Origin of the sequence: Terrabacter tumescens (assembly GCF_014646815.1) — a bacterium.
Classification (GTDB): domain Bacteria; phylum Actinomycetota; class Actinomycetes; order Actinomycetales; family Dermatophilaceae; genus Terrabacter; species Terrabacter tumescens.
Genome location: NZ_BMNZ01000005.1, coordinates 350,972 through 407,753 on the forward strand (window position 1 = coordinate 350,972; position 56,782 = coordinate 407,753).

A 56,782-nucleotide genomic window follows, 5' to 3' on the forward strand; every position below is an offset into this window, starting at 1 on the left:
GTTGATGACGACGATGGCGCGCGTGCGGTCGGTGATCTTGCTGCGGATGTCGTCGAGGTCGGGCGCCCAGCCGGCCTGCTCGTCGCAGACGTAGTGCACGGCCGTGCCGCCGGCGAGGCTCGCGGCCGCGGTCCAGAGGGGGTAGTCGGGCGCGGGGATGAGCACCTCGTCGCCGTTGTCGAGCAGCCCCTGCATCGCCATGACGATGAGCTCGCTGACGCCGTTGCCGAGGTAGATGTCCTCGACGCCGACGGCCGGGAAGTCGCGCACCTCGTAGTGCTGCTTGACGGCGCGGCGGGCCGACAGGATGCCCTTGCTGTCGCTGTAGCCCTGCGCCGTCGGGAGCTCCTGGATGACGTCGACGAGGATGTCCTCGGGTGCCTCGAAGCCGAACGGGGCCGGGTTGCCGATGTTGAGCTTGAGGATGCGGTGCCCCTCGTCCTCGAGCCGCTTGGCCTCGGCCAGCACGGGCCCACGGATCTCGTAACAGACGTTCTGCAGCTTCTTGCTCTGGGTCACCGCGCGCATACGCCCCAGAGTGACACCCAGGTATGCCGTGGGCCGCGTCATTCCCACGATGTGGCCCATGTCGTGGGTCACCTGGAGTCAGAACAGGCGTAACGGGTGGGGCGGGGCGCTCACTCGTGGTGGGGCCGGGCGCTCACTCGAGTGGTAGGGCGGGGCCACTCGAGTGGGGCGGGGCGGCCACTCGACGAGTGGGGGCAGGTCAGTGCAGGAGGCAGCCGAAGCTGCTGGCGGGGCTGCGCGCCGACAGCGACCCCACGAGCGAGATGTCGCTGGGCGCGAGCACGTCGACCGTCAGCACGTGTCCCTCGGCCGTGCGCGTCAGGCGGGCGTAGACGGGGACGTCGGACGGCTGCTGCGTCCACCCGGACCGCACGAGGTAGTCGACGAGCTCGGCCGGCTGCGGACCCGTCGACGGCGGGTAGCTGCGGGTGATGCTGCCCTCGTCGGCGTCGCGGCACGGCGGGATGTCGCTGTGACCGAGCGGGGTGATCGCGTGGTCGAGGTCCTCGACCTCGCCGGCCAGGGACTCGTAGGCCGCCACGTCGCCGGCGTGGACGCGCGCGGACCACGCCCACGCACCGAAGGCGAGCAGCCCGACGACGAGCGCGACGAACCCTGCCGTCGCGAGCCAACTTCGTCGCGTGGACCTCGCTCCCGAGGCGGGACCGGGCGCTGCCGACGGTTCGGCGGGCAGGTCACGGTGGCGTGGCGCGCGCGGGGCCCGCGGGGGTCGCCCGCCGCCGGGCGGGGCCTCGTCGACGAAGCCGGAGTCACTCACCGGGACAGTGTGGGACACCCGGGCAGGCCCCGGGAGCGGCATCGGCAACTGTCGCCGATCCGTGACCGCCCCGACCTCCGGTTCGAGGTGATGCCGGCACCCACCCGGGCGCCGGGATCACCTCGAACGGGCGGAAGAGGAGCCAGAGGGGCCGGAAGGGTCCGTGGTGGCGGTGCTGCCGGGCTGCCGCACGAGGGGCCGGTCGAGGTCGAGCAGGTGGCGCCAGTCGGTGCGGCGAGCGGTGCGCAGCCCGCGCCGCAGCAGCAGGACGAGGACGACGAGCGCGAACGGCACGCCGACGGCGGTCGTCGTCAGGCCGAGGCTGTAGCCCTCCGGCAGCGTCGCGAAGCAGACGACGGTCGCGACGACGGCGAGCGGCCGCTCGAGCCGCGGCTGCCACAGCGCGCCCAGCGACACGGCGAAGAGCGGCAGCATCCAGAGGTAGTACCAGCCGAGGAAGACCGGCGCGAGCACGACGACGGCGAGCATCGCCCACGCGATCCCGCGCACCGGCCGGAGCCGAGCCTCGGGGTCGGCCACGTCGCCGGCGAGGCCGCGGGTGTCGGCGGGCTTGACCGCCGCCAGCCAGACGAGCACGAGGAGCAGCGCGAGGACGGCGAGCGCCACGAGCCGTGCGGTCGCGATGCCGGTCTCGCGCCACTCGTCGTGGCCGAGCAGGTGCCCGACCGCACCGACGGCGATGCCGACCGAGGTGGGCAACGACGTCCACTGCTCGTTCTTCCCGGGGGTCCCGGTCGGGTTGAGCCACGAGAAGCCGAGCCCGGTCACGACGCCGCCGAGCACCATCGGCACCCCTGCGCAGAGGGCCGTCAGCGCCCCCGCCCGCACCACGTCACTCCAGCGGGCGTATGCCGGGTCACCGGTCCCCGACGCCCGCGCCGTCGCGACGTGGCGGGCCCAGAGGACCGCGACGAAGGGCAGGGCGATGACGGCGGTGACCTTGACCATGGCGCCGAGGGCGATCACGACGCACGCGACGGCGAGCCGCCCCCGCAGGGCGAGGGCCAGGCCGCCGAGCACCGCGGCGACCATGAGCGCGTCGTTGTGCGCTCCCCCGACGAAGTGGGCGCCGACGAGCGGCACGGCCACCCCGAGCCACATCGCCCGCACCGGCGACCAGCCGAGCCGGCGGGCGACGTCGGGCACGGCCCAGGCCATGACGACGACACCCACGACCGCGAGCAGGCGCAGGAGCAGCAGGGCCACCCACAGCTCGCCGGACACCGAAGCGACGGCTCGCGCGAGGAGCAGCCACACGGGCCCGTAGGGGGTCGCACTGTCGAGCCAGGTCGGTGCCGTGGAGTCCCGCCACGGCGAGTCGAGCTCGCGGACCGCGTGGTCGTAGGGGCTGAGGCCCTGGTCCCAGAGCAGGCCCTGGGCGGCATACGAGTAGAGGTCGCGGCTGTAGAGGGGCATGGCGGCGACGAGCGGGGCGAACCACAGCGCGACCGTCACCCACCACCACCGGACCGGGACGTCCGCGTCGCGCAGCCGCCACCAGGCGACGACGAGCAGCGCCATCGCGAGCAGCGACACCGTCGCGAGCAGGGGCGAGCCGCCGCTGGCCGACCACGCCGCCACACCCGGCCACAGCACGTGCAGGTTCGGGCGGGGCAGGGCGCCGGCGCCCCACGAGGCGGCGGCGAGGACGACGCCGGCCGCACAGCCCGCCCAGCGCCACACCCCCGGAGGCGCCGTCTCAGCCATGCGTGACCGGCTCGTCACCCCACGCGAGCAGGCGCCACCCGGTCTCGGGGTCGCCCTCCATCGTGACGACGTGCGCGTTGTCGAGGCGGCGGCCGTCGAAGAACTCGGCGGACAGCCCGAGCGAGGCAGAGCACCAGACGCGCATCGCGGCACCGTGGCTCACGGCGACCGCCGACGCGTGCCCGTCGGAGGCGATGCTCGCGATGGCCGCGTCGTAGCGCTCCATGAAGACGGCGCCGCTGTCGCCGCCGGGGATCGTGTGCTCGGGGTCGTCGCGCCAGCGGACGACGGCGTCGATGTAGGGCTGCCAGTCGGTCGACATCTCGTAGTCGCCGGCCTGGATCTCGCGCAGCCCGGGAAGCACGACCATCTCGAGCCCGAGCAGCTCGGCGAGCGGCGCCGCGGTCTGCTGGGTGCGCACGAGGTCGGAGGTGTAGATCGCCCCGAGGTCCTCGCCACCGAGCCGGTCGGCGAGGGCGCGGGCCTGGGCCCGGCCCTCCTCGGTGAGGTCGACGCCGGGCACGGCCGTGTCGAGCTGGCGGGCGACGTTGGCGTGGGTCTGGCCGTGCCGCACGAGGAAGAGGCGCACGTCAGAGGCCCTTGACCGTGACGCCGCTCAGGCACTCGACGCCCGCGCTCGGTCCGGTGTGGAAGTTCTTGATCGACACCGGCGTCGCAGCACCAGCCGCGAGCTTGATGTCGACCTCCTTGCCGGCCACGTCCGAGCCGTCGGACGTCTTGACGAGGAAGACCGCCACGGTGAACGTGTGCTCCTCGGAGTCCGCGTTGGTCAGCGTCCCCGTGAAGCTCCAGGACTCCCCCTTGGCGGTGCAGCTCGTGCTCGTGAGGCTCGACGCGGCGTCGAAGAGGCCACCGTCGCTCGGCGCGGTCGTGTCGGCAGGATCGGGCACGTCGTCGCTCGGGGTGTCGGCCGTGATCGTCGGCTGCACCGGCACGCTCACCGTCGGGGCCACCGTGTCGGCCGAGGGCGTGGGCTGGCCGCAGCCGGCGAGGGCGAGGACGAGCGAGGCGCAGACGGCCAGCGCGACGGTCGGCACGGCATACGCCCGGGGTGCACCGGGGTGTCCGCTGACGGCTCGGCGAGGCATGGGCACGTGCGGCCCCTTCCTGTCAGGAGGTGTGCGCGGCCCATTGTGCCCCGCGAGGCGCTCAGGGCAGCAGCAGCCGGGCCGCGACGGCGGCGACGATGACGAGAACCCCCGCCCCCAGCGCCAGCGTGTCGGGCAGCCGCCACGGCGCGGGCCCGGCCCACGAGCGGCGCCGCGCCTCGGCGAAGCCCCGCGCGTCCATCGCCAGCGCCAGCGCCGACGCCTGGCCGAGAGCGCCGACGAGCAGGCCACCGGTGACGACGACGGCCTCGCGGCCGCGGGCGACCGGTCCGCGGTCGGCCCGGATGCCACGCACCCGGCGCGTCGTCATGAGCTCGACCCAGAGGGCGTCGAAGGACTGGAGCCGCTGGAGGGCGGCCGTCGCCGCGACGACGGGACGCGCCGGCAGCCGGAGGCGCTGGGCGAGGTGGTCGCCGAGGGCCTCGGGGTCGAGGAAGCCGACGACGAAGGCCGACGGCACGAGCAGGCAGAGCACGCGCAGCGCGGCCCCCGAAGCCACCTCGAGGTCGCGACCACCGAGCAGCCACGCGGACCACGCGACCCCGAGGACGGCGACGGCCGCCGGCGCGAGCCGCGCGAGGACACCGCGCAGGCGTCCCTGAGGAGCACGACCTGCGCCGGGGGCGATCAGACCCACGAGGCCGAGCACGAGCTCCACGGCCAGGACGGCGAGCCCCTGGCGCCACGTGTCGAGCAGCGCTGGAAGGGGAAGCACGCACAGGGCGGCGCCGAGCAGCGCGAGCGGGCCGACACGGGCGAGCACCGGGCGGCGTTCCGGCTCCGGGTCGGGCGGCGGCTGGGCGGGGGCGGTGACGCGGACGACGCGGTCGGCGTCGTCGACGACACCCGGGTCGTGGGTCGTGACGACGACGGCCGCACCCTCGTCACGCGCGGCGGCGAGGACGCCGGAGACGGCCGCCCACGTCAAGCGGTCCTGCCCGACGGTCGGCTCGTCGGCGAGCACGAGGGCCGGGCCGTGGGCGACGGCGGAGGCCATCGCGAGGCGCCGCTGCTCACCACCGGAGAGCTGCCGCGGGTCGGCGCCGGCCAGGTGCGCGAGGCCGAGGGCGGCGAGCAGGGCGTCCGCCCGCCGGCCGGCGACGGCGGGGTCCTGCCCGAGGGCGAGCGGGGTCGTCAGCACGTCGTCACGCACGGTGCGGCCCACGAGCGCGGTCGCCGCGCGCTGCGGCACCCAGGCGACGACGCGGGCGAGGTCGGTCGAGGACCACTCGTCGGGCGGCGCGAGCCGGTCACGCGCAGCGGCGCGGTCGCCGGTCTCGGCCGGGGTGAGCGGCAGCGCCACGTCGACGGTGCCGCGGGTCGGCGCCGTCAGGCCGCCGAGCGCCGACATGAGCGAGGACTTGCCGGCACCGCTCGGTCCGACGAGGGCCACGGACCGGCCGGCCCGCGCCTCGAGGTCGGCACCGTCGACGGCGAGGGTCGTGCGCGACGGGCCCCCGAGCCGCCGGCTCCGGTGCTCGACCCGGACGCCGGATGCGGCCGCGACGACGCGGCCGTGCGGCACCCGTCCGGCCGCGGCGTCCGGGGCGGGGTCGAGGGCCAGCGCGAGAGGCTGGGGGTCGGGAACACCGGGCACCCAGATGCCCTGGGCTGCAAGGGATTCGCCGTGCTCGACGAGGACCTGACGCGGCTCGCCGTCGGCGACGACCGCGCCCGACGCGTCGAGGACGACGAGGCGGTCGACGAGGTCGAGCCACCCGTCGAGGCGGTGCTCGACGACGACGAGCGTGAGGCCGCGCCGTGCGACGACGTCGGCGACGACGCTCCGCACGTCCGCTGCGGTCGCGGCGTCGAGCATCGCCGTCGGCTCGTCGAGCAGGAGCACCGACGGCTCCATGACGAGCGCGCCGGCCAGCGCGAGCCGCTGGGACTCGCCTCCGCTCAGCGTCGCCGGCGGGCTGTCGGGCGACATCGTCAGCCCGACCTCGCGCAGGGCGGCGGCGACGCGGGGCGGCATGGCCGCCCGCGGCATGGAGACGTTCTCGAGCCCGAACGCGACGTCCCGGCCGATGCTCGAGGCCACGACTCCGGCGCCGGGATCCTGCAGGACGAGACCCACCGAGCCCGGAACTGCCTGCGGCTCATGGCCGTCCACGGTCACGGTGCCCGACAGGTCGCCGGCGTCGGCCGTCAGCAGCAGGCCGGCGACGGCGCGCAGCAGGGTCGACTTGCCCGACCCGCTCGGCCCGGCGAGCAGCACGCGCTCGCCGGGCTCGAGGGTGAGGTCGAGACGGTCGAGGACCGGACGCGACCGACCGAAGGGTCGCCACGTCAGACCGGCGACGCGCACGTCCGCGCCGGATCGCACCGGCGCCTCCGCGTCGACGTGCTCGGGTCCTCGCTCCATCGGGGCCTCCACGGGGGCCGGTCAGACGGCGCGCTGCTCGCGGATCTCCTGGCCCGGGGGGAACGGGTTGAGCGCACCCGCGGCGGCGAGCAACCGGGTCAGGCCGACGGCGAGCAGCGAGCCGAAGACGGCGACCGACGCCCCGAGCAGGAAGAGGTAGGAGACCTTGTAGCCCCAGCCCCAGTCGGTCCAGTACGAGTACCACTCGTAGACGGCCTCGAACGCGCCGCCGAGGAAGCCGCCGAGCAGCAGCGGCGCCCAGCGGTACACGGCATACCCGAACGCGGCGAAGCCGAGCTCGACGCCGAGCCCCTGCACGAGGCCGGACACGAGCGTCGTCAGGCCCCACTGCGTGCCGATGAGCGCGGAGACGATCGCCGCGAGCAGCTCGGTGAAGACGGCCGCGCCGGGGCGGCGGATGATGAGCATGCCGACGATGCCGGCGACGAGCCAGGGCCACGCGAACAGCGCGCTGAAGGGGGGGAAGCCCGCCGAGACGGCGTTCGAGGGGACGGCGTAGGCCAGACCCCACGCCCAGTAGGCGACGCCGAAGGCGACCCCGAGGAAGGCGCAGGTGAGCAGGTCGATGGTGCGCCAGCGGGTCAGCGGCCCGCTCGCGGTGATGGTGTTGGACATGGTGTGTCTCCCGGGTTCCAGTGGATACGCGTGGATACGAGTGTATACCGGGGGAAGCCAGCCGGACGGACACGTCGATGACGTGTGCCGTGCGGTGGCCTGAGAAATACCGACTTCCTTCGCCGGTGCTAACCGGAGCAGGTTCGAGGGTCTGCGGCTCGGCCCTTCGGGCTGCCGCACTCTCAGCGCGTGACGCGCTCCCCTGTCGTGATGGGTGGGTGGTGCTCTTCAGTTGTCGGGGGTGACTCTACTCGTCCGGCGCGCGTCCGACGCCCGGGTCTCGTGGGTACAGTCACGACATGGGTTCCAAGGACACGAAGAAGGCTGCCTCCAGGGCTGTCGAGAAGGCCAAGGCCAAGGCTGAGACGCCGCAGCACACCCCGGTCAGCGGCCCGGTCTGGAAGATCCTCAGCGTCGGCACGACGATCGTCGCGACGAAGCTCGCGACCGACGCCGCGCAGAAGGGCTGGAAGCTGGCGACCGGCCGCAACGTCCCGGTCAAGGGGGACTTCGAGCGTGAGCGCACGCGCGACGTCATCCTCTTCACGGCGCTCTCGTCGATGGCCGTGGCCGCGGCTCGGGTCGCCGCCGAGCGCGGCGCCGCGACGTACTACCGCCGCTCGACCGGCCACCTGCCCAAGGCGCTCGAGGACGAGAAGGTGTCGCCGACCGACAAGAAGGCCTCCCGCAAGCTCGCCAAGGGCAAGGCCAAGGCCGAGCGCGCGACCCAGAAGGCCATCGACAAGGCCACCGGCCGCCGCTGAGTCCCCTCTCTCCCCGTCCCGCCCGGTCCCGCCCGGTCCCGCCCGGTCCCGACCCGCTCCGGCTACGCCGGTGCGACTCCGTCCCGTCGGCGCGCACCGGGGCGCAACGCCTTGTGGGCCCGGTCGACGAGCACGACGGCCGGTACCGCCGCCAGCGCGACGACCCACCCCACGGGCGGCGGCACCGATCCGCCGAGCAGGCTGGCGGCAGCCGGCCAGCCGAGGATGACGGCCAGGAAGACGAGCTCGACGGCCACCGCGAGCAGCAGCAGCCGGTTGCCCCGCAGCGAGGGCCGCCCCACCGGTCGGCTCGCGCTCCGGCAGGCGAACGCGTTGGCGAGCTGGCCGAGCACGACCGCGGCGAAGGCCGCCCCCGACGCCGGCGCCAGCACGTGCGCCGGTGCCGTCTGCCCGTAGCTCCAGCCGCCGAGCGTCAGGACGCCGACGAAGGCCAGCATCTCGACGACCGCCTCGGTCGGGCCGAGGACGAGCAGGGCCCGGCGCAGCAGCCCGAGGTCGACGAGCGGCCCCGAGCGCATCGGCTCGATCATGACGCGCGGGCTGGCCGGCTCGGCGCCGAGCGCGAGAGCGGGCAGCAGGTCGGTGCCGATGTCCAGGGCGAGGATCTGCAGCACCGACAGGGCGAGCGGCAGGTGCCCGGCCGTCAGCGACCACAGCACGAACGAGCACTGCCCTTCCACGCTACGCGCGAGCCGCCGGCCGCGGATGGGACCAAAGCCCCTGTCGGGGTCCTCTAGCGCGGACGGACGATGCACGGGAGAGACGGGTGCGGCGCGCCCGGGCCGAGCGTGCCGACCCCGAGCACGCGAAGCCTGGATGACCCGATCACTGGAGGCGCCATGACCACCACACCGGAGCGCACCGCTCGACGAGCCTTCGTGCTGGAGCTGCACGAGGGCGACCGGACGATGGCGGGGCTGCTGGGGGGCAAGGGCGCCGGGCTCGCGGAGATGTCACGGCTGGGTCTGCCCGTGCCCCCGGGCTTCATCGTCACGACCGAGGCGTGCCGGGCCTGGCTCTCCGGAGCCGGCGAGCCCGAGGGTCTCTGGGACCAGATCGAGGCGGCCATGCTCGACCTCGAGCACCGCTCCGGGCTGCGCTTCGGCGACCCGTCCGCCCCGCTGCTCGTGTCGGTGCGCTCCGGGGCACGCTTCTCGATGCCCGGGATGATGGAGACGGTGCTCGACGTCGGGATGACCGACGCGGTGGCTGCCACCCTCGTCGCTCGCGGTGAGGCGCGCTTCGCCTGGGACAGCTACCGGCGCCTCGTGCAGATGTACGGCCGCACCGTCCTCGGCATCAACGGCTCCCTCTTCGACGCACAGCTGACCGAGCTGCGCCGGGCCACCGGGGCCGCGACCGACGCCGAGCTCGATGCGGCCGCGCTCGAGCGCCTGACGGCCGGCTTCCGCCGCATCCTGGTCGAGCACACCGGCGGGGACCTCCCGCAGGACCCGCGCGACCAGCTGCGGCGCGCGGTCATCGCCGTCTTCGCCTCGTGGAATGGCGAGCGGGCGCGCCTCTACCGCGCCCACGAGGGCATCCCCGACGACCTCGGCACGGCGGTCAACGTCGTGCAGATGGTCTTCGGCAACCGCGGCGAGCACTCGGGCAGCGGCGTGTGCTTCACCCGCGACCCGGTGAGCGGCGCCCCCGGCGTCTTCGGGGACTACCTGCCCGACGCGCAGGGCGAGGACGTCGTCAGCGGCAGCCGCAGCCCGATGGACCTCTCGGAGCTGGGCCGCCGCGATCCCGCCCTGCACGAGGAGCTGAGCACGCACCTGCGCACGCTCGAGCAGCACTACCGCGACCTCTGCGACGTGGAGTTCACCGTGGAGCGGGGCCGGCTGTGGATCCTGCAGACCCGGCTCGGCAAGCGGAGCCCCGCCGCGGCCTTCCGGATCGCCGTCGAGCTCGTCGACGAGGGCGTCATCGACCTCGACGAGGCCCTGACCCGCGTCGACGGGACCCAGCTGCAGACCCTGCTCCACCCCACCTTCACGACCGTGGAGGGGCTGACCCCGCTGGCCCACGGACTCGCGGCGAGCCCCGGCGCGGCCTACGGCCAGCTCGTCTTCGACGCGGCCACGGCGATGGAGTGGACGGCGCTCGGGCGCGCGGTGGTGCTGGCCCGGCCCGAGACCAGTCCCGACGACTTCGGCGGCCTGCTCGCCGCCCGCGCCGTCATCACCTCGCGCGGTGGTCTCACCTCGCACGCGGCCGTCGTGGCCCGCGGGCTCGGGCGCACCTGCGTCACGGGGGTCGAAGGACTCCTCGTCGACCCCGTCGCCCGGGTGGCCACCCTCCCCGGGGGCGTGACCCTGCCCGAGGGCACCGTGGTGTCCGTCGACGGCACCGCGGGAGAGGTGTATGCCGGTCAGCGAGACATCGAGCCCAGCGCCGTGTCGACGGCCATCAGCCAGGGCACTGGACGCGGCACGGAGACCTCCGACCGCACCGTGCGGGCCGTGCTGACCCTCCTCGCGCACGCGGACCTGAGGGGTCACCTCGGGGTCATGGCCAACGCCGACACCCCCGAGGAGGCCCGGATGGCAAAGCGTTTCGGCGCAGAGGGCATCGGCCTGTGCCGCACCGAGCACATGCTCCTCGGCGAGCGCCGGGTGCTCGTCGAGCGCCTCGTCACCGACGAGAACCGCGCCGGCGCCCTCGCCGAGATCGAGGCGCTCGCGCTGACGGAGTTCACCAGCCTGCTCGAGACGATGGAGGGCCTGCCCGTCGTCGTGCGTCTGCTCGACCCGCCGATGCACGAGTTCCTGCCTGACCTCGTGGAGCTGTCGGTCACGGCTGCCGTCGCCGCCGAGCGCGGCACGCTCGACGTGATGCTCGAACGCCGCCTGGCCACGACGCGGCGGTGGCACGAGTCGAACCCGATGCTCGGGCTGCGTGGGGTGCGCCTGCTCACCGTGCTGCCGCAGATCATCGACGCCCAGGTGCGGGCCCTCGCCGAGGCCACGCTCGCGCTGCGGGCCCGGGGCCTCGACGTGCGACCCGAGCTCATGGTCCCGCTCGTCGCCGACGTCGCCGAGCTGACGGCGGCCCGCGAACGGATGGAGGGCATCCTCGCGGACGTCGCCCGCGCGCACGGCACGACGCTGCACCTGCCCATCGGCGTCATGGTCGAGCTGCCGCGCGCCGCCCTGACCGCCGCCGCCCTCGCCGAGCACGCCGACTTCTTCTCCTTCGGGACCAACGACCTGACGCAGACCAGCTGGGGCATGTCGCGCGACGACGCCGAGGCCAACTTCCTGGCGGCCTACCGGGAGGCCGGGATCATCGCGACCGACCCGTTCAAGACGATCGACGAGGCGGGGGTCGGCGCGCTCGTGGCGATGGCGGCGCGCGACGGTCGGCAGGCCCGGCCCGGGCTCGGGCTCGGTGCCTGCGGGGAGCACGCGGGCGACCCCGCCTCGATCGGGTTCTTCGCCCGGACGGGCGTGGACTACCTGTCCTGCTCGCCGCCGCGGGTGCCCGTCGTGCGGCTCGAGGCGGGCCGTCAGGCGGTCCTGCTCGCCGGCACGCGGTCGACGTCCGACACCCGCTGAGCACGACCGCGGGGCCGGTTCCGCGCTCTCGAGCGGGCACCATCCGGTGTGCTCCCGCCGGATGGTTCTCTCGGCCGGGTCTTTCCCGAGGTGCCGTCCGGGCCGTCAAGGGGTGCTGTCAGGGCACGAGCACGGCCGCGCCGTGCACGCGTCCCTCCTCGAGCTCGACGAGGGCGCGGTCCGCCTCGTCCAGCGGCACCGGTGTCGTGGCGACTCTCAGACCCAGCCGCTCGGCGAGCAGGAGGAACTCCTCGCCGTCCTGCCTCGTGTTGCTCGTGACGCTGCGCAGCGACCGCTCCCGGAAGAGGTGGCGCTGGTAGTCGAGCACGGGGATGTCGCTGAGGTGGATGCCGGCCACGGCGAGCGTGCCGCCCGGCGACAGGGCCTCGAGGGCGACGGGGACGAGGTCGCCTGCGGGGGCGAAGAGGATGGCGGCGTCGAGCGGGACCGGCGGGGCGTCGGTCGGGCCGCCGACCGAGGCCGCGCCGAGCTCCGTGGCCAGCTCCCGGGCTCCCGCTCCACGGGTCAGCACGTGCACCTCGGCGCCCTGCGCGACGGCGACCTGGGCCGTGAGGTGGGCGCTGGCTCCGAAGCCGTAGATGCCGAGCCGTCCTCCCGGTGGCAGTTCGGCCCGGCGCAGCGACCGGTAGCCGATGATCCCCGCGCAGAGCAGCGGGGCCGCGTCGACGTCGGAGAACGAGGGCGGCACCCGGTAGGCGTACGCCTCGGGCACGACGGTCCACTCGGCATACCCCCCGTCGGCGTCCCAGCCGGTGTATCGCGATGCGGCACAGAGGTTCTCGCGGCCCGCGCGGCACCAGCGGCAGGAGCCGCACGTGCTCCGGAGCCACGCGACGCCGACGCGGTCGCCGGGCGCGAAGCGGTGGGCGCCGTCGCCGAGGAGCGCGACCTCGCCCACCACCTCGTGGCCGGGCACGAGCTGGTGCCGGTGCCGCGGCAGATCGCCCGTGACGACGTGCAGGTCGGTGCGACACACCCCACAGGCGCGCACGCGGACCAGCACGTCGCCGGGGCCGGGCTGCGGGACGGGCAGCTCGGCCCGGACGAGCGGGCGACGCCGTAGCGGCGCCGGCTCGTCGACGACCCACGCCTGCATCGTGCCCACGGCGCCTCCCTCGGGTCGTCGGTCGTGCGAGCGCACCACCACTGCCGATCACACCCCCGGGCGGCGGCCGCGGCAAGGGTCCAAGGTCCCGCCCCCGGACCCGACGGTCCCACCGGGCCGAGCCCTTCGCCCCTGAGCACCCCGACCCGTGGGGTGCTGTCCTGATCTGAGACCCGATCGAGGAGGCCATCGTGAGAGCACACGTCGGAGACCGCATCGTCCTTGCGGCAGAGCACATCGACGAACCCACCCGGGACGGGGAGGTGCTCGAGGTCCGCGGGGCCGACGGCGGGCCGCCCTTCGTCGTGCGGTGGACGGACGGGCACACCGGGCTGATCTATCCCGGGCCGGGGTCGGTGCTGCACCTCGGCGCCGCCGACGACACGGCAGCAGCCGCACCCGCAACCCCCGCAGCCCCCGCAGCCCCCGCGGGCACGACCGGTCACGAGCCGACGCAGCACCTGCGCGAGTGGCAGGTCCGCGTCTCGCTGCTCGAGGCCGGTGACGACACGAGCGCCACGGTGGTGCTCGTCGCCGACCCGCCCGACCGGATCAGCGCCAAGGGGTCGAGCCACCGCTCGGCCGACGACACGGCGGACCGCCGGATCGGCGACGAGGTCGCCGTCGCGCGGGCGCTGCGCCACCTGGCCGACCAGCTGATCGGCGACGCGGAGCACGACATCGAGGAGCGCACGGGCGAGGAGGCGCACGTCCGGACGACGTGACGCGCCGGCCGCCGACAGCAGGGCGCCCGCGGACTCAGCCGTCGCCGATGCGGACGAGCCCCGTCTCGTAGGCGAGCACGACCATCTGCACCCGGTCGCGCAGGCCGAGCTTGGCCAGGACGCGCCCGATGTGCGTCTTGACCGTGGCCTCGGCGACGAAGAGGGCCGCGGCGATCTCGGAGTTGTTGAGGCCCCGACCGACCGCCTCGAGCACCTCGCGCTCGCGCTCGGTGAGCACGTCGAGCCGGTCGAGCCCGGACGGCCGGCCCGGGCTCGCCAGCACGGGCAGGAAGCGGTCGAGCAGTCGCCGGGTGGGACCGGGCGCGACGACGGCGTCACCGGTGTGGACGGCACGGATCGCCGAGAGCAGCTCCGACGGTCCGGCGTCCTTGAGCAGGAAGCCTGCTGCTCCCGCGCGCAGCGCCGCGTAGACGTACTCGTCGAGGTCGAAGGTCGTCAGGACGAGCACCTTCGGGGTCTCGCCGCGGTCGACGATGCGACGGGTCGCCTCGATGCCGTCGAGCCGGGGCATCCGGATGTCCATGAGCACGACGTCGACGGCGCGCCCGGGCAGCGCGTCGAGGGCGGCCTGCCCGTCGGCGCACTCGGCGACGACGTCGATGTCGGGCTCGGCGTCGAGCACCATGCGGAAGCCGGCCCGCACGAGGGCCTGGTCGTCGACGATCATCACCCTCGTCGGGCGGTCGGTCGAGCGGTCCGTCCCGCTCCAGGTCGTGTCGGTCACTGGTCCCTCTCCGTCGGCATCGTGGCGAGCACCTCGAAACCGCCACCGGCGCCCGGCCCGGCCGTCAGGGTGCCGCCGTGCACCGCGACGCGTTCGCGCATGCCGGCCAGCCCGTGCCCGCGCCCGTCGTCGGCGCTGCGCGCCCCGACCCCGTCGTCGCACACGCAGATCCGCATGCGCTCGTCGGTCTGCTCGACGTCCACGACGGCGCTCGCTCCCGGTCCCGCGTGCTTGATGACGTTGGTCAGCGACTCCTGCACGACTCGGTATGCCGCGAGGTCGAGTCCCACCGGTCGCCGCCGTTCGGCGCCCCGGACGGTCAACGTCACCGGCACCCCTGCTGCGCGCACCCCGGCCACGAGGTCGTCGAGCTGGGCCACGCCACCGGTCGGTGCGAGCTCGACACCGGACTCCGGGTCACGGAGCACCCCGACGAGGCGCCGGGTCTCGCCGAGCGCGTCGCGGGCGGTCGCACCGATGGTCTCGAGCGCGCCCACCGAGCGGGCGAGCGCGCCCTCGGGACTGCGCTCGGCGGCATACGCGGCGCCGTCGGCCTGCACGACGATGACCGACAGCGCGTGCGCCACGACGTCGTGCATCTCGCGCGCGACGGCCGCCCGCTCCTGCTGGGCGGCGAGCCGCAGCTCCTGCTCCCGCTCGCGCTCGACGCGCTCGGCCCGGTCCTGGAGGTCGGCGAGGCGCTGGAGCCGGGCCCGCTTGAGGTCACCGAGCGCCCACGCGGCGAGCGACGCGGCCGCGCACGCGAGGAAGGTGAAGGTGAACTCGGCCGCGCCCGGCACGCGACCGGACGGGGCCGTGAAGCGGAGGCCGGCGATGGCGGAGCCGAGCGCCGCGACGCCGAGCCCGGCGAGGCGCACCCCGCGGCGGCGGTCGTAGGCGGCGAGGGAGTAGAGCGCGACGAGGAAGGCGACGTCACCCGGCAGCAGGTTGCTCGTCGGGATGACACGGACGGCAAGCGCGATGCTGACGACGGCGAAGGCGACGGCGGGGTGCGAGCGCCGCCAGATGAGCGCGAGCGACGACACCCCCACGACCGCCCAGCCCCACCCCTGGCCCTCGCCGAGCAGGACGAGGCCCAGCAGCGCGAGGACGACGGCGAGCGGGACGTCGAAGAGGAGCGGCCGCCGCTGCAGCCACTCGTAGACGCGTCCCTCGTTCACGCCCCGAGCCTACGAGGGCCGCTCCGAGCCGTCGTCAGACCACGGTCGCAGACGTGGGACGACCGCACGACGGGAGGCCGAGAGGATGCCCTGTCTCGATCGTCACGCCGTGAACCCCGCCCGGCGCCCACCCGCTCGGAGGACGATGGAGGTGGACCGAGGAGTGGCCATGGACCGTCACGAACGACCTGCGAGACCTGCGACGCCGGCGAGGGCGGCACGCTCCGGACCGGCTCCGGCCCTGACGTTCCTCGGGGCGGCCGGCACCGTCACGGGCAGCAAGTTCCTGCTCGAGGGCGAGGGCGCGAGGCTCATGGTCGACTGCGGCCTCTACCAGGGCGAGCGGCGCTGGCGGGCGCTCAACTGGGAGGCCCCGCCCGTCGACCCGGCGTCGGTCGACGCCGTCGCCCTGAGCCATGCCCACCTCGACCACTGCGGCTACCTCCCCGCGCTCGTCCGGGGCGGCTTCGCCGGCCCGGTCCACGCGACGGCCGGGACCGCAGCACTGGCGGCGGTCATCCTGCGCGACAGCGCGCACCTGCAGGAGGATGAGGCCGAGGGTGCGCGGCGCGGTGGCTGGTCCAAGCACGACCCGCCCCTCCCGCTCTACACCGTGGCCGACGCCGACGAGGCCATCGCCGCCCTGCGTCCCGTGGGCGACGCGGTGGTACGCGTGGGGTCGGCGGGCGCCACGACGGTGACCTTCGTGCCGGCCGGGCACATCCTCGGCTCCTCGAGCGTGCTCGTGGAGATGGGTGAGGCGAGCGTGCTCTTCTCCGGCGACCTCGGACGGCCGGACCACCCGGTCCTGCGGCCGCGGGCCCGCCCGCCGGCGGCGCGCACCGTCGTCGTCGAGTCGACGTACGGCGACCGCACCCATCCCGAGGTCGACCCCGAGCACCGCGTCATGGCCGACGCGATCCGGCGCACCATCCGGCGCGGCGGCAGCGTCGTCGTGCCGGCCTTCGCCGTCGACCGCACCGAGATCGTGCTGCTCGCCATCGCCGACCTCGTCGAGTCGGGCTCCATCCCCGACGTGCCCATCTGGGTCGACAGCCCGATGGCTCTCGCCGCGCTCGAGATCTACCGTGACCCCGCGCACGCGGGGGAGGTCCGTCCCGAGGCCCTCGAGCGGCTGCGCCGGCTGTCCGGGCTGCGCGAGGCGCACAGCGCCGAGGAGTCGATGCGGCTCAACACCCCGGGCACCCCGTGCATCATCGTGTCGGCGTCCGGCATGGCCACCGGCGGCCGGGTCGTGCACCACCTGCGCCACCTGCTCCCCCAGGCGCGCAACACCGTGCTCCTCACCGGCTACCAGGCCATCGGCACCCGCGGCCGCGACCTGCAGGAGGGGGTCCGCGAGCTGAAGATGTCCGGGCACTACGTGCCGGTGCGCGCCGAGGTCGTGACGCTCGACGAGTTCTCGGTTCACGCCGACGCCGACGAGCTGCTCACCTGGATCGGCGAGATGCCGCAACCGCCGGAGAGCGTCCACGTCGTCCACGGGGAGCCGGCGGCCGCACGGGCGCTGGCGGACGGCATACGCGATCGGTTCGACTGTGCCGTCTCGGTGCCCCGCTACTGCGAGCGGGTGCTGCTCGACTGAGGTCGGTCGGTCGCGGCCCGCGAAGTCCTTCCGGAGCGGGTCCGGAGGTGGTGTCCTAGGAGGGGATCCCCAGCGCGAGGAGGTGTGCCATGGAGGCACGGGTCGGTGACCGCATCACGATGGCCGCGGAGCACGTCGGTCAGAGCACGCGCGAGGGGGTCATCCGCGAGGTCAAGGGCGCGGGCGGCGCGCCTCCCTACGTCGTCGAGTGGGCCGACGGGCACACCGGCCTCATCCACCCGGGACCCGGCTCGGTGCTGCGCTGCGAGCACCCCGACGACGAGCCCGCGACCAGCTAGTCAGAGGTCGAGCGCGCGCACGATCGGCACCCCGGCGCGGTAGGCGAGGTGCAGGTGGCTCGGCGCGTCGAGCACGGTCAGCTCGGCCGGCTGCCCCGGCGCGACTCGTCGGTCGAGACCGAGCGAACGGGCCGACACGGCCGTGGCCGCGTGCAGCGCCTCGGCCGGCGTCATCCCCATCTCGCGGACCGCGAGGGCGATGGCGAGCGGGATCGACGAGGAGTAGCACGTTCCGGGGTTGCAGTCGCTCGCCAGCGCGACGTCGACGCCCGCGTCGATGAGGGCCCGCGCGTCGGGGTAGGGCGAGCGCGTCGAGAACTCGACCCCGGGCAGCAGCGTCGCGACCGTCGTCCCGCGCGCGGCGACGAGGGCCTCGACGTCGGCGGCGTCGAGGAAGGTGCAGTGGTCGACGCTGCGCGCACCGAGCTCGCAGGCGAGGCGGACCCCCGGTCCGTGGCCCAGCTGGTTGCCGTGGACGCGAAGGGACAGGCCCGCGGCCCGGCCGGCCTCGAGGATCGTGCGGGCCTCGTCGCCGTCGAAGGCGTGCGCGGAGTGCGGCTCGCAGAAGACGTCGATGCTCTCGGCGAGCGCGGTAGGCCCGTCCGCGACGACCGCGTCGAGCATCGGGCCGGTCACGAGGTCGACGTAGGCCGCCCGCCGCGTCGCGTACTCGCGCGGCACGACGTGCGCGCCGAGGAAGGTCGTGTGCGGGGTGAGCTCGCGGGCGATGCGCAGGCTGCGCAGCTCGTCCTCGAGGGTCAGGCCGTAGCCGCTCTTGATCTCGACGGTCGTCGTGCCCTGGGCGCGCATCTCGGCGACGCGGCCCGCGACGAGGGCGCGCAGCTCGTCGTCGCTCGCGGCGCGGGTGGCCGCGACCGAGACGGCGATGCCCCCGCCGTCGTACGGCGTGCCGGTCATGCGCGCGGCGAACTCCGCCGAGCGGTCGCCGGCGAAGACGAGGTGCGAGTGCGAGTCGACGAAGCCGGGGATGACCGCGCGTCTCCCCAGGTCGCGCCGCTCGTCGGCGTCGGGTGCCTCGGCGGCGGGGCCGACCCACTCGATCCGCGCGTCCGCGCCGGACCCGCTGACGATCACCGCGGCGTCGCGGACGATGCCGAGCAGGGCGTCACCCGGGTCGGTCTGGCCCTCGCCCCGGGCCGCGTCGTTCGTCGTCAGCTCGGCGATGCCGGTGAGGAGCAGGGTCGTGCCGGCACCCGCACCGGCATTCACTCCGTCACTCACACCGTCACTCACACCGGGACCCCGCCGGCGACGCGGTCGATGGCGGCGCCGAGCAGACGGCCCACGTCACCGATCCGGTGGTGGCCGTCGCTGACGACGACGTCACCTCCGACGACGACGGTCGAGACGTCGGAGGCCACGCACGCGTAGATGATCTGGTCGTAGGCGGCGCCGGCGGTGTTGACCGTGTCCGTGCGCACCGTGACGAAGTCGGCGAGCGCGCCCTTGCTCAGGTGACCACCGTCGGACCAGCCGAGGGAGCGGTAGCCGTTGAACGAGGCCGCGAGGAGCAGGTCGTTGGCCGAGAAGCGGTCGCGCTCGTTGGTGATGAGCCGCTCGTGCATCTCGAGACCGCGCAGCTCCTCGAAGGGGTCGATGATGACGTGCTGGTCAGAGCCCAGCGAGAGCGGGCTGCCGGCGTCGTGCAGGGCCCGGGCCGGCCCGATGCCGTCGGCGAGGTCGCGCTCGGTCGTCGGGCAGAAGCAGGCGCCGGTGCCGGTGCCGCCGAGCAGCTCGATGTCGCGGTCCTCGAGGTGCGTGGCGTGCACGGCGGTCGAGTGCGCGCCGAGCGCGCCGGCCTCGTCGAGCAGCTGGGTCGGGCTCGCGCCGTAGAACATCTGGCAGGCGAGGTTCTCGCCGTGCTGCTCGGAGAGGTGGACGTGCAGCGGCAGGTCGCCCGCGGCCTCGACGACCCGGGGCAGGTCCTCGCGCTTGACCGCGCGCACCGAGTGGATGGCCGCGCCGAGGCGCACACGGTCCGTCTCGTGCCGGCGCGAGGACATGCGCTCGGCCCACGCGTCGACGGTGCCGTCGCTGAACCGGAGCTGGCCGGGGTGCAGCTCGACGTGGCCGCCGCCGTTGAGGCCGCCCTCGAGGTAGCACGTGTCGAGCAGCGTCAGCCGGATGCCGGCCTCGTCGGCCGCCTGGCGCACCGCGAGTCCCATGGCGTTGGGGTCGCGGTAGGGCTGGCCGCCGGGACGGTGGTGGACGTAGTGGAACTCCCCCACCACGGTGATGCCGGCCTGCACCATCTCGGCGAAGACGGCCCGCGCCAGCGCGAAGTACGTGTCGGGGTTGAGCTGCTCGGCCGCGGCGTACATCTGCTCGCGCCAGCTCCAGAAGTTGCCGCCGCCGCCGTTGACGCGCCCGCGCAGGGCACGGTGGAAGGCGTGGCTGTGGGCGTTGGCCATGCCGGGCAGGGTCACGCCGGCGAGACGGATGTCGTCGGGCTCGGGGTCGGCGTCGACGAGGACGTCCTTGAGCAGGCCGTCCTGCGTCACGAGGCGCACCCGTCGCGCCAATCCTCCTGTGAGCCAAGCGCTCTCGCACCAGAAAGCAGTCATCGGGCCACGCTCATCGACTCGGGGTCCTTCCCTGTGCACAGCTCGGTCACGACGGCGGTGAGGGCCGTGACCCCATGGTGGCAGTCCTCGGTGCTCGCGGACTCGCTGGGTGAGTGTGAAACACCTGTGGGGTTGCGCACGAAGAGCATCGCGCTCGGCACGCCGTGCGTGGCGAGGATGCCCGCGTCGTGCCCGGCGCCCGTGCCGAGCAGCGGCGCGTCGGGGAGTATGCCGTGCAGCCGCTCCACGAGTCGCGCGTCGAACGTCGTCGTCGGGGTCCACGACTCCTCGGTCGTCGTCGCGCCGGCACGGGCGGCCTCGGACGAGACGGCCTCGACCAACGAGCGGACGACGTGCTCGCTGCTGCCACGGGCGTCGAGCCAGGCCGTGACGTGGCTGGGGATGGCGTTGACGCCGCCCGGGACGACGTCGACCTTGCCCACGGTGGCCACGCAGCCGAGCCCGACGGCATACGACCGCGCGGCCTGGATGACGTCGGCGAGGCCGATCATCGCGTCCCGGCGGTCGGCGATGCGCGTCGTGCCGGCGTGGTTGGCCTCGCCGGGGATGTCGACGCGCCAGCGGCCGTGCGGCCAGATGTCGGTGCCGATGGCCACCGCGCGGGTCGGGTCGGTGAGGTCGTCGCCGCCGTCGGGGGCGAGGGCCAGGGCCTTGCCCTGCTCGACGTGCAGCTCGACGAAGCGGCCGATGCGGCGCACCGTCTCGTCGTCGCGGCCGAGCGTCTCGGGGTCCCGGCCGGCGCTGCGCCAGGCCTCAGCCATGCTGACGCCGTCCGCGTCGGTGAGCGCCCGGGCACGGTCGGCGTCGAGGGCGCCGGTGATGATCCGCGACCCGGCGCAGGCGATGCCGAAGCGGGCGCCCTCCTCGTCGACGAAGTTGACGACTCCGAGCGGCACGTCGGGCTGCACCCCGGCCTCGCGCAGCGCGTCGACCGTGGCGAGGGCGCTGACGACACCGAGGGGGCCGTCGAAGGCGCCGCCGTCGGGGACGGAGTCGAGGTGCGAGCCGATGACGACCCCGGGCGTGGTGTCGGGGTCACCCCACCAGGCCCACTGGTTGCCGGCGCGGTCCTCGACGAGGTCGAGACCGCGGGCCGCGCACTCGGCGGCGAACCACTCCCGCAGGTCGTGGTCGGTCCGGGTCCATGCGAAGCGGCGGTAGCCACCCGTCGCGGCGTCACGACCGAGGGGCTCGAGGTCGGCCCACATCCGGTCGAAGGTCGTCGTCACCTCGATCACCACTCCTCGCAACGCCGGCGTCTGCCCCCGGCTCCGTAACTAGGCTCTGCTCCATGGACCCTGACCGCGATGACACGGCCGAGCGTAGTGACTCCGACACCCCGCGGACGCCCGCGGTCGATGCCGTTCTCGCGGCCGGCATCGAGCACACCGTGACCCGGCACGGCCGCGTCTCGAGCCTCGAGGAGGCGGCGGCCGCCCGCGGCATCGAGCCGCGCGACCTCATCAAGACCCTCGTCGTGCGCCGCGCCGAGGACGACCACGTCTTCGTCCTCGTACCCGGTGACCGCACGTTCTCGTGGGCCAAGGTGCGCGCGCTGCTCGGCACGAGCCGCATCTCGATGCCCGACGCCGACGCCGCCAAGGCCGTGACGGGCTACGAGCGCGGCACGATCACGCCGTTCGGCTCGGCCACCCGGCTGCCGGTCATCGCCGACAGCCACCTCGTGGGCCGTCGCATCTCGATCGGCGGCGGCGCTCACGGGGTGGGCCTCACGGTGCGGGGCGACGACGTCATCCGCCTCTTCGAGGCGACCGTCGCCGACATCTCCGACGAGGAGACCCGCAAAACCCCCTGAGCACGAGCACCCCACCCCCTCACCCGTCGAGAGGCCACTTCTTGCGGGTCCCGTCCCGTCGAGAGGCCAATCTTCGCGGGTCCGGCACCGTCGAGAGGCCACGGTTTGCCCCTCGTGGCGCGTCGAGAGGTCAGGATGCCGGACACTGGTCACCATGTCCCGCACCCCGCTGCCCACCAAACCGTGCGCCCGCTGCGGCCGCACCATCACGTGGCGCAAGGCCTGGGAGCGTGACTGGGCAACCGTGCGCTGGTGCTCCGACAACTGCCGAAAGCGCGGCCTGACCCCCGTCGACATCGAGCTCGAGGACGCCCTGGCCAAGCTCGTCAGGGCGCACGCCGCCTCGGCCACCGTCGACCCGGCCGATGCGGCCCGGGCTGTCGGGGGCGCCGAGTGGGAGACCCTCGTCGAGCCCGCCCGCAACGCGGCCCGACGGCTCGTCGCCGCCGGGCGCGCCCAGATCGTCCAGGGCGGTCGGGTCATCGACCCCGACCACGCGAAGGGCCCGATCACGGTGCGCCGCCCCCGCTGAGCGCTGCACCCGAGCCCTCCCGGCGTCCCCCGGTTCGATGTGTCCGCGCGGCCCAGAGGCCGCGGCAACACATCGAAGGCGGAGACGGGAGCGCTGAACGGCATACGGCCTCTCAGCCCTCCTGCATCGGGATGCGGACGCCGCGCTCGTGCGCGACCCGGTCGGCGATGTCGTAGCCCGCGTCGACGTGACGGATGACGCCCATGCCGGGGTCGTTGGTCAGCACGCGCGCGAGCTTCTGCGCCGCGAGGTCGGTGCCGTCGGCGAGGGAGACCTGGCCGGCATGCAGGCTGCGGCCGATACCGACGCCGCCGCCGTGGTGGATCGAGACCCAGCTCGCGCCCGAGCTCGTGTTGACGAGGGCGTTGAGCAGCGGCCAGTCGGCGATCGCGTCGGAGCCGTCGGCCATGGCCTCGGTCTCGCGGTACGGGCTCGCGACCGAGCCCGAGTCGAGGTGGTCGCGGCCGATGACGATCGGGGCGCTCACCTCGCCGGTGCGGACGAGCTCGTTGAACGCGAGCCCGGCCTTGTCGCGCTCGCCGTAGCCGAGCCAGCAGATGCGGGCAGGCAGGCCCTGGAAGGCGATCCGGTCCTGAGCGCCGCGGATCCACTTGTGCAGGCGGTCGTTGTCGGGGAAGAGATCGAGCACGGCCTTGTCGGTCGCGGCGATGTCGCGCGGGTCGCCCGAGAGCGCGGCCCAGCGGAACGGGCCCTTGCCCTCGCAGAAGAGCGGACGGATGTAGGCGGGCACGAAGCCGGGGAACTCGAACGCCCGGTCGTAGCCGCCCTGCCGGGCCTCGTCGCGGATCGAGTTGCCGTAGTCGAAGACCTCGGCGCCGGCGTCCTGGAACTCGACCATCGCCTTGACGTGCTTGGCCATCGAGGCGCGGGCGCGGTCGGTGAAGTCCTCGGGCTTCTTCTCGGCATACTCGGCCCAGTCCTCGAGCGCGACACCCTCGGGGAGGTAGCTGAGCGGGTCGTGCGCCGAGGTCTGGTCGGTGACGATGTCGATCTCGACGCCGCGGCGGAGCAGCTCGGGGAAGATCTCGGCCGCGTTGCCGACGACGCCCACGGACCAGCCGCGACGCTCGCGCTTGGCGGCGAGCGCCTTGTCGATGGCGTCGTCGAGGTCCTTGGCGACCTCGTCCAGGTAGCGGTGCTCGACGCGGCGGTGCAGCCGGGCCGGGTCGACGTCGACGATGAGGCAGGCACCGTCGTTCATCGTGACGGCGAGCGGCTGCGCGCCGCCCATGCCGCCGCAGCCACCGGTCAGGGTGAGCGTGCCGGCGAGGGTGCCGCCGAAGCGCTTCTCGGCGACGGCGGCGAACGTCTCGTAGGTGCCCTGGACGATGCCCTGGGTGCCGATGTAGATCCACGACCCGGCCGTCATCTGGCCGTACATCGTCAACCCGAGGTGCTCGAGGCGACGGAACTCCGGCCACGTGGCCCAGTCACCGACGAGGTTGGAGTTGGCGATGAGCACGCGCGGCGCCCACTCGTGGGTCTGCATGACGCCGACGGGGCGGCCGCTCTGGACGAGCATCGTCTCGTCCTGCTTCAGCGTCGTCAGCGTGCGCACCATGGCGTCGAACGACTTCCAGTCGCGGGCTGCCCGGCCGGTGCCGCCGTAGACGACGAGGTCGTCGGGGCGCTCGGCCACCTCGGGGTCGAGGTTGTTCATGAGCATCCGCAGCGGGGCCTCGGTGGCCCACGACTGCGCGGTCAGCTGCGTGCCGCGAGCCGCGCGGACGGGTCGTGCACCTTCCATGTCACTCTCCTTCGAGCGGGAAATTCGTTGGTATGCCGTGTGGTCCACCCGTCGAAAGGCCATCTTTTGCGGGTGTGTGACGGTCGAGAGGCCAATCCGATTCGCGATCTTTGGCCACTCGACTGCGCTCCATCCGCAAACTTTGGCCTTTCGACGGTTGGGGTGGGTGGGTCAGCGGAGGGGGCCGGTGACGGACTCGGCGGCGGCGAGGACGACGCCGTCGGTCACGGCCGCGCAGGCGCCCTCGATGTCGGGCGCGAGGAAGCGGTCGGGGCCGGGTGCGACGTTCGTGCGGGCGGCCAGCGCGGCGACGACGGCGCCGGTCGCCGGGGCCGGCTCGAGCGGTGCCCGCAGCTGGATGCCGCGCGCGGCCGTCAGCACCTCGATGGCGAGGACGCGGCCGAGGGCGTCGACGGACCGGCGCAGCTTGCGGGCCCCGGACCAGCCCATCGACACGTGGTCCTCCTGCATGGCCGAGCTAGGGATCGAGTCGACGGACGCGGGCACGGCGAGGCGCTTCATCTCCGAGACCATGGCGGCCTGGGTGTACTGCGCGATCATCAGGCCCGAGTCGACGCCGGGGTCGTCGGCGAGGAACGGCGGCAGGCCGTGGTTGCGCGACTGGTCGAGGAAGCGGTCGGTGCGGCGCTCGGCCATCGAGGCGACGTCGGCCGCGACGATGGCGAGGAAGTCGAGGACGTAGGCGACCGGGGCACCGTGGAAGTTGCCGTTGGACTCGACGCGGCCGTCGGGCGTGACGACGGGGTTGTCGACGGCGGAGGCGAGCTCGGCCGCGGCGACGCGGGCCGCGTGCTCGACGGTGTCGCGGGCGCCGCCGTGCACCTGGGGCGCGCAGCGCAGGGAGTAGGCGTCCTGGACGCGGGTGCACTCCTCGGTGCGGTGGGACTCGCGCATCGGCGAGCTCGCCATGACGGCAAGGATGTTCGCGGCCGACGCGCCCTGTCCCACTTGGGGCCGCAGGGCGTGCAGGTCGGCGGCGAAGACGTCGTCGGTGCCGAGCAGGCCCTCGACGCTCATGGCCGCGGAAACGTCGGCGACCTTGAGCAGGTGGCGCAGGTCGTGGATGGCGAGGACGAGCATGCCGAGCATGCCGTCGGTGCCGTTGATGAGGGCCAGGCCCTCCTTCTCGGCGAGGACGACGGGCTCGATCCCGTTGTCGCGCAGGGCGGTCGCGGCATCCGTGAGGGTGCCGTCGGCGAGACGCACCGGCCCCTCGCCCATGACGGCGAGCGCGCAGTGCGAGAGCGGGGCGAGGTCGCCGGAGCAGCCGAGCGAGCCGTACTCGTGCACGACCGGGGTGATCCCGGCACTGAGCAGGGCGGCATACGCCCTCGCGGTCTCGAGGCGGACGCCGGTGCGCCCGGTGGCGAGCGTCGAGAGGCGCAGCAGCATGAGCGCGCGCACCACCTCGCGCTCGACCTCGGGGCCGGCGCCGGCCGCGTGGGAGCGCACGAGCGAGCGCTGCAGCTGGGCGCGCAGGGCCGTCGGGATGTGGCGGGTCGCGAGGGCGCCGAAGCCGGTCGACACGCCGTAGTGCGGCACGGTGTCGTGCGCGAGGTCCTCGATGACCGCGCGGCTGCGCGAGATCTCGGCCTCGGCCTCGGCGGACAGCTCGACGCGAGCGCCGTGGCGGGCGACGGCGACTACCTCGTCGGGCGAGAGCGGTCCGGTGCCGACGGTGACCGTGCCGGCGGAACCGAGGGGGCCGTGGAGGCCGGCGGTGGCGGGTGCTGCGTTCATGGACCCATCGAACCGCCCCCGCGCTGGCGCGACGGCCCGCCAGGGTGGACAATTGTCTCGGATGCGAGACGTCGTCGATCGCGGACAGGAGGTGGCCCCACGTGTCCAACGCCCCGGCCGCCGCCAACGCCCTCGACGTCCTCGAGCACCTCTCCCGCCACGCCGAGCCGGTGCCCGCCGCGTCCATCGCGCGCGACCTGGGCCTGCCCCGCAGCTCGGTCTACCACCTGCTCAAGGTGCTGCACGGGCGCGGCTACGTCACCCACTACGTGGAGGAGCGGCGCTTCGGGCTCGGCCAGGCGGCATACGAGCTCGGCTCCGCCTACCAGCGGCAGGCTCCCCTCGCCCGCGTCGCGAGGGCCGCGATGCGCCGGCTCGTCGACCAGTGCGGGCGCAACGCCCACTTCGCGACGCTCGACGGGCGCGACGTCATCTACCTCCTCGAGGAGCGCGCGCCCGGCCAGCCGATGCTCGTCACCGACGTCGGCGTGCGCCTGCCCGCCCACCTCACCGCGAGCGGGCTCGCCATGCTCTCGGCGCTGCCGGCGACACAGGTGCGCGCGCTCTACCCCGACCGCGCGTCGTTCGTCGAGCGCAGCGGCGGCGGCCCGCGGTCGCTGGGCGAGCTGCGCAGCGTCCTCACCCGGACGCGGACCGACGGCTACGCCCGCGAGGAGGGCACCGTGACGACCGACCTCTCCTCGGTCGCCGTGCCCGTCCTCGACCGCGCGGGACGTCCACTCGCCGCGATCGCCCTGACGCTGCGCACCGCCGACGCCACGACCGAGCACGTGACGGAGCTCGTCGCGCGGGCGCGCCTTGCCGCCGACGACATCGCACGACGCCTGAGCCCCAACGCCGCCCGTCGCTGAGCCCCCGCAGGGGCCCGACCTCTCCTAGGGTGCCGACATGGACGTCCACCTCATCGGCGGCGGCTGGGACGACGACCTCGCCCCCGCGCTCTACGGCGACTTCGTCGAGGCCGCGGCCCGTCGCGCCGACGCCACCCCGCGCATCCTCCTCGTCGTCATGGGCACCGACCCCGAGTCCCGCGAGTACCACGAGAAGTACGTCCACACCCTCGGGCTCGTCGGCGGCCACGAGCTCGTCGTCGAGCGGGTGCCGGAGGGCTCGCCCTTCGACGAGGCCGCGCTCGACGGGGTCGACGGGCTCTTCGTCGGCGGTGGTCCGACGCCGGAGTACCACGCATCCCTCGCGGGTGCCTACGGCCGCATCCGCACGCTCGTCGAGTCGGGTATGCCGTATGCCGGGTTCTCGGCCGGCGCTGCCATCGCGGGCTCCCACGCGGTGATCGGCGGCTGGCGCCTCGACGGTCGAGCCGTCTGCCCGGAGGACAGCAACGAGGACCTCGACGCCGTGGCGGTCGTCGAGGGGATCGGCCTGGTGCCGGGGTCCGTCGACGTCCATGCCGCCCAGTGGGGCAACGTGTCACGGCTCGTCGCCGTCGTGGCGGCGGGGCTGGCGCCGAGCGGCGTCGCCATCGACGAGGGCACCCGTCTCGGACCGGACGGACGGGTCGTGGGTGCCGGTCGGGTGTGGCACGTCACCCCGGACACGTCGGCCCCGGGCGGGGCGCTCCTTCGCGCGGAGGCCGCGGGTCAATAGGCTCGGCCCCATGCGCGCCATCACGATCCCGGAGCCCGGAGACGCCGACAGCCTCGTCCTCGACGAGGTCCCCGACCCCGAGGTGCAGGCCGGGCAGGTGCTCCTCGACGTCGTCGCCGCGGGCGTCAACCGCGCCGACGTGATGCAGCGGCTCGGCCACTACCCGCCCCCGCCCGGTGCGTCGGAGTACCCGGGGCTCGAGGTCAGCGGACGCATCGCGGCGCTCGGCGAGGGCGTCGAGGGCTGGCAGGTCGGTGACGAGGTCTGTGCCCTCATCGACGGCGGTGGCTATGCCGAGCGCGTCGCGGTGCCCGCCGACCAGCTGCTCCCCGTGCCGCGCGGCGTCTCGCTCGTCGACGCTGCCGGGCTGCCCGAGGTGGCGTGCACGGTGTGGTCCAACGTCTTCCTCGTCGCCAACATCCAGCCCGGGCAGGTGCTCCTCGTCCACGGCGGCAGCTCCGGCATCGGCACGATGGCCATCCAGCTCGCCAAGGCCGTCGGCGCCCACGTCGCCGTGACGGCGGGCAACCAGGCCAAGCTCGACGTGTGCCGCGAGCTCGGCGCCGAGTTCCTCGTCAACTACCGCGAGGAGGACTTCGTCGAGCGGGTGCGCGAGCTCACCAAGGGCCACGGCGCCGACGTCATCCTCGACAACATGGGCGCGAAGTACCTCGCCCGCAACGTCGAGGCGCTGGCGATCAACGGGCGGCTCGTGACGATCGGCCTGATGGGCGGTCGCAAGGGCGAGCTCGACATGGGCATGCTGCTCGCCAAGCGCGCGGCCGTCATCGCGACCTCGCTGCGGGCGCGGCCCGCGACGGAGAAGGCGGCGATCGTCGCCGCCGTCCGCGAGCACGTGTGGCCGCTCATCGAGTCCGGCGCCGTGCGACCCGTCATCCACTCGCGCCACCCGCTCGAGCACGCCGCCGAGGCGCACCGCGAGATGGAGGCCTCGGGCCACATCGGCAAGATCCTGCTCACCACCGGACGCTGACCGGACCTCCCGACACTCGACCTTCGCCCCCAGCAGGACGCGAACAGCCCTGTCTCGCGGAACGATCCGGCCGTGTCGGACTCGTCCCGTGACGGGTCGACCGCGACCGGCGTACCGTCGATCGATGGACCACTTCGGCGCGAAGCGGCCCCCGATCCCACGGGAGGTTCACGGTGTTCATCCAGGTCATCCAGGGTCGGTGCACTGACGCCGACGCACTCCACCGGCAGATGGACCGGTGGCGCGAGGAGCTCGAGCCGGGGGCGCAGGGCTGGCTCGGCGGGACGTACGGCATCACCGACGACGGCGAGTTCGTCGGGGTCGTCCGCTTCGACTCGCGCGCCTCGGCGGAGGCCAACTCGGCGCGGCCCGAGCAGGGCGCGTGGTGGCAGGAGGCGGCCCGGCTCTTCGACGGCGAGGCGAGCTTCCACGACTGCGACGACGTGACGATGATGCTCGACGGCGGCAGCGACGACGCCGGCTTCGTCCAGGTCATCCAGGGCCGGCTCAGCGACCCGGAGCGGTTCCGTCACATGATGGAGCGGCCGATGGACATGCTCCACGAGGCGCGTCCCGACATCATCGGTGGCACCGTCGCGATCGACGCGGACGGCTTCTTCACCCAGACGATGGCGTTCCGCACCGAGGCCGAGGCGCGCGAGGGCGAGCACAAGAGCCCGCCGCCGGAGGCCCGCCAGGAGATGGACGAGATGAGCTCGATGATGCAGGACGTCAGCTACCACGACCTGCACCACCCGTGGTTCGCCACGGCCGGCGCGCACTGACCGGGCGTCCTCGCTTGCCAGCCCTCGGCATACTCGGTATACATGTCCTCACCTGAGGGAATACCGAGTATGCAGGGGGTTCGCGAATGTCCGTCAAGCAGGGGTTGCTCGCACTGCTCGCCGAGGAGCCGATGTACGGCGCCCGGCTGCGCAGCGAGTTCGAGGCACGCACCGGCGGCACGTGGCCGCTCAACGTCGGGCAGGTCTACACGACCCTCGCCCGGCTCGAGCGCGACGGTCTCGTCGAGCCGGTCGGCGGCAGCGACGACGAGGGGCGCATCGCCTACCGCCTCACCGAGGCCGGGCGGTCCGAGATCGAGTCGTGGTGGCTCACGCCCGTCGACCGCGACTCGACGCCGCGCGATGAGCTCGTCATCAAGCTCGCCCTCGCCGTCACCTCGCCGGGTGTCGACGTCCAGCGCGTCGTGCAGACCCAGCGCACCGCGACGCTGAAGCACCTGCGCGACCTGACGCGCCTCAAGAGCCGCGCGAGCGACGAGCCCGACGCGCACGACCTCGCCTGGCTGCTCGTCCTCGAGAACCTCCTCTTCGCCGCCGAGGCCGAGGTCCGCTGGCTCGACCACGTGGAGTCCACGCTGGGTCGTATGCCGTCAGCCGCCCTCCGCGGTGCCCGCGCGGCCGACCCGGTGGCTGAGGACGACGCCCCGCGGGCGGCCACCGCGTCGAAGGGCGGCCGGTCATGAGCGCCGCTGTCACCACCGGTCCGGTGCTCGTCCTCGACGACGTCTCGCGCGTCCACGGCGAGGGCGAGACCGAGGTCGTGGCTCTCAGCCACGCGTCGCTGACCGTCGCCCGCGGCGAGCTCGTGGCGGTCATGGGCCCGTCCGGCTCGGGCAAGTCGAGCCTGCTCAACCTCGCCGGCGGACTCGACCGCGCGACGAGCGGCCGGGTCGTCGTCGAGGGTGTGGACGTCTCGTCCCTCGACGCCAAGGGCCTTGCCGCGCTGCGCCGCCGCTCGATCGGCTTCGTCTTCCAGGACCTCAATCTCATCCCGAGCCTGACGGCCGCCGAGAACATCGGCCTGCCCCTCGAGCTCGACGGCTGGTCGGTCCGCCGGGCCCGGTCACAGGCCCTCGACGCGCTCGACCGGCTCAAGCTGCGCGAGCTCGCCGACCGCTACCCCGACCAGATGTCGGGCGGCCAGCAGCAGCGGGTCGCCATCGCCCGCGCCCTCGTCGGCGAGCGCACGCTCGTCCTCGCGGACGAGCCGACCGGGGCCCTCGACTCGCACACGGGCGAGGGCGTGCTCAAGATCCTGCGCCAGCGTTGCGACGCCGGGGCCGCGGGCCTGCTCGTCACGCACGAGGCCCGGCACGCCGCGTGGGCCGACCGGGTGGTCTTCCTGCGCGACGGCATCATCGTCGACGAGACCGGAGCAGCGGCGACCGCGGACTCCCTCCTCGCAGAGGCCCGCTGACGTGGGCGACGCGAACACCACGGCGCCCGCGTCGCGCCTCGCCCGGTGGCGCGCCGGCTGGCGCGTCTCCCTGCGGATGGCCCGCCGCGACGTCCGCCGCCACCGCGGCCGCAGCCTGCTCGTCGTCATCATGGTCGGCCTGCCCGTCCTGCTCCTCACCGCCGGCAGCACGCTGTGGTTCAGCGAGGACCTCGACACCGCAGAGCGACTGCCCCTGCAGCTCGGCCAGACCCAGGGCTACCTCGTCGAGCCGATGGACATGACCATCCATCAGTTCATCGACCCCCGCACGTCCTACGGCAATGGCCCCGACACCGAGACCACGTCGAAGGTGGTTCCGGGCTACGGCCCCGGTCAGGAGACCGCAGCCTTGGCGCGCCTGCTCGGAGCCACCCTCCACCCCGTCACCCTGTCGAGCGGGACCGTGCGAGTCGACAAGGTCTCGGTCCGGGTGGCCGTCCTGGGCGTCGACGCCCCGTCCGCGGCGAGAGTGTTGTCCCCCAAGGTGTCGCTCGCGTCCGGTCGGTGGGCCCGGTCCCCGGACGAGGTCGTCGTGACGGACCTGGGGCTCGCGGCCGGGCTTCCCCGCAGCGGCACCGTGCAGCTGCGCGTCCCGACCCCCGAGGGACGCACGGAGGCCCGCACCGTGACCGTCGTCGGGGTGGGTACCGGCTACGCCTCCTGGGGCGCCGAGGACGCCCACCCGATCGAGCTGATCGGCCAGCCTGCCTCCAGCCCGAACGACCGCCAGTGGCTCGTCGAGCGCGCCACCCCGATCACCTGGCCCGAGATCGAGCGCCTCAACACCTATGGAGTCGGCGTCTACAGCCGGCACGTCGTGGAGCACCCCGACACCATGGTGTTGCCACCGGGCATCACGCTGCCCTCCGACACGAACGCGCTCTTCGTGGTCCTGGCCGCATCCTTCGGCCTGTTGCTCCTCACCACGATGCTCGCGGGACCGGCCTTCGCCGTCAGTGCCTCACGCCAGCGGCACTCGCTCGCGCTGGCCGCCTCGAACGGCGCCACCCGACCACAGCTCCGTCGCACCGTGCTCGGCCAGGCCCTCGTCCTCGGCGTCCTGTCCGCGGTGGTCGGCGCGGTGTCCGGCGTCGTCCTGGGCCTCGCGGCGGCCTCGGTCACCCACGCGATCCGTCCCGACCACTTCTTCGGGCCGCCCCAGGTCTCGTGGTCGTCCGTGCTCATCGTGGCGGCGGCGGGGATCACCAGCTCCGTCGTCGCTGCGCTGATCCCCAGTCGCGGCCTCGGACGGCTCGACATCGTGTCGGTGCTCAAGGGACAGAACGTCTCGGCGCCACTGCGTCGGCGCGTGCCGATCGTCGGCGCGGCGCTCACCGCCATCGGAGTCGGTGCGGTGCTCTTCGCGTCCTACCGCGCGGCCGATGCCTACTTCTACGTCTTCCTCGGCGGGGCTGCCCTGATCGTCGCGGGCTCGCTGCTGATCGTTCCGCTCGTGCTCTCGCTCGTGGCCCGGATCGCGCACCTCCTGCCGCTGCCGACGCGCATGGCCGCCCGGGAGGCCGGACGGCTGCGTGGCCGCGCCACCCCGACGGTGGCCGCCATCATGGGTGGCGCCGCGGTGCTCGCCACCGTGTGCATCGGCCTCCAGGCCGACACCGAGCGCGGAGCCCGCAGCTACACGCCGCAGCTCCTCGAGGGCCAGGGGATCATCAACAGCCCGGACAACGTGTCACGGGAGGACGCGCAGGCGATCGTCCGGGCCGCCGACCCGGCCCTGCTCACCCTGACCCCCCGGTCCCTGATGCCCAGACCGGACGGCACCGCCGTCGCCCTGGCCGCTGTGCAGCCGGGCTGCTCCTTCGCCGAGACGGCGCCGCAGATCGCCTACGACCCGACCACCGCGACGCCTCCCGGCGACACGCTGCCGCGGTGCGCCACCATCGCGAGCGACGCCTACTTCCCCGGGAGCGGTCTCGTGATCGCGGACGCCGGCGACCTCAGCGACTTCGCAGGGCTCGACGACTCGCAGCGTCGCGCCCTCGCGGCCGGCGGCCTCGCAGTGCTCGACCCTGCCGTCGCCCGGACGCTGCCCCGCACCACGCCCCAGTGGCAGCAGGGCACACCCATCGCCAGGCTGAGGCCCCTCGACATCCCCCTCGACGGCGACACCTCCACCTGGTACCGCTACTCGTTCAGGACCGACGACCGGGGCGTCCCTGTCGCGTCGTCCGTCGAGCAGGCACGAGTCAGCTTCCCGGTGGTCAAGCTCGACCATGAGCAGTGGATGCGCCTGCTCGGTGTCGGCTACGGCGGGGTCGGCGCCTTCCTGACCACCTCGGCCGTGGAACGTCTCGACATCCCGATGATGGACAGCCCGACCCTGGTTCGGGGCCCCTCGCCGATCACCGAGGCGCAGGAGCGCGCCGTCCAGGAGGCGGTCCAGACACGCTCGCCCGATGCCGGCTTCACGGTCGAGCGCGGCTACCAGCGGGACGACACCTTCATCCTGGCCATCGTCATCTCGATCATCGCCCTCGTCATCCTGGTGGCGACGCTCATCGCCACCGCACTGGGGCAGGCGGAGGCCGCACCGCTGCTCGGCACCCTCGCCGCCGTGGGAGCGACCCGCCGGACCCGGCGGGCACTCGCCGCCTCGCAGGCCACGTACCTGGCCCTGGTCGGCGCCGTGCTGGGTGTCCTCGTCGGACTGGCCCCGGGCATCGCGATCTCCCGCATCCTCACGACGTCCTACACCGAGGGCGGCGGGAGCGACTTCAGCACCGTCATCATCAGCATCCCGTGGCTGCAGATCCTGGCGCCCGTGCTGCTCGTGCCGCTCGTCGCCGGCGCGCTCGCCTGGGTCTCGATCCGCCGCGCTCCCGTGGTCGTGCGCCGGGCCACCTGACCCGACGGAGCCGGCCACACGGCATACGCCACCAGCCAGGGGTCCGTGCGCCCGACGGGGGGACGCACGGACCCCGACCCGTGCGGCAGGATGGAGCGCATGAGCGACGACGCGAGCCGACCGGACCAGCACCCCGACAGCACCGCGAACGGCGACGAGCCCCGCATCGTCGTCGTGACGCCCGACGGCATGGGTGTCGCCGACCCCTCGGGCGCCGAGCGGCGCCCCGAGCGCGAGGACGGCCACGCCGAGCACCCCCGCGAGGAGCCGCGCGAGCGCACCAACCCGGCCGACCTCGTCGAGGAGCCGGCCAAGGTCATGCGCATCGGCTCGATGATCAAGCAGCTGCTCGAGGAGGTGCGCAACGCTCCCCTCGACGAGGCCGGGCGCCGTCGTCTCGCCGAGGTGCACCACCGGTCCCTCGAGGAGCTCAAGGACGGCCTCGCGCCCGAGCTCGTCGACGAGCTCGACCGCATCGCGCTGCCCTTCCGCGACGACTCCCCGAGCGACGCCGAGCTGCGCATCGCCCAGGCCCAGCTCGTCGGCTGGCTCGAGGGCCTCTTCCACGGCATCCAGACCGCGCTCGTCGCGCAGCAGATGGCCGCGCAGCAGCAGCTCCAGCAGATGCGCGCCCTGCCGCCCGGACCCGGGGCCTCCTACGGCACGCCTCCCGGCATGCAGCCCGGCGAGGGCCACCCGGGCGAGGCAGGGCCCACGGGCCAGTACCTCTAGGACGGACCCGAGGATCGCGTATGCCGCGTGGTGACGGCCGTCAGAGCCAGCTGGCGCGCTCGCGCTCGGTCGGCACGACGCCGGCGTCCCACTGCGTGAAGGGCCGCTCGAGCCTGTAGCGGAAGTCCGGCTGCCGCAGCAGGACGACCGGCTGGGCGTTCTCGGGGTTGTCGAGCGACTCGAAGTACTCGACGCTCCAGTGGAACCACCGCATGCAGAAGAGGCGCATCGTCAGCCCGTGCGTCACGACGACGACGTTGCGCGGCGCGGACGGCGTCTCGAAGTTGCGGTGCATCGACTCGAGGAACGTCGAGACGCGGTCGTAGACGTCCGAGCCGGACTCACCCTCGCGGAAGCGGTAGAAGAAGTGGCCGTAGCGGTCACGCTGCGCCTTCTGCTCGGCGATGTCGGCGGGGTCCTGGAAGTTGGCCCAGTCCTGCTCGCGCAGCCGCGGCTCGACCCGCACGTCCCGGTCGGCGACCGGCAGGGCGAGCGCCTCGAGCGTCTGCCGGGTCCGGACGTACGGCGAGACGTAGACCTCGACGCTCTCCCCGTCGAGCACGTCACGGATCGCGGTCCCGGTCTGCCGAGCCTGCTCGAAACCCTTGGGCGTCAGGCCGATCCGGTGGTCCGGCAGCCGTTCGTAGATCGTGTCGTCGAGGTTGCCCTCGGACTCGCCGTGCCGCACGAGGATGATCCGGTTCGGTCGGTGCTCGAGGCTCACCCGGTCAGACTACGGTCGCGGGTGTCGCACCGGCGTGCCCCGCGGTCGGCCTCTCGCGGCCCACGGCGCCACGACGAGCACGAGCCACGCGAAGCCGACGACATAGCTCGCGACGAGCACCACCGCACCCGTCCACGCACCGAGGACGTGCGGCCCGACGACGAGCAGGACGGCATACGCCGTCACCGACGTGACGACGACGGTCCTGCGACGTGCCCACACGGCGACCCCTCCTCGCTCCGGTGCGCTGATGCCTCCATGCCAGCACGCCGACGTGAACGCGCGGTGCCGTCCCGGTGACGCGTCCGGGTCCGGTTAGGGTGAGGCGATGCGACAGGTGGGGACCCTGCTGGCCCGCGACAGCCCCTGGCTGCGCCGTGGCTCGCACGTCCTCAAGTGGGTCGCGGTGCTCGCCGCCTGCTACCTCGGCGGCGTGGCCGCGACCAACCTCGCGCCGACCGTGGCCGAGACGTCGCAGTACCGCGCCGTGCTGCGCCTCGACCCGGTGCCCCGGCACTCCCCCGTGCTGCACGCCCCGACCATCGTCGGCGACGTCGACGTCCAGTTCGCCTCTCCCTTGGTCGCGCCCGGTCTCGACGTGCAGGTCGCCGTGCGGGAGGAGATCACCAACCTCTTCACCCGCCCGAACGTCGACATCAAGGCGCTGCAGCCGTCGGCCGACGAGATCTCGTCGGCGATCTCCCAGGCCGCGGTCGGTGTCGGCGTGCGCTTCGCCCTCGGCGCGCTGGCCATCGCGGTGCTGCTCGCACTGGCGTCGCACTACGTGCGGCAGCGCACGACCCGCCGCCACCACGTGCTCTTCGTCGCGTCGGCCATGGTCGTCGCGACCGTCGGCACGTTCGGCGGGATCGCCCTGACCTACCAGCCGAGCCGCTTCGCGGAGTACCGGACGAGTGGCGTGCTCGGCGTCGTCCAGCGCAACGCCGGCCTGCTCGCCGACGTCGAGGCGCGGGCCAGCCAGGTCACGCCCTACTTCCGCAACCTGCTGGCCGTGACCCAGGCGCTCCAGCAGAAGTACGTCGCGGGCAACGTCAACGAGCCCGTGTCGGCGCGCTTGCTGCTCGTCTCCGACATCCACGGCGCCAACCAGTACGCCCTGATGAAGACGATCATCGCGGAGGAGGACATCGACGCCGTCATCGACAGCGGCGACCTGGTGAACTTCGGCCGCGTCCAGGAGGGCGACGCCGCCGACCTCTACCGCTCGATCCAGTCGCTCGGGGTGCCCTACATCTTCACGAGCGGCAACCACGACCAGTCCTCGGCGAGCGACCGGGCCCTCGTCGCACGCCTCGGGCGCATCCCCAACGTCGTGCTCCTCGAGGACGCCGCGGGCTCGCTGCGCGAGCTGACCTTCCACGGCCTGCGGATCACCGGCTTCAATGACCCCCGCTACTTCGGCGACGACAACGCCGACCCCACCGCCAAGGCCAAGCCGGCCGCCGACCGCTACAACGCCGCCCTGGCCGACCAGCCGGAGCCGGACCTCGTCGTGACGCACGAGCCGTATGCCGCCGAGCAGGTCGACCGCGCCCGCCTGCTCGTCAACGGGCACATGCACACGCCCGCGATCGAGGGCAACCGGATCCAGGTCGGCACGTTCACGGGCGGTGGCGTCGTGTCGCACTACTCGGAGGGGCCCGGACAGGAGCTCGACGGCCAGCCCTACGCCTTCGACATCGCCCAGTTCGGCACCTCGTGCGAGCTGACCTCGCTGACCCGCTACTCGTTCCGCAACCTGCTCGAGGGGCGGCCCGCCTACGACAGCGTCCAGGTCATCAGCGGCGCCCGGATCGACCCCTACCGGCCTGCGACGACGACCGCGCAGCAGCCGGGCCAGGACAGGCCCGACCCGGCCAAGCGCCTCTGCAGCCGCATCGACGAGACGACGGTGCGCACGCTGCCACTGGCGTCCCAGGACCCTCCGTCGCCGGGCACCACGACGGAGACGAAGCCGACGGCGGCGACGCCGCCGTCGACCTCGACGATCACGCCGTGACGCTCATCCAGTGACGCTCACCCCTTGAGGTCGGGGAACTGGTCGTCGCGCCACTCGTTCTCGGGCTGCGCGCCGCCGGTCGCGTCGAGGTCGTTCTCGCGCCCCCGCAGCTCGACGCGGCGGATCTTGCCCGAGATGGTCTTGGGCAGCTCGTAGAACTCGATGCGCCGCACCCGCTGCCACGGCGCGAGCTTCTCGCGGGCGTGGGCGAGGATCGAGCGCGCGGTGTCCGCGCCGGGCTCGTGGCCGGGCGCGAGGGCGATGTAGGCCTTGGGCACGGAGAGGCGCACGGCGTCGGGTGCGGGCACGACCGCGGCCTCGGCGACGGCCGGGTGCTCGATGAGGACCGACTCGACCTCGAACGGGCTGATCTTGTAGTCGCTCGACTTGAAGACGTCGTCGGTGCGCCCCACGAACGAGATGTAGCCGTCGGCGTCGACCGAGGCGACGTCGCCCGTGTGGTAGAAACCGCCGGCCATCGCGTCCGCGTTGCGCTGCTCGTCACCCTGGTAGCCGGTCATGAGCGGCACGGGGTGCTGCGACAGGTCGAGGCAGATCTCGCCCTCGCGGTTGCCGTCCGGGTCCGCTTGCGTGACAAGGGTGTTGGTGATCGGGTCGACCACGACGACCGGGCAGCCGGGCAGCGGCCGGCCCATCGAGCCGGGCTTGACGGTCGAGCCGGGCGTGTTGCCGACGGCGGCCGTCATCTCGGTCTGGCCGTAGCCGTCGCGGATCGTCAGGCCCCACGCCTTCTCGACCCGCGCGATGACCTCGGGGTTGAGCGGCTCGCCGGCGCCGATGACCTCGCGCAGCGAGCCGGGCCCGGACGACAGGTCGCTGTTGATGAGCATGCGCCACACGGTCGGCGGCGCACAGATCGAGGTGACCTCGTGGGTGTGCAGCACGCGCAGCAGCGCGGCGGGGTCGAAGCGGCTGTAGTTGTAGACGAACGCCGTCGCCTCGGCCGCCCACGGGGCGAAGAACGAGGACCACGCGTGCTTGGCCCAGCCGGGGCTGCTGATGTTGAGGTGGACGTCGCCCGGCTGCAGCCCGATCCAGTACATCGTCGACAGGTGCCCGACGGGGTAGGAGCGCTGGGTGTGCTCGACGAGCTTGGGCCGGCTCGTCGTGCCGGAGGTGAAGTAGAGGAGCATCCGGTCGTCGGGCCCCGTGCCCGGGTGCTCGGTGGGCGGCACCTCCATGGCGTATGCCGTGTCGTGGCGTTCCCAGCCGTCCGTGTCGGTCCCTGCCGGGTCGGCCCCGCCGACGGCGATGCGGACGTAGTCGCCCGGCACGTCGTCGAACTTGTGCACCTCGGAGGCGTTCGTGATGACCGCACGGGCGGCGCCGCGCGTCATCCGGTCCACGAGGTCACCGGGCCCGACGGCGGTCGTCGTCGGCATGACCACCGCGCCCAGCTTGATGACGGCGAGCATCGACTCCCAGAGCTCGACCTGGTTGCCGAGCATGAGCACCACGGAGTCGCCGCGACCGATGCCGAGCGCGGCCAGCCGGGCCGCCACCTGGTTGGAGCGCCGGGCCATCTCGTCCCAGGACCAGGATCGCGAGGACTCGTCCTGCTCGACGATCGTCAGGCAGGGGCGGTCGTTGCCGCGGGCGACGGCGTCGAACCAGTCGACGCCCCAGTTCCAACGGTCCCCGACGTCGGGGAAGGTGAACTCGCGGACGGCGCGGGCGTGGTCACCGCGCAGGGCGAGGAGCTGGTCACGGGCGGCTCGGTAGCTCGCGGTCACACCGGCTTCGTCGACAGGTGAGGTCATGACCCGACGATGCCACACCGGGTCGGGGCCGGGTACGGGGACCCGACAGGTCAGAGCGGCTGGTCGCTGCCGTCGCCGAGGTCGCGCGGGCGGCGCCGCTCCTCGGCGAGCTCGGGCCGGTCGGGACGGCTGCGCGGGATCGCCGTCGTGTCGCCCTCGTGGCCCCCGGTGCCCCGGTAGCCCTCGTCGCCGGCGGCGTAGGCGGGGTCCGATCCCGGTGCGTCCGGCACGCCCAGGCCGCGACCGAGCGTGCGGCGCCGCAGGTCGTCCTCGTCGATGAGGCGGTTGATCAGCTGCTGGACCTCGTTGCTGCGCGGGATGTTCGAGAGGTTCTCGTCGGGGCTGTCGCCGGCCGACTCGATGTGGAGCGATCCGGAGCGGATGAGCCGGTCGAGCACGGTCTGCTGGAAGCTGACGTCGGTGATCTTCGACAGGGTGATGTCCTTGCCGTTCTTCGTCAGGATGCCGCGGCGGACCATGACGCGGTGCGAGGTGATGACGTAGTGCGTCGTGCGCCAGCGCAGGTAGGGCACGACGACGGCGGGGATCGCGACGACGACGAGCACTGCGACGGCGATCCACTGAATGCGGTTACCGGTCTCGTCGTCGGGCGTCACGACGGCGACGGCGATGCAGGCGGCCGCGAGCAGCAGCCCGAAGATCGTCGGCACGACGACGGTGAGCCAGTGCGGGTGCAGGTCGCGCTCGACCTTCTCGCCCTTGGCCAGCACGTTCTCCGGGAAGCCCACGGTCATCCTCCTGTCGTCACGGTCCGGGTGGACCACGAGTACCCGTTCAGCCTAGGGGGAAACGACTCCCCGGGCGCTGTGCGACCCGGCACGACGCGACGTCGCGCCGGACCCCGACGCGGCGCCGCTCTCGGCCCCTTGCGCGGCCCCTCACCAGCCCCTCGCCGGCCCCTCACCAGCGCTCACCGGGCCAGCAGCGACCCGAGCCCGTCGCCCAGCACCTTGGCCCCGAGCACGGTGAAGAGCACGACCATGACCGTGGCGTTGTTGGCGACGAGCCAGAGCTTCGCCCGGTCGAGCGCCGGCGAGACCCGTTCTCGCGCCACGAGATACGCGACGACGGGCCCGACGACGGTGAGCGAGGCGAGCACGACGTAGACGGCGCCCACGACGACCTGCTGACCTGCCGGCAGGCCGCTCGCCGCGATCGTCGTCCCGGCCGCCACGCCCAGTCCGAGGTTCTTCGGGTTGGCACCGGCGAAGAGCGCCCCGAAGCCGACCGCCTTGGCGGCGGTGAAGGAGTCGATGGAGGCCATCCACGCCGGCGGCTCCGGTTCGGTCCCGGGGGCAGGACGCGAGCGCCACTGCCGCAGGGCGAGCAGGAGGAAGAGCACGCCGACGACGATCTTGACCACGTCGCCGACGACCCGGCCGCCGTCCGACCCGCCCAGGCCGCCGAGCGCGGCGACGACGCCCACGACGGCCGACAGGGCGAGCAGCCAGCCGACGAGGAACGCCGAGGCGTTGCGCGCCGCCGACGGCGAGAAGAGCATGAGGATGACGGCGATGACCGGCACCGGGCTGATCGCCACCCCGACGGCGTTGGCCAGCAGGGCACCGATGGTCGCCCCCACGGGCGGCTCAACCCCCCAGGATGCGTGCCTTCTGCTGCGCGAGCTCCTCATCGGTGAGGATGCCCTGCGCATGCAGTGCCGCAAGGCGCTCGAGTGCGGCGATCATGTCGTCGGCCCCCATCGCGGCGGGCGCTGCCGGAGCTGCGGGCGCCGGCGGAGGAGGAGGCGGTGGCGCCTGGGCAGCCAGTGCCTGGGCGACGGCGGCCTGCGTGGCGGCGGCCTGGGCCGCGGCCTCCTGCTGCTGCCGGTAGGCCTCGGCCTCGGCGGCCTGCTGCGCCTTGGCCTGCTGGCCCTGCTGCATCCTGCCGCTCACGGCGTTGGCCGTGCCGGCGACGACGGCCGTGCGGGCGGCGAGCCCCAGCAGGCCGGGCCGTCCCATGCGTCCCCTCATGACCCCTCCTCGTTCGATGCCTTCGACGAGATGGCAGCGAGCGCCGTCTCGATGTCCTCGTGGGGCAGCCGCTCCATGACGAGCAGCTGGCCGTCGAGCTCACGCACCTCGGCGGCGATCTCCGACGCCCACGCGTTCTCCCAGGCGATGACGAGCACCGTCGTGCCCGGGTCCATCTCGGCGGCGATCGCGAGCGCGTCCTCCTCCCCGACGAGGTCGGGCATGACGGTCGGGAAGCCGAGCAGCTCCTCGGCGCCCTCGGGCGACTCGGCGTCGTACATCCGCACGCTGCCGTCGTCGTCCTTGCGGACGAGGAGCACGTCGAGCACCCGGACGGCGCCCCGGTCGACGGCCCGGGCCACGGCATCGCGTATGCCGCCCTGCCGCAGCTCCCCACGGAAGCCGATGACGGCCAGGTCCACTGGTCCGATCGGCGCTGACGTCGCACTCGACATGGGACTCCCCTCCGGGTTCGTGGCGACGTCGTGACCGACGCCGCTCACCTCATGCTCCGTCGCGTGCCGAGAGCGGGCATCACCCCGGCGGGGTGAGGCCCCCGGCCCCTGCCCGGTGGTGCCATGAGCACATGAGCGCAGGAGACGTCACCCCGACCATCACCGCCCAGCAGCAGGCCGTGCTGGCGCAGCTGCCCTTCTCCGACGAGCACGACGTCGAGGCCGTCGACCGGGGCTTCATCGCCGCGCTCGACCCTGGCGTGGTGACGAATGACGAGGGGCGCACCGTCTGGGACAACGACAGCTACGCCTTCCTGCGTGGCAAGGCGCCCGACAGCGTCAACCCGAGTCTCTGGCGGCAGTCGGGACTCGTCGCACGGCAGGGGCTCTACGAGGTCGTGCCGGGGATCTACCAGGTGCGCGGGCTCGACCTGTCGAACATCTCGTTCGTCGAGGGTGAGAGCGGCGTCATCGTCATCGACCCCCTCATCAGTGCGGAGACCGCCGCGGCGGCGCTGGGCCTCTACCGCGAGCACCGCGGCGACCGGCCGGTCGTCGCGGTCGTCTACACCCACTCCCACGTCGACCACTTCGGCGGCGTCAAGGGCGTGACGACCCAGGAGGACGTCGACGCCGGGCGGTGCCAGGTCATCGCGCCGGCCGGCCTCGTCGAGGAGGCGGTGTCCGAGAACGTCTACGCCGGGACGGCGATGAGCCGCCGCGCGGGCTACATGTACGGCGCCTCCCTCCCCCGCGGCGAGCGGGGACAGGTCGGTGCGGGGCTGGGCCAGACCACCTCGGCGGGCTCGGTGACGCTCATCGTGCCGACCGTGGACGTCACGACGACCGGCGAGGAGCTCGTCGTCGACGGGGTGCGGATGGTCTTCCAGATGGCACCCGGGACCGAGGCGCCGGCCGAGATGCACTTCCACTTCCCGGAGCTGCGGGCCCTCTGCATGGCAGAGAACTCGACGCACACCCTGCACAACCTGTTGACGCTGCGCGGGGCGCTGGTGCGTGACCCGCACGCCTGGTCGGGCTATCTCACCGAGGCCATCGACCTCTTCGGTGAGCAGACCGACGTCGTCTTCGCCGCGCACCACTGGCCGACGTGGGGCCAGCAGGAGTGCATCGAGTACCTCTCCGTCCAGCGTGACCTCTACGCCTACCTGCACGACCAGACGCTCCGGATGCTCAACCGGGGCATGACCGGCTCCGAGATCGCGGAGGAGATCCAGATGCCGCCCGCTCTCGAGGCGGCGTGGCACACGCACGGCTACTACGGCTCGGTCAGCCACAACGTCAAGGCCATCTACCAGCGCTACATGGGCTGGTTCGACGGCAACCCTGCCCACCTCTGGCAGCACCCACCGGTCGAGGCGGGCCGTCGCTACGTCGAGTTCATGGGCGGGGCCGACGAGGTCGTGCGCAAGGCGCAGGGTTCCTACGACGCGGGCGACTTCCGTTGGGCCGCCGAGGTGCTCAGCCACGTCATCTTCTCCGACGAGCACCACGCCGGAGCGCGCGAGCTGCTCGCCGCGACGTTCGAGCAGCTGGCGTACGGCTCCGAGAACGGCACGTGGCGCAACTTCTACCTCTCGGGCGCACACGAGCTGCGTCACGGCAGCTTCGGCACGCCGACCGCGGCGGCGGCGCCGGACCTGCTGGCCCAGCTGACGCCGGAGCAGCTCTTCGACGCGCTCGCGATCCGCGTGCACGGTCCGCGGTCGTGGGACCTTCATCTGCGCCTGGACGTCGACCTGACGGACGGTGACCGCTTCCGCCTCACCCTGCGCAACGGCGTCCTGACCTACTCCTCGGCGACCCGGCACGACGAGCCGGACCTGACCCTGCGGATGCCGAGGGCCGCCCTCGGGGTCCTGATGTCGGGCGCCGACCCCGGCACCATCGACGGGGTGGACGTCTCGGGCGACCCCGGCGTGCTGCAGGCGCTGCTCGGCGCGCTCGACGCGCCGGACCCCGACTTCGCCATCGTCACCCCCTGAGCACGCCGAGCACCCAGAGAGTGCCGAGAGTGTCGAGAGTGTCGAGGCCGTCGTGACCGTGGAGCCCGTGCGACCGGTGGTGGCGCCGCGTGGCGTCCTCATCCTCGTGGCGCTGGCCGCTGGTTTCGTCGTGGCCTTCGGCATCCGTCTGGCGTCGGGCATCGTCGGCCCGCTCTTCCTCGCCCTCGTGCTCACGATCGCCGCGTTCCCGGTCCGCAACGCCCTGGTGCGTCGCGGCGTGCCGGCCTGGCTCGGGACGGTCGCCGTCATCCTCGCCATCTACCTCGGCTCGGTCGCCCTCGCGGTGCTCGTCGTCGTGTCCGGGGCCGAGCTCGCCGGCCTGCTCCCCCAGTACGCCGACGACCTCCGCTCGCTCGTGGCCGGGCTGACGGACTGGCTGGCGGCGCGCGGGATCCAGCCCGCCCAGACGCAGGCGCTCGTCTCGTCCCTCGACCTGGGACGGGTCACGAGCCTCATCACGTCCCTGCTGGCGGACGTGCTGTCGCTCGTGACCAGCCTCGTCTTCGTCCTCGCCCTCGTGCTCTTCTCCGCCATGGACGCCCGCGGCTTCTCGGACACGCTGGCGCGGCTCGAGACGGAGCGTCCGGCGTTCGCGTCGGCGATGACGTCGTTCACCCGCGGCACGCGCCAGTACCTCGTCGTGTCAACGGTCTTCGGCGCCGTCGTGGCCCTCATCGACACCGTGTTCCTGTGGTTCGTCGGCGTCCCCGGCGCCATCCTCTGGGGGCTGCTCGCGTTCATCACGAACTACATCCCCAACATCGGCTTCCTCATCGGCATCGTGCCGCCGGCGATCCTCGCCCTGCTCGAGGGCGGCTGGGGCATGTTCGCCCTCGTCGTGGTCGTCTACAGCGTCGTCAACCTCGTCATCCAGTCGGTGATCCAGCCGAAGCTCGTCGGCGACACCGTGGGCCTGTCGGCCGTGGTGACGGTCCTGTCGCTCGTCGTCTGGTCGCTGCTGCTCGGGGGCATCGGCGCGGTCCTCGCCGTCCCGCTGACGCTGCTCGTCAAGGCGCTCCTCGTCGACGTCGATCCCGACAGCCGCTGGCTCGGGGGGCTGCTCGGGGACCGTCGAGCGCTGACGACTGCCGAACCCTCCTGACCTCCGGCCTCGCCGGAGCGCTGACAGTTCGGCTCGCGGGCCCGGGCAGCCGGCCCTACTGTCCGGTAGTGGGACGTGTGACACGGGGCACATCGTGGGCGCCGGGCGACGCCCCGAGCGGTTGCAGTGCTCAGCGTCAGCAAGCCTTCCACCCACAAAGGAGTGTGTCGTGAAGAGCAGGTCCCTCATGCCATCCACCCGCCGCCGCGCCATCGGCGCCGGCCTGTCCGCGCTCATCGGCCTCGGTGCCGCGCTCGCACTCGGCGCCCCCGCCGTCGCGGCCGGCACCACCTACGTCGCCCTCGGTGACTCGTACTCCTCCGGCACCGGCACCCGGACCTACATCAGTGACGGCACGTCGTGCCAGCGCTCGGTCTACGCCTACCCCTCGCTCGACGCCTCGGCGCTCGGGCTGTCCCTGAACTTCCGCGCCTGCTCGGGAGCCACGGTCGCCGACGTCACGAACACCCAGCTGTCGGCACTCTCGAGCACGACGGCCTACGTCACGATCTCGGTGGGCGGCAACGACGCCGGCTTCGCGAGCGTGCTGACGACGTGTGCGCAGCCGAGCTGGCTCAGCAACTGCAACGGCGCCATCGACACGGCCCAGAGCACCATCAACAACACCATCCCGGGCCGTCTCGCCACGCTCTACTCCTCGATCCGCGCCAAGGCGCCCAACGCGCGCGTCATCGTCGTCGGCTACCCGCGCATCTTCAACGGCGAGGACTGCAACGCCCTGACGTGGTTCTCGCCCACCGAGGAGTCCCGGCTCAACGCCACGGCGGACCTGCTCAACTCCAAGACCGCCACGGCCGCCTCCAACGCCGGCTTCACCTTCGTCAACCCGACGTCGAAGTTCGTCGGGCACGCGGTGTGCGACAGCGTCGAGTGGCTCAACGGCCTGTCGAGCCCGGTCAGCGAGAGCTACCACCCGAACGTCGCGGGCCACCGTGACGGCTATGCCGTGCTGACCAAGCCGGCGTTCGGGCTCGCGCTCAAGCTCTCCGCCGCCCAGGCCGAGGCCAAGGCGGTCGCGTCCGCCGACAGGCTGGCCCGCGACGCGAGGCGGTATGCCGCGGTCGACCGCACGATCACGCCGGAGCGTTTCGTCGCTCCCGACCTCACGACACCGGCCGCCCGCGCCGCCGCGGCCCGCGCCGGGGTCGACCTGAGCAGCCGTGCGAGCATCGACGCCGCCGACCGGCTCTACAACGCCCGGCAGGACGCCGCGCGCCGCTGACCCGCAAGGAGGAGAGTGCCCACTCGACGTCCCAGGACGTCGGGTGGGCGCTTTCGCACCGGTCGAGCGAGCGCCTCGCCACGGTCGCCTAGGGTGAGCGCGTGCGCTACGACGACATCATCATCGGGGCCGGACACAACGGCCTGACCGCGGCCGCCTACCTCGCCCGTGCCGGGCGCCGGGTCCTCCTGCTCGAGCGCGCCGACCACGTGGGCGGGGCCGCCGTCTCGGCCCGCGCGTTCGAGGGCGTCGACGCGCGGCTGTCGCGCTACTCCTACCTCGTGTCGCTCCTGCCCCGACAGGTCCTCACCGACCTCGACCTCGACCTGCGGCTCATCCGGCGCCGGTTCTCCTCCTACACGCCCGTGCCGACCGACCCGGACCGTGGCCTGCTCGTCGACCACGGTGACGAGGCCGCGACGCGAGCAGCCTTCCGCGCGTTGACCGGTGGCGACGAGGCGTATGCCGGGTGGTCCGACTTCTACGCCCGCATGGCCGGGGTGGCCGAGCGGGTCTTCCCGACGGTCCTCGAGCCGCTGCGGTCGCGCGACGACGTGCGGTCCCTCTCGGGCGACGCCGCCCTGTTCGACGCGCTGACGACCCGCCCGGTCGGCGAGCTCATCGAGTCGGTCACGAGCGACGACACGCTGCGCGGCATCATCGCGACCGACGCGCTCATCGGCACCTTCGCCTCGCTCGGCGAGAGCGACCTGCGCCAGAACGTCTGCTTCCTCTACCACCTCATCGGCGGCGGCACCGGCGACTGGGACGTGCCCGTCGGCGGCATGGGCGCCCTCACGGACTCCCTTGCGGCAGCAGCGGTCTCGGCCGGGGCGACCGTCCTCACCGGCGCCGAGGTCACCTCCGTCGACCCGTCGACGGGCGAGGTGGCGTGGTCCGGCGGGAGCGCCGGCAGCGGCCGCGCCGTGGGCGGCTCCCTCGTCGCCGGCTGCGCGCCGGCCGTGCTCAACCGGCTGCTCGCCGCCGCGGGCGCCGAACCCGTCGACACCGAGCCCGACGTCGAGGGTGCGCAGCTCAAGGTCAACATGCTCCTGACGCGCCTGCCCCGGCTCCGCGACGCGGCAGTCGACCCCGCGGCCGCCTTCGCCGGGACCTTCCACATCAACGAGGGCTACTCCCAGCTCGAGCAGACGTATGCCGCGGCGCGCGACGGGCGCATCCCCGACCTGCCGCCGTGCGAGATCTACTGCCACACCCTGTCGGACCGCTCGATCCTCGGACCCGACCTGGCGGCGAGCGACGCGCAGACCCTGACGCTCTTCGGCCTGCACCTGCCCGCGAGGCTCTTCCGTGCCGACAACGAGGCGGCGACCCAGCAGGCACTCGAGGCGACCCTGCGCTCGCTCGACTCGGTGCTCGGCGAGCCGATCGAGTCGGTGCTGGCCCGCGACGGCGACGGCAACCCGTGCATCGAGGTCAAGAGCCCCGTCGACCTCGAGCAGGCCGTCGGCCTGCCGGGGGGCAACATCTTCCACCGCTCGCTGCAGTGGCCGTGGGCCGAGCGCGACTCCGAGGTGGGCACCTGGGGCGTCGAGACGGCATACGACAACGTGCTGCTCGGCGGAGCCGGGGCGAGGCGCGGTGGCGGCGTCAGCGCGATCCCCGGCCACAACGCCGCCCGCGCGATCCTGGGCTGACCGGGCCTAGGCAGGCCAGACGCCCGAGCTGCCTCGCCGGTGGCTGGCGAGCAGGTGCGTGTCGACGATGCCGACGGCCTCCATCAACGCATACATGGTCGTCGGCCCGACGAAGGCGAAGCCCTTCTTGCGCAAGGCCTTCGACAGCGCCTTGCTCTCGTCGGACACCGTCGGCACCTGGGAGTGGTCGTGCGGGCGCGGCGTGTCGGCGGGCTGGAAGGACCACACGAGGTCGACGAGGCCGCCGTCCTCACGGAGCGCGATCGTGGCGCGCGCGTTGGTGATCGTGGCCTGGATCTTGCCGCGGTGCCGGATGATGCCGGCGTCACCGAGCAGCCGCTCGACGTCGTCGTCGGTGAAGGTCGCGACGACGTCGGGGTCGAAGCCCGCGAAGGCCGCCCGGAAGTTGGGCCGCTTGCGCAGGATCGTCGCCCACGACAGGCCGGCCTGGAAGCCCTCGAGGCAGATCCGCTCGTAGAGTCCGCGCTCGTCGCGGATCGGCATGCCCCACTCGGTGTCGTAGTAGTCCATGAGGAGCGGGTCCACGGACGCCCAGGCGGGGCGGGCGAGCCCATCAGTGCCGACGACCGTCATGCCGTGACCCTAGGACACCCGGACGACACCGCACGCGACAGGATGGGGACGTGACGTCCGACCCCTACGCCGGCCTCGACCTCGACGCGCTCGACCTGCGCGAGCAGCCCGAGCTCTACCGCGTCGGCCGTGGCGAGCAAGGCGTGCTGCGGGTGCAGCCCTACAAGGACGAGCTGCTGCCGCTCTGGCGGTTCCGCACGCCCGACGTCGCGCGGGAGAGCGCGGCGGCCCTGCGGGCCAGGTTCGACGACTACGTCGCCGCCGGCGACCTCGTCGGCGCCGACATGGCGCGCAAGTTCCTCCAGATGGGCTACACGCGCTCGCGCCGCTACGCCAACCACGCCGGCGGCCGGAAGTACGACGGTCCGGTCCCCGAGGACCAGCGCGGACGCAGCGGCTCGCACGGGCGGCGCGAGCTGCCCCGCAGCGCGGAGGACCCCGACAAGGCCGAGTCCGCGCGGATCTTCAAGGAGGCGTGGGACGCGATCGAGCAGGTCGAGGCCTACACCGACTGGCGGTCCGAGCACCGGTCGCTCCACGGCTGAGCCGCTACCCCCGCGAGGACGCGCCCGAGGGGCCTGACAGGGCGATGACGAGCTCGCGGACCACGGCCGGGTCGGTGAGCCGGTCGCCGTAGAGCTCGCGCACCTGGCCCATCCGGTAACGCACCGTCTGGGCGTGGACGTGCAGCTCGGCGGCGACCGCGTCGCGTCGACCTTGGTGCAGCAGCCACGACAGGAGCGTCTCGGCGAGCCGGTCCTGCGTGGCCGGCGGCAGGTCGGCGAGCGGCGCGAGCACCCGGTCACGGAGGTCGGCGAGCGCCTCGGGATCGGCCGTGAGCACGAGGTCGGCCAGGTGTCGCTCGGTGTCGACGGCGGCTCCGCTGCGCGGCGGCCGGGCCAGGGTCGCGGTGCGCGCGGCGCGGTCGTAGGACGAGCGGGCCAGGGCCCATGGCCGGGCCGGCCCCACGACGGCGTGCCGGCCGGTGAGCACGCGCAGCAGGTGCACCCGGCCGGGGCCGTCGGCGTCGGGGACGAGCAGGAGCGTCAGCGGGTGGTCGGGATCGGCGTCCGCGATGCCCTCGAGGTCCTCGCCGACCTGGAGCGTGTCGGCGCCCAGCGACGCCAGGGCGCGACGCGCCTCGGCCGCAGGCAGCAGCACGGCCGTGAGCGAGGCCGGCGGTGACCACTCGGCCCGGGCCGCGGCCGCCGTGAGCACGTCGGTGCCCGCGCCGGCGAGCAGGTGCTGGCCCAGCCGTTCGCGGTAGCGGTCGCGCACCCGTCCGCTCGTGGTCAGCTCGTCGGTGTGCCCGGCCACGCTGGCCGCCGACAGCTCGTCGATGTAGGCGAAGAGGAGCTCGGCGAACTTCGCCATCGTCGTCGCGGGCAGGCCGGCATCGGCCGCGGCCAGGGCGAGCTGGCGCCAGGACACCCGGGCACCGACGCGGTACGCCGCGAGCAGGCTGTCCATGGACCGGCCTCCTCGCGCCTCGCCGCGCCCCAGGGCGTAGGCGCCCTCGCGGGTCGGGCCGAGCGGGGTGCTCGGGTCGACGTCTCGGCCACCGCCCGCGAGCTTGAGGAAGCCGGCGATGGCCATCTGGACGGCGCGCTGGATCGTGGCGCCGGCCGTGCCGCCCAGGGCGCCGCGGTAGTCCGGGACCTCGTCGACGACCGCGGCCACCGTCGTGGTCGCGATGGCCGGCAGGCGCTCGCGCAGGGCCCGCAGCACCGCGTCGTCGAGCTGGAGGTCGGCCGCGCCGAGGGCCGTGGCGCTCGCGGTGTCCTTGGCCATCGACTGTTCCCTCCGAACAAGAGTTCCCCCGGACTTCACGCCGTACGGTCAGGATCTTACCCTCGGTCCTCAGTCATGCTGGAGACATGAGCCTGACCGGACTCTCGAAGATCTCGAGCCCCTCGCCCCGAGCACCCCGCCCCACCCTGCGCGGCCGCCTGCTCCAGCTCGCCGAGCGCGCGACCTCGCCCCTGCTGCCCGCGGACTACCTCGACCTCTTCGACCCGCTGCGGCCCGGCGCCGACCTGCGCGGACGCATCGTCGAGGTGCACCCCGAGACCGCCGACGCCGCCACCATCGTCATCCGCCCCGGCGCCGACTGGGCCGGGCACGTGCCGGGGCAGTACGTCCGCATCGGCGTCGACGTCGACGGCGTGCGCCAGTGGCGGGCCTACTCCCTGACCCACGGCCCGCGCGCCGACGGCAACATCTCGATCACCGTCAAGGCCGTGCCCGACGGCCTCGTCAGCACCCACCTCGTGCGCGAGTCGCGACCGGGCACCCTCGTGCACCTCGAGCAGGCCCAGGGCGAGTTCGTCCTGCCGACCGACGGCGGCAAGTTCCTCTTCGTCACCGCGGGGTCCGGCGTCACGCCCGTCATCGGGATGCTGCGCAACCTCTTCCCCGTCGCGGACTCCGGCGTCGTGCGCCTGCCCCGCGCGGCGGCATACGACATCGTGGTCGTGCACGTCGCGCCCAGCGAGCCCCACTCGATCTTCATCGACAACCTCCGCGCGCTCGACGCCGCGGGACTCATCCGGCTCGTCGCGCGCTACGACGACGAGCACGGGGTGCTCGACGTGGCCGACCTCGAGACGCTCGTGCCCGACCTGCACGACCGGCAGACCCTCGCCTGCGGTCCCGGCGGCCTGCTCGACGCCCTCCAGACCCACCACGACGCCCGCGGGCTCTCCCTGCTCACCGAGCAGTTCCGCGCCTCGACGCTCGTCGTCGGCGAGGGCGGCACCGTGGGCTTCACCGGTTCGGGCACGACCGTCGAGGCCGACGGGGCGACCCCCATCCTCGACGCCGCCGAGGCAGCCGGCGTGCTCATGCCGTCCGGGTGCCGCATGGGCATCTGCTTCGGCTGCGTCCTGCCCCTGCGCGAGGGCGCCGTCCGCGACCTGCGCACCGGCGAGGTGACGACCGCGACCCCCGGTGAGACCGAGGGCCGGGGCGTCCCCGTCCAGACCTGCATCTCCGCCGCCGCCGGCGCGTGCGTCATCGACCACTGACCGCCCGGCCGCACCACCCCCACCCGACCCACAGACCCACCCGACCCCGGACCAGAGGAGTCACCATGACCGTCCTGCAGAAGAAGGCCCACAACCCCATCGGGCACCTCAGCCCCGAGGACATCGAGCAGATCGGCGTCGAGCTCGACGCGATCCGCCAGTCCGTCATCGACACCCGCGGAGCCGACGACGCGGCCTACATCCGCAAGGTCATCGCGACCCAGCGCAAGCTCGAGCTCGGTTCTCGCGCAGTGCTGCTCGTCTCGATGTTCCCGCCCGCCTGGGTCGTCGGGACAGCCGGACTCGCCGTCGCCAAGATCATCGAGAACATGGAGATCGGCCACAACGTCATGCACGGCCAGTGGGACTGGATGCGTGACCCGAAGATCCACTCGACGACGTGGGAGTGGGACAACGCGAGCCCGTCGGAGCAGTGGAAGCACTCGCACAACGAGCTGCACCACACCTACACGAACGTCATCGGCAAGGACAACGACCTCGGCTACGGCATCATGCGCGTCGACGAGGACCAGCGCTGGGTGCCGCTCTACGCCGCGCAGCCGCTGTGGAACTTCGTCAACGCCTGCTTCTTCGAGTACGGCATCGCCGCCTACGACCTCGAGCTCGGCAAGAACCTCGCCACCAAGGAGCGCCGCCAGGACCCCGACTTCCGGGCGCGGGCCAAGGTGACGCTGAAGAAGATCCGCAACCAGATGACGAAGGACTACGTCATCCACCCGCTGCTGTCGGGCCCGTCCTTCCTCAGCACGCTCGGCGCCAACGCCACGGCCAACCTCATCCGCAACCTGTGGACCCACTCGGTCATCATGTGCGGCCACTTCCCCGAGGGCGTCGAGACCTTCGAGCGCCGCTCGATCGTCGGCGAGACCCGCGGCGAGTGGTACCTCCGCCAGATGCTCGGCTCGGCCAACATCAGCGGCAGCAAGGCCATGCACTTCATGACCGGCAACCTCAGCTTCCAGATCGAGCACCACCTCTTCCCCGACCTGCCGAGCAACCGCTACCAGCAGATCGCACCGCAGGTGCAGGACCTCTTCCGCCGCTACGGCCTGACCTACACGACGGGCTCGCTGCCCCGTCAGGTCGCCTCGGCGTGGAAGAAGGTCTTCCGCCTCTCGCTGCCCAACGGCGCCCTGCGTCGGGGTCGCGGTGCCACCGTGACCGACCTGCCGGCCTCCGCGCCGGCTCGCGAGCACGCCGCGGCCTGAGGCTCGTCGCCCCTCCCGGAAAGTTCGTGGCTCGACGCGGCAGAAACCGTGTCATGAAACGAGAGCCCGTTCGTCTAACAGGTGAAGGGACGCCCTTGGCGTCCTGGCAACAGCCCGGGTGTTCGTGGAGGGGCGCCCAGGGCTGGCCCGTCGGGGACGGGCAGCACCGAACATAGCCCCCGCTCGCCCACCTGAGCGGGGGCTCTGTGCTGCCCCCTCGGCCACCCTCGGCCACCCGATCGCGTATGCCGGGTGGCGGCGCCGAGCGTGTGCGCCGGGTCGCGGCGTCGCTGCGGGTAAGGATGGGTCATGCCAGACTCCCCGCGCTCGCGCACGCCGGACGACACGATCGGCGCCCGGGACCTCACCGCGTGGCGCACCCGCTCCGGACGGTGGCTCGTCGGGCTCTTCGCCGGCCTGGCCCGCGCCTCGCGGCCGGCGGCGCGCCGGGTCGTCTCGTGGTCGTCGGCGCACCTGGCCTTCGTCGTCTTCGCCGTGGTCGCCCTCGTCGTCATGGCCGCCCTCGTCGAGGGCGTCGAGACCGTCTACGAGGGGGTCGTCGGACGCGACGGGCTGACCGTCGTCGACCAGCCCGTCCTCGACGCCGCGATCACGCTGCGCTCCCCCGGCCTCGACTCGGCCGTCACGGCGTTCACCGACGTCGGGGGCCCGGTCGGCATGCCGATCCTCGCGCTCGTGGCCGTCGCGGTGCTGACGTGGCGCCGGAGGCGCTGGACACCCATCGTCCTGACCCTCATCGCCGCCGCGGGGTCGCTCGCGATGACGATCGTCGGCAAGGGCTTCGTCGACCGGGCCAGGCCGCCGGCCGACCTGGCCGTGCCACCGCTCGAGGTGTCGGCCTCGTTCCCCAGCGGCCACACGCTCAACGCGACGGTGCTCACCACCGTCATCGTCTACCTGATCCTCATCGAGACGACCGCCGCCAGGCAGCGCACCCTGACGATCACGCTCGGCACGCTCTTCGTCCTGGCGATGGGTCTCTCCCGCGTCTTCCTCGGGCACCACTGGCTCACCGACGTCCTCGCGGGCTGGCTCATCGGTCTGGCCTGGGCGCTGGCCGTCATCACCGCGCACCGCCTGTGGCTCACCCTCCGCGAACGACCGGCGGTCGCAGGCTCGCCCGACGGCATACCCCAGGAGGGCGCAGCCTCCTAGGATCGATCGGGTGAAGCCGGCGATCATCCTCGTGTCCGAGACGCGCTCCGACGAGCTGCGGGGCGAGTTCGGGCGCTACGCCCGCGACTACGACCTGCCGACGGCGACGTCGGCCCGCGAGGCCAAGCAGGCGGCGAAGCGCGTCGTCGCCGAGGGCGGCCAGGTCGCGATGTTCGTCACCGAGTCGCGGCTGCCCGACGCGGAGGTCTTCGAGGCCTTCCACTGGTGGCGCGCGACCGTGCCCACGGCGCGTCGGGTCATCGCCGCGCACGTGTCGACCTTCCGCGAGGACGCCGAGAGCCTGCGGGGCGGCATGGCCAAGGGCAAGTACGACGCCTACCTCCTCGCGCCGCGCGGCGCCCGCGACGAGGAGTTCCACACGGCCATCTGCGAGCTGCTGTCCGACTGGGGATCGACCGTCGCCGAGCCCGAGGTCGTCGCCGTCGCGATCGTCTCGCCCGTGGAGGACGCGCTGACGCTGAGCATCCGCGACTACCTCGACCGGATGGGCCTGCCCAACCGCGTCTACCCGCCCGACAGCGACAAGGGCCGGCACGTCCTCGAGCTCCTGGCGGCCGAGGGCGCCGAGCCGGAGTTCCCGGTCTTCATGGACCTCAACCAGCGCGTCGGCAGCGCCCGGAGCGTGCGCGACGTCGCCTCGGCCATCTACGGGCGGCCGGCGGACGTCGACGTCGACCGGGTCGTGGACGTCGCCATCGTCGGGGCCGGACCCGCTGGTCTCGCGGCCGCGGTCTACGCCTCGTCCGAGGGCCTCAGCACCGTCGTGCTCGAGTCGGAAGCCGTCGGCGGACAGGCGGGCACGTCGTCGATGATCCGCAACTACCTCGGCTTCCCGAGAGGCATCAGCGGTATGCGTCTGGCCCAGCGCGCGCGCAACCAGGCGATCCGCTTCGGCACCCAGTTCTTCTCCGGCTGGCCGGTCACCGCCCTCGAGCCGGGCGCGGTCGACGCAGAGGGCAACCGCGAGCCGCACCGGCTGCACACCGACGGCGGCGACCTGCTCGCCCGAGCCGTCGTCGTGTCGGCGGGCGTCAAGTACCGCCGGCTCGACGCCCCCGGGATCGAGAAGCTCGTCGGCCTCGGCGTCCACTACGGCAGCGCCATGACGGCCGCCCGCGAGATGGAGGGCTACGACGTCATCGTCGTCGGTGGGGGCAACTCCGCCGGCCAGGCCGCGATCCACCTCGCCCGCTTCGCGCGGTCGGTGACGATCCTCGTCCGGCGCGAGACCCTCGCGGAGACGATGTCGGACTACCTCGTCGGAGAGATCGCCTACAACCCGCGGATCACGGTGCAGGGCTGCTCCGAGGTCATCGAGGGCGGGGCCGGCGACGACGCCCGGCTCGGCTGGGTCACGGTGCGCAACACGTCCGACGGCACGCAGGAGCGGCGCGAGTGCCGGGGGCTCTTCCTGCTCATCGGCGCGGAGCCGCACTGCGACTGGCTGCCCGACGAGGTCGTCCGCGACGCGCGCGGCTTCGTCCTGACCGGGCGCGACGTCCCGCTGGAGCTCTGGCGCGGGGGGCTGCCGCCCGAGAGCCTCGAGACGACGGTGCCGGGCGTCTTCGCGGCCGGCGACATCCGTGCGGGGTCGATGAAGCGGGTGGCCGCGGCGAGCGGCGAGGGCGCGTCGGTCGTGCCGCTCGTGCACGCCTGGCTCGACCCGTCCCGCTGACCTCGCCGCCACCTCCGCGTCGGGAACTGGGCACTCGACCCACGCGCCTCCCGTCGAGTGCCCAGAGACTCACGGCGCGAACCGGGCACTCGGCCCACGCCTCCCGTCGAGTGCCCAGAAACTCACGTCGGGAACTGGGCACTCGACCCAGACCCCGCCACGGGGTCAGAGGCGGATGAGCTGCCCGTCGCGGAAGGAGTAGCGGTAGGCCGTCGTCGTGGCGGCCGGCAGGTTGGCGGGGTGCGACGCGTGGTGGCGGTGCGGGTGCGGAGCCGGCTGGGTGGCGGTGCCCACCGGCGTCAGGCCACCCGCGACACCGGCGGCGTGCGCCTGGCCGGCACCGAGCGCGGCCGTGCCGACGAAGGCGACGGCGACAGCCGCACCGGCGGCACCGAGGCCACGACGCAACGTGGAGCGGAGGGTCGAGGGGGCGGTGCCGGGGCGCGGTGTCGTGTCCATGGCTCCACCGTCGTGCCGGCTCCTGTGGGGCGTCTGTGCCTGAGGGGTGCGTTGCGCATGCGTCGGGAAGCCCTGCGGCGCAGCGTCTTTCAGCCCGAGCGGCTGGCCGGCGAAGCGTCTAGCCGCGGAGCGCCCGCTCCATCTCGTCCGCGACGAGGTGTGCCACGGCGTCGCCCTCGGCGCGCAGCCCCTCGATCGCGCCCTCGCGGTCGGCGTCGGACCTGTTCTGGCTCAGCTTGGCCTTGCCCTCGACCGACTCGACGACGACCTCGATGCCGACGATGGCGCGCAGCCTGCCCCGGACGTACTTCGCCGGCGCATCGCTGACGGCCCAGGGTTGCTCGCGACCGGACTCGTGCCGCTCGGTGAGCCGGGTGACGACATCGAGCACCCAGTCGGGGTCGTCGTGGACCGTGACGGCGCCTCGGAGCTGGACCTCGCTGTAGTTCCACGTCGGCACGACGCGTCCGTGCTCGGCCTTGCTGGCGTACCAGGCCGGCGAGACGTAGGTGTCGGCGCCGGCGACCACGACGAGCCCCGGCGATGCGGGCGCGATCCGCGTCCAGTGGTCGTTGGCGCGCGCGAGGTGCCCGACGACCCGGTCGCCGTCGACGATCACGGGCAGCAGCGTCGAGTCGGGACGGCCGTCCGGCCCGACGGTCACGAGGTGCGCTGCGGCGTGGGCGGCGAGGAACGCCGACACGTCGGGGTCGTCCATGGCGTTGGCCTTGGGCACGTACATCCTCCGATCGTGCCACGCGCGGATCGCCCCCGGCCGGGCCGTCCCCGCCACCTCCCTGACACGGCAACACACCGAGAACGAGCCAAACCTGACGGTTACAACCGCAGGGGCTGGCGGGTTCTCGGTGTGTTGCGGAGGGGGCGGGGTCAGCTGTGCCGGTGTGGTGCCCGGCGAGGTGCCGCGGTCCACGGCCGCGGGCTGCCGGCGTGCGGCGCCGACACGGGGTGGTGCGGCGGGACGGCTGCCGGCTCGGCGGCCGGGTCGAGTCGCTCGGCGAGGCTGCGGAGCAGGAGCGCCGCGCGGACGTGACGGCGGACGCGGCTCGCGTGGCGGTGGGCCGGCTGCGCGTGGTGCGCCGCGGCGACGCGCTCGACGATGCGCTCGCGGGCCACCGCCTCCTGGAGTGACAGGCTCATGCGAGGCTCACCTGCGCCCGCTTGACGCGGATGTCGCCGCTGCCCGAGTGCACCGTGAGCCGCGCTTGGGCCTCGGCGTCGCCGGGACCCGAGGTGCCCTCGAGGTCGATGTCGACATCGCCGGTCACGGTGTTGAGGTCGAGGTAGGCCGCGACGCCGTGCGCGACGGCGATGGTGACATCGCCCGTGCCCGTCCGCGCCCGGACGTCGCCCCCGTGGACGCCGGCGAGGCTGACGTCGCCGGTCCCGGTGGTCAGCTCGAGGTCGCCGGTCGAGGCACCGATCTGCAGGTCTCCC

General features: G+C 73.4%; 53 protein-coding genes, 1 pseudogene and 1 riboswitch (2 of these 55 cut by a window edge). Of the genes and pseudogenes, 25 read left to right on the top strand and 29 right to left on the bottom strand.

What is annotated here, in order from left to right:
* The 7 genes and pseudogenes from IEY30_RS14795 to IEY30_RS14825 all read right to left on the bottom strand — a co-directional run.
* A protein-coding gene (locus IEY30_RS14795; protein ID WP_030198931.1) for a pyridoxal phosphate-dependent aminotransferase crosses the window boundary here: on the bottom strand, window positions 1-528 show its 5' end (the start). It extends 687 nt beyond the left edge of the window; 528 of the gene's 1,215 nt are visible here — the first part of the coding sequence; the start codon lies at window positions 526-528; its stop codon lies off the left edge, out of view.
* A 199-nt stretch (window positions 529-727) separates the two neighbouring features.
* A complete protein-coding gene (locus IEY30_RS14800) occupies window positions 728-1,306 on the bottom strand; it encodes a hypothetical protein (RefSeq protein ID WP_030198928.1) in 579 nt (192 codons plus the stop codon).
* A gap of 117 nt (window positions 1,307-1,423) precedes the next feature.
* Window positions 1,424-3,100, bottom strand: a pseudogene (mptB, locus tag IEY30_RS14805) (polyprenol phosphomannose-dependent alpha 1,6 mannosyltransferase MptB); the annotation flags it as partial.
* Window positions 3,027-3,623 carry a histidine phosphatase family protein gene (locus IEY30_RS14810; RefSeq protein ID WP_030198922.1) on the bottom strand — a complete coding sequence of 199 codons (597 nt, stop codon included), beginning with the start codon at window positions 3,621-3,623 and terminating at the stop codon, window positions 3,027-3,029. The gene IEY30_RS14810 and the pseudogene mptB, both read right to left, overlap by 74 nt.
* A gap of 1 nt (window position 3,624) precedes the next feature.
* Window positions 3,625-4,149: a hypothetical protein gene (locus tag IEY30_RS14815; RefSeq protein ID WP_156035305.1), complete on the bottom strand. Its 525-nt coding sequence runs from the start codon at window positions 4,147-4,149 to the stop codon at window positions 3,625-3,627.
* Window positions 4,150-4,204: 55 nt separating this feature from the next.
* The gene (locus IEY30_RS14820) at window positions 4,205-6,532 is read right to left on the bottom strand and encodes an ATP-binding cassette domain-containing protein (protein WP_030198919.1); all 2,328 of its coding nucleotides are present in this window, start codon (window positions 6,530-6,532) and stop codon (window positions 4,205-4,207) included.
* Window positions 6,533-6,553: 21 nt separating this feature from the next.
* Window positions 6,554-7,168 carry an ECF transporter S component gene (locus tag IEY30_RS14825; protein ID WP_030198918.1) on the bottom strand — a complete coding sequence of 205 codons (615 nt, stop codon included), beginning with the start codon at window positions 7,166-7,168 and terminating at the stop codon, window positions 6,554-6,556.
* Between the two features lie 97 nt (window positions 7,169-7,265).
* Window positions 7,266-7,382, bottom strand: a riboswitch (TPP riboswitch).
* A gap of 85 nt (window positions 7,383-7,467) precedes the next feature.
* On the opposite strand from IEY30_RS14825, the gene IEY30_RS14830 reads away from it, so the two are divergent.
* Window positions 7,468-7,932, top strand: coding sequence for a DUF4235 domain-containing protein (locus IEY30_RS14830; RefSeq protein WP_030198915.1), 465 nt, complete (start codon window positions 7,468-7,470; stop codon window positions 7,930-7,932).
* Between the two features lie 62 nt (window positions 7,933-7,994).
* On the opposite strand, the gene IEY30_RS14835 is transcribed toward IEY30_RS14830, so the two are convergent.
* Window positions 7,995-8,633 carry a cation transporting ATPase C-terminal domain-containing protein gene (locus tag IEY30_RS14835; protein WP_030198914.1) on the bottom strand — a complete coding sequence of 213 codons (639 nt, stop codon included), beginning with the start codon at window positions 8,631-8,633 and terminating at the stop codon, window positions 7,995-7,997.
* Between the two features lie 159 nt (window positions 8,634-8,792).
* Here IEY30_RS14835 and ppdK point away from each other — a divergent pair, with 159 nt between their 5' ends.
* Window positions 8,793-11,516, top strand: coding sequence for a pyruvate, phosphate dikinase (gene ppdK, locus IEY30_RS14840; RefSeq protein WP_052358571.1), 2,724 nt, complete (start codon window positions 8,793-8,795; stop codon window positions 11,514-11,516).
* A 118-nt stretch (window positions 11,517-11,634) separates the two neighbouring features.
* Here the strand turns inward: ppdK and IEY30_RS14845 are convergent, their stop codons facing one another.
* Complete coding sequence (locus IEY30_RS14845) at window positions 11,635-12,633, bottom strand: zinc-dependent alcohol dehydrogenase family protein (RefSeq protein ID WP_030198910.1); 999 nt, start codon at window positions 12,631-12,633, stop codon at window positions 11,635-11,637.
* A 200-nt stretch (window positions 12,634-12,833) separates the two neighbouring features.
* Between IEY30_RS14845 and IEY30_RS14850 the strand changes: the two genes are divergently transcribed.
* On the top strand, window positions 12,834-13,367 hold the full coding sequence (locus tag IEY30_RS14850; protein WP_030198907.1) for a DUF1918 domain-containing protein: 534 nt from the start codon (window positions 12,834-12,836) through the stop codon (window positions 13,365-13,367).
* 34 nt (window positions 13,368-13,401) lie between these two features.
* On the opposite strand, the gene IEY30_RS14855 is transcribed toward IEY30_RS14850, so the two are convergent.
* A complete protein-coding gene (locus IEY30_RS14855; RefSeq protein ID WP_030198901.1) occupies window positions 13,402-14,055 on the bottom strand; it encodes a response regulator transcription factor in 654 nt (217 codons plus the stop codon).
* A gap of 53 nt (window positions 14,056-14,108) precedes the next feature.
* Window positions 14,109-15,293, bottom strand: a complete 1,185-nt coding sequence (locus IEY30_RS14860) for a sensor histidine kinase (RefSeq protein WP_030198899.1) — start codon at window positions 15,291-15,293, stop codon at window positions 14,109-14,111.
* 169 nt (window positions 15,294-15,462) lie between these two features.
* Between IEY30_RS14860 and IEY30_RS14865 the strand changes: the two genes are divergently transcribed.
* On the top strand, window positions 15,463-16,899 hold the full coding sequence (locus tag IEY30_RS14865; RefSeq protein ID WP_081920501.1) for an MBL fold metallo-hydrolase RNA specificity domain-containing protein: 1,437 nt from the start codon (window positions 15,463-15,465) through the stop codon (window positions 16,897-16,899).
* Window positions 16,900-16,988: 89 nt separating this feature from the next.
* Window positions 16,989-17,198: a DUF1918 domain-containing protein gene (locus IEY30_RS14870; RefSeq protein WP_030198883.1), complete on the top strand. Its 210-nt coding sequence runs from the start codon at window positions 16,989-16,991 to the stop codon at window positions 17,196-17,198.
* Here IEY30_RS14870 and hutI read toward each other — a convergent pair whose 3' ends face one another.
* The 3 genes from hutI to IEY30_RS14885 are packed head-to-tail and all read right to left on the bottom strand — an operon-like array spanning window position 17,199 to window position 21,042.
* The gene (gene hutI / locus IEY30_RS14875) at window positions 17,199-18,440 is read right to left on the bottom strand and encodes an imidazolonepropionase (protein WP_229675019.1); all 1,242 of its coding nucleotides are present in this window, start codon (window positions 18,438-18,440) and stop codon (window positions 17,199-17,201) included. It lies immediately after the preceding gene.
* Between the two features lie 8 nt (window positions 18,441-18,448).
* Window positions 18,449-19,783: a formimidoylglutamate deiminase gene (locus IEY30_RS14880; RefSeq protein WP_030198878.1), complete on the bottom strand. Its 1,335-nt coding sequence runs from the start codon at window positions 19,781-19,783 to the stop codon at window positions 18,449-18,451.
* Entirely contained in the window at window positions 19,780-21,042 is a 1,263-nt protein-coding gene (locus tag IEY30_RS14885) for an allantoate amidohydrolase (protein WP_030198875.1), read from the bottom strand. The genes IEY30_RS14880 and IEY30_RS14885 overlap by 4 nt, the downstream gene beginning before the upstream one ends.
* Window positions 21,043-21,095: 53 nt before the next feature.
* Between IEY30_RS14885 and IEY30_RS14890 the strand changes: the two genes are divergently transcribed.
* Together IEY30_RS14890 and IEY30_RS14895 are read left to right on the top strand one after the other, a co-directional pair.
* A complete protein-coding gene (locus IEY30_RS14890) occupies window positions 21,096-21,620 on the top strand; it encodes an aminoacyl-tRNA deacylase (RefSeq protein ID WP_030198873.1) in 525 nt (174 codons plus the stop codon).
* A 154-nt stretch (window positions 21,621-21,774) separates the two neighbouring features.
* Entirely contained in the window at window positions 21,775-22,152 is a 378-nt protein-coding gene (locus IEY30_RS14895) for a DUF2256 and DUF3253 domain-containing protein (protein ID WP_030198871.1), read from the top strand.
* A 112-nt stretch (window positions 22,153-22,264) separates the two neighbouring features.
* On the opposite strand, the gene hutU is transcribed toward IEY30_RS14895, so the two are convergent.
* Window positions 22,265-23,920 carry a urocanate hydratase gene (gene hutU, locus IEY30_RS14900; RefSeq protein WP_030198865.1) on the bottom strand — a complete coding sequence of 552 codons (1,656 nt, stop codon included), beginning with the start codon at window positions 23,918-23,920 and terminating at the stop codon, window positions 22,265-22,267.
* 171 nt (window positions 23,921-24,091) lie between these two features.
* The gene (gene hutH / locus IEY30_RS14905; protein ID WP_030198863.1) at window positions 24,092-25,681 is read right to left on the bottom strand and encodes a histidine ammonia-lyase; all 1,590 of its coding nucleotides are present in this window, start codon (window positions 25,679-25,681) and stop codon (window positions 24,092-24,094) included.
* A gap of 101 nt (window positions 25,682-25,782) precedes the next feature.
* Here hutH and IEY30_RS14910 point away from each other — a divergent pair, with 101 nt between their 5' ends.
* From IEY30_RS14910 to IEY30_RS14945, 8 genes are all read left to right on the top strand, one after another.
* Window positions 25,783-26,553: an IclR family transcriptional regulator gene (locus IEY30_RS14910; protein WP_030198860.1), complete on the top strand. Its 771-nt coding sequence runs from the start codon at window positions 25,783-25,785 to the stop codon at window positions 26,551-26,553.
* A 37-nt stretch (window positions 26,554-26,590) separates the two neighbouring features.
* Entirely contained in the window at window positions 26,591-27,307 is a 717-nt protein-coding gene (locus IEY30_RS14915; protein WP_030198857.1) for a Type 1 glutamine amidotransferase-like domain-containing protein, read from the top strand.
* Window positions 27,308-27,317: 10 nt separating this feature from the next.
* Window positions 27,318-28,301 carry an NAD(P)H-quinone oxidoreductase gene (locus IEY30_RS14920; protein ID WP_030198854.1) on the top strand — a complete coding sequence of 328 codons (984 nt, stop codon included), beginning with the start codon at window positions 27,318-27,320 and terminating at the stop codon, window positions 28,299-28,301.
* Window positions 28,302-28,474: 173 nt separating this feature from the next.
* Window positions 28,475-29,086, top strand: coding sequence for a hypothetical protein (locus IEY30_RS14925; RefSeq protein ID WP_030198852.1), 612 nt, complete (start codon window positions 28,475-28,477; stop codon window positions 29,084-29,086).
* Window positions 29,087-29,172: 86 nt separating this feature from the next.
* On the top strand, window positions 29,173-29,790 hold the full coding sequence (locus IEY30_RS14930) for a PadR family transcriptional regulator (protein WP_030198850.1): 618 nt from the start codon (window positions 29,173-29,175) through the stop codon (window positions 29,788-29,790).
* Window positions 29,787-30,524, top strand: a complete 738-nt coding sequence (locus IEY30_RS14935; RefSeq protein WP_030198844.1) for an ABC transporter ATP-binding protein — start codon at window positions 29,787-29,789, stop codon at window positions 30,522-30,524. Before IEY30_RS14930 ends, IEY30_RS14935 begins: the two co-directional genes overlap by 4 nt.
* 1 nt (window position 30,525) lies before the next feature.
* Window positions 30,526-33,411, top strand: a complete 2,886-nt coding sequence (locus IEY30_RS14940) for an ABC transporter permease (protein WP_030198842.1) — start codon at window positions 30,526-30,528, stop codon at window positions 33,409-33,411.
* A gap of 99 nt (window positions 33,412-33,510) precedes the next feature.
* Window positions 33,511-34,143, top strand: coding sequence for a proteasome activator (locus IEY30_RS14945; RefSeq protein ID WP_043416893.1), 633 nt, complete (start codon window positions 33,511-33,513; stop codon window positions 34,141-34,143).
* A gap of 40 nt (window positions 34,144-34,183) precedes the next feature.
* Here IEY30_RS14945 and IEY30_RS14950 read toward each other — a convergent pair whose 3' ends face one another.
* Window positions 34,184-34,867: a histidine phosphatase family protein gene (locus tag IEY30_RS14950; RefSeq protein ID WP_030198834.1), complete on the bottom strand. Its 684-nt coding sequence runs from the start codon at window positions 34,865-34,867 to the stop codon at window positions 34,184-34,186.
* A gap of 9 nt (window positions 34,868-34,876) precedes the next feature.
* Window positions 34,877-35,089 carry a hypothetical protein gene (locus IEY30_RS14955; RefSeq protein WP_030198831.1) on the bottom strand — a complete coding sequence of 71 codons (213 nt, stop codon included), beginning with the start codon at window positions 35,087-35,089 and terminating at the stop codon, window positions 34,877-34,879.
* A 106-nt stretch (window positions 35,090-35,195) separates the two neighbouring features.
* On the opposite strand from IEY30_RS14955, the gene IEY30_RS14960 reads away from it, so the two are divergent.
* Window positions 35,196-36,887: a metallophosphoesterase family protein gene (locus IEY30_RS14960; RefSeq protein ID WP_229675020.1), complete on the top strand. Its 1,692-nt coding sequence runs from the start codon at window positions 35,196-35,198 to the stop codon at window positions 36,885-36,887.
* 17 nt (window positions 36,888-36,904) lie between these two features.
* Here IEY30_RS14960 and IEY30_RS14965 read toward each other — a convergent pair whose 3' ends face one another.
* The 5 genes from IEY30_RS14965 to IEY30_RS14985 form a co-directional block, all read right to left on the bottom strand.
* Entirely contained in the window at window positions 36,905-38,668 is a 1,764-nt protein-coding gene (locus IEY30_RS14965; protein WP_030198823.1) for an AMP-binding protein, read from the bottom strand.
* A 50-nt stretch (window positions 38,669-38,718) separates the two neighbouring features.
* Complete coding sequence (locus IEY30_RS14970; RefSeq protein WP_043416847.1) at window positions 38,719-39,423, bottom strand: PH domain-containing protein; 705 nt, start codon at window positions 39,421-39,423, stop codon at window positions 38,719-38,721.
* Between the two features lie 176 nt (window positions 39,424-39,599).
* On the bottom strand, window positions 39,600-40,271 hold the full coding sequence (locus IEY30_RS14975; RefSeq protein ID WP_030198812.1) for a GAP family protein: 672 nt from the start codon (window positions 40,269-40,271) through the stop codon (window positions 39,600-39,602).
* A gap of 7 nt (window positions 40,272-40,278) precedes the next feature.
* Window positions 40,279-40,662, bottom strand: coding sequence for an SHOCT domain-containing protein (locus IEY30_RS14980; protein ID WP_229675021.1), 384 nt, complete (start codon window positions 40,660-40,662; stop codon window positions 40,279-40,281).
* Entirely contained in the window at window positions 40,659-41,117 is a 459-nt protein-coding gene (locus tag IEY30_RS14985) for a DUF6325 family protein (RefSeq protein WP_156035303.1), read from the bottom strand. Before IEY30_RS14985 ends, IEY30_RS14980 begins: the two co-directional genes overlap by 4 nt.
* A 131-nt stretch (window positions 41,118-41,248) precedes the next feature.
* Here IEY30_RS14985 and IEY30_RS14990 point away from each other — a divergent pair, with 131 nt between their 5' ends.
* From IEY30_RS14990 to IEY30_RS15005, 4 genes are all read left to right on the top strand, one after another.
* A complete protein-coding gene (locus IEY30_RS14990) occupies window positions 41,249-43,123 on the top strand; it encodes an alkyl/aryl-sulfatase (protein ID WP_030198805.1) in 1,875 nt (624 codons plus the stop codon).
* Between the two features lie 52 nt (window positions 43,124-43,175).
* Window positions 43,176-44,246 (top strand): AI-2E family transporter, encoded by a 1,071-nt coding sequence (locus IEY30_RS14995; RefSeq protein WP_043416845.1) that lies wholly within the window; start codon window positions 43,176-43,178, stop codon window positions 44,244-44,246.
* A gap of 169 nt (window positions 44,247-44,415) precedes the next feature.
* Window positions 44,416-45,489: an SGNH/GDSL hydrolase family protein gene (locus tag IEY30_RS15000; protein ID WP_081920500.1), complete on the top strand. Its 1,074-nt coding sequence runs from the start codon at window positions 44,416-44,418 to the stop codon at window positions 45,487-45,489.
* A gap of 101 nt (window positions 45,490-45,590) precedes the next feature.
* Window positions 45,591-47,147 carry a phytoene desaturase family protein gene (locus IEY30_RS15005; RefSeq protein ID WP_030198793.1) on the top strand — a complete coding sequence of 519 codons (1,557 nt, stop codon included), beginning with the start codon at window positions 45,591-45,593 and terminating at the stop codon, window positions 47,145-47,147.
* A 6-nt stretch (window positions 47,148-47,153) separates the two neighbouring features.
* Here the strand turns inward: IEY30_RS15005 and IEY30_RS15010 are convergent, their stop codons facing one another.
* Window positions 47,154-47,741 (bottom strand): DNA-3-methyladenine glycosylase I, encoded by a 588-nt coding sequence (locus IEY30_RS15010; RefSeq protein ID WP_030198783.1) that lies wholly within the window; start codon window positions 47,739-47,741, stop codon window positions 47,154-47,156.
* A 50-nt stretch (window positions 47,742-47,791) separates the two neighbouring features.
* Between IEY30_RS15010 and IEY30_RS15015 the strand changes: the two genes are divergently transcribed.
* Window positions 47,792-48,286, top strand: a complete 495-nt coding sequence (locus IEY30_RS15015) for a DUF4385 domain-containing protein (protein ID WP_030198778.1) — start codon at window positions 47,792-47,794, stop codon at window positions 48,284-48,286.
* Between the two features lie 4 nt (window positions 48,287-48,290).
* Here the strand turns inward: IEY30_RS15015 and IEY30_RS15020 are convergent, their stop codons facing one another.
* A complete protein-coding gene (locus tag IEY30_RS15020) occupies window positions 48,291-49,532 on the bottom strand; it encodes a PucR family transcriptional regulator (RefSeq protein ID WP_030198774.1) in 1,242 nt (413 codons plus the stop codon).
* Window positions 49,533-49,618: 86 nt separating this feature from the next.
* Here IEY30_RS15020 and IEY30_RS15025 point away from each other — a divergent pair, with 86 nt between their 5' ends.
* From IEY30_RS15025 to IEY30_RS15040, 4 genes are all read left to right on the top strand, one after another.
* Window positions 49,619-50,767, top strand: a complete 1,149-nt coding sequence (locus tag IEY30_RS15025) for a ferredoxin reductase (RefSeq protein ID WP_030198770.1) — start codon at window positions 49,619-49,621, stop codon at window positions 50,765-50,767.
* 65 nt (window positions 50,768-50,832) lie between these two features.
* Window positions 50,833-51,996 (top strand): fatty acid desaturase family protein, encoded by a 1,164-nt coding sequence (locus tag IEY30_RS15030; protein ID WP_030198765.1) that lies wholly within the window; start codon window positions 50,833-50,835, stop codon window positions 51,994-51,996.
* A gap of 309 nt (window positions 51,997-52,305) precedes the next feature.
* Window positions 52,306-53,172, top strand: a complete 867-nt coding sequence (locus tag IEY30_RS15035; RefSeq protein ID WP_052358570.1) for a phosphatase PAP2 family protein — start codon at window positions 52,306-52,308, stop codon at window positions 53,170-53,172.
* Between the two features lie 10 nt (window positions 53,173-53,182).
* A complete protein-coding gene (locus IEY30_RS15040) occupies window positions 53,183-54,868 on the top strand; it encodes an NAD(P)/FAD-dependent oxidoreductase (RefSeq protein ID WP_030198761.1) in 1,686 nt (561 codons plus the stop codon).
* Window positions 54,869-55,033: 165 nt separating this feature from the next.
* On the opposite strand, the gene IEY30_RS15045 is transcribed toward IEY30_RS15040, so the two are convergent.
* From IEY30_RS15045 to IEY30_RS15060, 4 genes are all read right to left on the bottom strand, one after another.
* Entirely contained in the window at window positions 55,034-55,327 is a 294-nt protein-coding gene (locus tag IEY30_RS15045) for a hypothetical protein (protein ID WP_030198758.1), read from the bottom strand.
* A 118-nt stretch (window positions 55,328-55,445) separates the two neighbouring features.
* Window positions 55,446-56,069: an FMN-binding negative transcriptional regulator gene (locus tag IEY30_RS15050; protein WP_030198755.1), complete on the bottom strand. Its 624-nt coding sequence runs from the start codon at window positions 56,067-56,069 to the stop codon at window positions 55,446-55,448.
* A 146-nt stretch (window positions 56,070-56,215) separates the two neighbouring features.
* Window positions 56,216-56,485 carry a hypothetical protein gene (locus IEY30_RS15055; protein ID WP_156035301.1) on the bottom strand — a complete coding sequence of 90 codons (270 nt, stop codon included), beginning with the start codon at window positions 56,483-56,485 and terminating at the stop codon, window positions 56,216-56,218.
* Window positions 56,482-56,782, bottom strand: partial view of a DUF4097 family beta strand repeat-containing protein gene (locus IEY30_RS15060; RefSeq protein WP_030198745.1) — the 3' end only. Its footprint extends 569 nt past the window's final position; the window shows 301 of its 870 coding nt (coding positions 570-870); its start codon lies beyond the right edge, outside the window — the gene reads right to left on this strand; it ends in the stop codon at window positions 56,482-56,484. Before IEY30_RS15060 ends, IEY30_RS15055 begins: the two co-directional genes overlap by 4 nt.

Bases quoted from the DNA above. Each gene is read 5' to 3' on its own strand.
- IEY30_RS14990 (WP_030198805.1), top strand. From the start codon at position 41,249: ATGAGCGCAGGAGACGTCACCCCGACCATCACCGCCCAGCAGCAGGCC.
- IEY30_RS14930 (WP_030198850.1), top strand. From the start codon at position 29,173: ATGTCCGTCAAGCAGGGGTTGCTCGCACTGCTCGCCGAGGAGCCGATG.
- IEY30_RS14985 (WP_156035303.1), bottom strand. From the start codon at position 41,117: ATGTCGAGTGCGACGTCAGCGCCGATCGGACCAGTGGACCTGGCCGTC.
- IEY30_RS15055 (WP_156035301.1), bottom strand. From the start codon at position 56,485: ATGAGCCTGTCACTCCAGGAGGCGGTGGCCCGCGAGCGCATCGTCGAG.
- hutH (WP_030198863.1), bottom strand. From the start codon at position 25,681: ATGAACGCAGCACCCGCCACCGCCGGCCTCCACGGCCCCCTCGGTTCC.
- IEY30_RS15050 (WP_030198755.1), bottom strand. From the start codon at position 56,069: ATGTACGTGCCCAAGGCCAACGCCATGGACGACCCCGACGTGTCGGCG.
- IEY30_RS15025 (WP_030198770.1), top strand. From the start codon at position 49,619: ATGAGCCTGACCGGACTCTCGAAGATCTCGAGCCCCTCGCCCCGAGCA.
- IEY30_RS14855 (WP_030198901.1), bottom strand. From the start codon at position 14,055: ATGATCGTCGACGACCAGGCCCTCGTGCGGGCCGGCTTCCGCATGGTG.
- IEY30_RS14880 (WP_030198878.1), bottom strand. From the start codon at position 19,783: ATGACTGCTTTCTGGTGCGAGAGCGCTTGGCTCACAGGAGGATTGGCG.
- IEY30_RS15030 (WP_030198765.1), top strand. From the start codon at position 50,833: ATGACCGTCCTGCAGAAGAAGGCCCACAACCCCATCGGGCACCTCAGC.
- IEY30_RS14825 (WP_030198918.1), bottom strand. From the start codon at position 7,168: ATGTCCAACACCATCACCGCGAGCGGGCCGCTGACCCGCTGGCGCACC.
- IEY30_RS14820 (WP_030198919.1), bottom strand. From the start codon at position 6,532: ATGGAGCGAGGACCCGAGCACGTCGACGCGGAGGCGCCGGTGCGATCC.
- IEY30_RS14965 (WP_030198823.1), bottom strand. From the start codon at position 38,668: ATGACCTCACCTGTCGACGAAGCCGGTGTGACCGCGAGCTACCGAGCC.
- IEY30_RS15045 (WP_030198758.1), bottom strand. From the start codon at position 55,327: ATGGACACGACACCGCGCCCCGGCACCGCCCCCTCGACCCTCCGCTCC.
- IEY30_RS14830 (WP_030198915.1), top strand. From the start codon at position 7,468: ATGGGTTCCAAGGACACGAAGAAGGCTGCCTCCAGGGCTGTCGAGAAG.
- IEY30_RS14845 (WP_030198910.1), bottom strand. From the start codon at position 12,633: ATGCAGGCGTGGGTCGTCGACGAGCCGGCGCCGCTACGGCGTCGCCCG.
- IEY30_RS14960 (WP_229675020.1), top strand. From the start codon at position 35,196: ATGCGACAGGTGGGGACCCTGCTGGCCCGCGACAGCCCCTGGCTGCGC.
- IEY30_RS14945 (WP_043416893.1), top strand. From the start codon at position 33,511: ATGAGCGACGACGCGAGCCGACCGGACCAGCACCCCGACAGCACCGCG.
- IEY30_RS15020 (WP_030198774.1), bottom strand. From the start codon at position 49,532: ATGGCCAAGGACACCGCGAGCGCCACGGCCCTCGGCGCGGCCGACCTC.
- ppdK (WP_052358571.1), top strand. From the start codon at position 8,793: ATGACCACCACACCGGAGCGCACCGCTCGACGAGCCTTCGTGCTGGAG.
- hutU (WP_030198865.1), bottom strand. From the start codon at position 23,920: ATGGAAGGTGCACGACCCGTCCGCGCGGCTCGCGGCACGCAGCTGACC.
- IEY30_RS14890 (WP_030198873.1), top strand. From the start codon at position 21,096: ATGGACCCTGACCGCGATGACACGGCCGAGCGTAGTGACTCCGACACC.
- IEY30_RS14935 (WP_030198844.1), top strand. From the start codon at position 29,787: ATGAGCGCCGCTGTCACCACCGGTCCGGTGCTCGTCCTCGACGACGTC.
- IEY30_RS15010 (WP_030198783.1), bottom strand. From the start codon at position 47,741: ATGACGGTCGTCGGCACTGATGGGCTCGCCCGCCCCGCCTGGGCGTCC.
- IEY30_RS14920 (WP_030198854.1), top strand. From the start codon at position 27,318: ATGCGCGCCATCACGATCCCGGAGCCCGGAGACGCCGACAGCCTCGTC.
- IEY30_RS14970 (WP_043416847.1), bottom strand. From the start codon at position 39,423: ATGACCGTGGGCTTCCCGGAGAACGTGCTGGCCAAGGGCGAGAAGGTC.
- IEY30_RS14865 (WP_081920501.1), top strand. From the start codon at position 15,463: ATGGACCGTCACGAACGACCTGCGAGACCTGCGACGCCGGCGAGGGCG.
- IEY30_RS14895 (WP_030198871.1), top strand. From the start codon at position 21,775: ATGTCCCGCACCCCGCTGCCCACCAAACCGTGCGCCCGCTGCGGCCGC.
- IEY30_RS15035 (WP_052358570.1), top strand. From the start codon at position 52,306: ATGCCAGACTCCCCGCGCTCGCGCACGCCGGACGACACGATCGGCGCC.
- IEY30_RS14870 (WP_030198883.1), top strand. From the start codon at position 16,989: ATGGAGGCACGGGTCGGTGACCGCATCACGATGGCCGCGGAGCACGTC.
- IEY30_RS14980 (WP_229675021.1), bottom strand. From the start codon at position 40,662: ATGAGGGGACGCATGGGACGGCCCGGCCTGCTGGGGCTCGCCGCCCGC.
- IEY30_RS14915 (WP_030198857.1), top strand. From the start codon at position 26,591: ATGGACGTCCACCTCATCGGCGGCGGCTGGGACGACGACCTCGCCCCC.